General features: G+C 68.3%; 55 protein-coding genes (2 of these 55 only partly in view). 41 read left to right on the forward strand and 14 right to left on the reverse strand.

Annotation, left to right across the window (positions count from 1 at the left end):
* The 4 genes from AC5P53_RS00215 to AC5P53_RS00230 form a co-directional block, all read left to right on the forward strand.
* On the forward strand, positions 1-943 hold the 3' portion of the coding sequence (locus AC5P53_RS00215; protein WP_014648881.1) for an NAD-dependent epimerase/dehydratase family protein. The gene continues 23 nt to the left of window position 1, outside the view; the window shows 943 of its 966 coding nt (coding positions 24-966); the start codon falls outside the window, past its left edge; its stop codon occupies positions 941-943.
* 90 nt (positions 944-1033) lie between these two features.
* On the forward strand, positions 1034-1756 hold the full coding sequence (locus tag AC5P53_RS00220) for a glycosyltransferase family 2 protein (protein WP_005420380.1): 723 nt from the start codon (positions 1034-1036) through the stop codon (positions 1754-1756).
* The gene (locus AC5P53_RS00225) at positions 1756-2103 is read left to right on the forward strand and encodes a lipid-A-disaccharide synthase N-terminal domain-containing protein (RefSeq protein WP_014648879.1); all 348 of its coding nucleotides are present in this window, start codon (positions 1756-1758) and stop codon (positions 2101-2103) included. Before AC5P53_RS00220 ends, AC5P53_RS00225 begins: the two co-directional genes overlap by 1 nt.
* 213 nt (positions 2104-2316) lie before the next feature.
* On the forward strand, positions 2317-4089 hold the full coding sequence (locus AC5P53_RS00230; RefSeq protein WP_049442093.1) for a DUF885 domain-containing protein: 1773 nt from the start codon (positions 2317-2319) through the stop codon (positions 4087-4089).
* A gap of 95 nt (positions 4090-4184) precedes the next feature.
* On the opposite strand, the gene AC5P53_RS00235 is transcribed toward AC5P53_RS00230, so the two are convergent.
* The 5 genes from AC5P53_RS00235 to AC5P53_RS00255 all read right to left on the reverse strand — a co-directional run bounded on the left by AC5P53_RS00235 (position 4185) and on the right by AC5P53_RS00255 (position 10880).
* Positions 4185-7394 carry an efflux RND transporter permease subunit gene (locus AC5P53_RS00235; RefSeq protein ID WP_049442091.1) on the reverse strand — a complete coding sequence of 1070 codons (3210 nt, stop codon included), beginning with the start codon at positions 7392-7394 and terminating at the stop codon, positions 4185-4187.
* Positions 7395-7404: 10 nt separating this feature from the next.
* Positions 7405-8610: an efflux RND transporter periplasmic adaptor subunit gene (locus AC5P53_RS00240; RefSeq protein ID WP_032960667.1), complete on the reverse strand. Its 1206-nt coding sequence runs from the start codon at positions 8608-8610 to the stop codon at positions 7405-7407.
* Positions 8607-9860 carry a TolC family protein gene (locus AC5P53_RS00245; RefSeq protein ID WP_241887611.1) on the reverse strand — a complete coding sequence of 418 codons (1254 nt, stop codon included), beginning with the start codon at positions 9858-9860 and terminating at the stop codon, positions 8607-8609. The genes AC5P53_RS00240 and AC5P53_RS00245 overlap by 4 nt, the downstream gene beginning before the upstream one ends.
* A 56-nt stretch (positions 9861-9916) precedes the next feature.
* The gene (locus tag AC5P53_RS00250) at positions 9917-10249 is read right to left on the reverse strand and encodes a hypothetical protein (RefSeq protein ID WP_014648874.1); all 333 of its coding nucleotides are present in this window, start codon (positions 10247-10249) and stop codon (positions 9917-9919) included.
* A 241-nt stretch (positions 10250-10490) separates the two neighbouring features.
* Entirely contained in the window at positions 10491-10880 is a 390-nt protein-coding gene (locus AC5P53_RS00255; RefSeq protein ID WP_014648873.1) for a RidA family protein, read from the reverse strand.
* A gap of 108 nt (positions 10881-10988) precedes the next feature.
* Between AC5P53_RS00255 and AC5P53_RS00260 the strand changes: the two genes are divergently transcribed.
* Positions 10989-11882: a LysR family transcriptional regulator gene (locus AC5P53_RS00260; RefSeq protein ID WP_100450805.1), complete on the forward strand. Its 894-nt coding sequence runs from the start codon at positions 10989-10991 to the stop codon at positions 11880-11882.
* Between the two features lie 146 nt (positions 11883-12028).
* The gene (dnaQ, locus tag AC5P53_RS00265) at positions 12029-12538 is read left to right on the forward strand and encodes a DNA polymerase III subunit epsilon (protein ID WP_014648871.1); all 510 of its coding nucleotides are present in this window, start codon (positions 12029-12031) and stop codon (positions 12536-12538) included.
* A 13-nt stretch (positions 12539-12551) separates the two neighbouring features.
* On the opposite strand, the gene AC5P53_RS00270 is transcribed toward dnaQ, so the two are convergent.
* The gene (locus tag AC5P53_RS00270) at positions 12552-13766 is read right to left on the reverse strand and encodes a glycosyltransferase (protein WP_227864164.1); all 1215 of its coding nucleotides are present in this window, start codon (positions 13764-13766) and stop codon (positions 12552-12554) included.
* 280 nt (positions 13767-14046) lie between these two features.
* Between AC5P53_RS00270 and rpmB the strand changes: the two genes are divergently transcribed.
* The 9 genes from rpmB (at position 14047) to AC5P53_RS00315 (ending at position 22291) form a co-directional block, all read left to right on the forward strand.
* Positions 14047-14283, forward strand: coding sequence for a 50S ribosomal protein L28 (gene rpmB, locus AC5P53_RS00275; RefSeq protein ID WP_005411638.1), 237 nt, complete (start codon positions 14047-14049; stop codon positions 14281-14283).
* A gap of 10 nt (positions 14284-14293) precedes the next feature.
* Positions 14294-14461, forward strand: a complete 168-nt coding sequence (gene rpmG, locus AC5P53_RS00280) for a 50S ribosomal protein L33 (protein ID WP_169411268.1) — start codon at positions 14294-14296, stop codon at positions 14459-14461.
* 511 nt (positions 14462-14972) lie between these two features.
* Entirely contained in the window at positions 14973-15221 is a 249-nt protein-coding gene (locus tag AC5P53_RS00285) for a hypothetical protein (RefSeq protein ID WP_049442085.1), read from the forward strand.
* A 125-nt stretch (positions 15222-15346) separates the two neighbouring features.
* Entirely contained in the window at positions 15347-16765 is a 1419-nt protein-coding gene (cls, locus tag AC5P53_RS00290; RefSeq protein WP_049471149.1) for a cardiolipin synthase, read from the forward strand.
* Between the two features lie 45 nt (positions 16766-16810).
* Positions 16811-18232 (forward strand): FAD/NAD(P)-binding protein, encoded by a 1422-nt coding sequence (locus AC5P53_RS00295; RefSeq protein ID WP_241887612.1) that lies wholly within the window; start codon positions 16811-16813, stop codon positions 18230-18232.
* 9 nt (positions 18233-18241) lie between these two features.
* On the forward strand, positions 18242-20434 hold the full coding sequence (gene uvrD / locus AC5P53_RS00300; RefSeq protein ID WP_014648867.1) for a DNA helicase II: 2193 nt from the start codon (positions 18242-18244) through the stop codon (positions 20432-20434).
* 121 nt (positions 20435-20555) lie between these two features.
* Positions 20556-20882: a low molecular weight protein tyrosine phosphatase family protein gene (locus AC5P53_RS00305; RefSeq protein WP_032960648.1), complete on the forward strand. Its 327-nt coding sequence runs from the start codon at positions 20556-20558 to the stop codon at positions 20880-20882.
* A gap of 106 nt (positions 20883-20988) precedes the next feature.
* On the forward strand, positions 20989-21543 hold the full coding sequence (locus AC5P53_RS00310) for a hypothetical protein (RefSeq protein ID WP_241887613.1): 555 nt from the start codon (positions 20989-20991) through the stop codon (positions 21541-21543).
* A 301-nt stretch (positions 21544-21844) separates the two neighbouring features.
* Positions 21845-22291 carry a universal stress protein gene (locus tag AC5P53_RS00315; RefSeq protein ID WP_005411629.1) on the forward strand — a complete coding sequence of 149 codons (447 nt, stop codon included), beginning with the start codon at positions 21845-21847 and terminating at the stop codon, positions 22289-22291.
* A gap of 171 nt (positions 22292-22462) precedes the next feature.
* On the opposite strand, the gene AC5P53_RS00320 is transcribed toward AC5P53_RS00315, so the two are convergent.
* Positions 22463-22747, reverse strand: coding sequence for a DUF2782 domain-containing protein (locus tag AC5P53_RS00320; protein WP_014038952.1), 285 nt, complete (start codon positions 22745-22747; stop codon positions 22463-22465).
* Positions 22748-22845: 98 nt separating this feature from the next.
* Here AC5P53_RS00320 and polA point away from each other — a divergent pair, with 98 nt between their 5' ends.
* A complete protein-coding gene (gene polA, locus AC5P53_RS00325; protein ID WP_241887614.1) occupies positions 22846-25620 on the forward strand; it encodes a DNA polymerase I in 2775 nt (924 codons plus the stop codon).
* 369 nt (positions 25621-25989) lie between these two features.
* Positions 25990-26469, forward strand: a complete 480-nt coding sequence (locus tag AC5P53_RS00330) for a DUF421 domain-containing protein (RefSeq protein ID WP_046433229.1) — start codon at positions 25990-25992, stop codon at positions 26467-26469.
* Positions 26470-26513: 44 nt separating this feature from the next.
* Here AC5P53_RS00330 and AC5P53_RS00335 read toward each other — a convergent pair whose 3' ends face one another.
* The 7 genes from AC5P53_RS00335 to AC5P53_RS00365 form a co-directional block, all read right to left on the reverse strand.
* Entirely contained in the window at positions 26514-28034 is a 1521-nt protein-coding gene (locus AC5P53_RS00335; RefSeq protein ID WP_241887615.1) for a hypothetical protein, read from the reverse strand.
* 96 nt (positions 28035-28130) lie between these two features.
* The gene (gene hemF / locus AC5P53_RS00340) at positions 28131-29027 is read right to left on the reverse strand and encodes an oxygen-dependent coproporphyrinogen oxidase (RefSeq protein ID WP_032960638.1); all 897 of its coding nucleotides are present in this window, start codon (positions 29025-29027) and stop codon (positions 28131-28133) included.
* A gap of 53 nt (positions 29028-29080) precedes the next feature.
* Positions 29081-30694, reverse strand: a complete 1614-nt coding sequence (locus tag AC5P53_RS00345; RefSeq protein ID WP_241887616.1) for a hypothetical protein — start codon at positions 30692-30694, stop codon at positions 29081-29083.
* Between the two features lie 37 nt (positions 30695-30731).
* The gene (locus tag AC5P53_RS00350) at positions 30732-31844 is read right to left on the reverse strand and encodes a hypothetical protein (RefSeq protein WP_241887617.1); all 1113 of its coding nucleotides are present in this window, start codon (positions 31842-31844) and stop codon (positions 30732-30734) included.
* A gap of 34 nt (positions 31845-31878) precedes the next feature.
* Positions 31879-32439 (reverse strand): hypothetical protein, encoded by a 561-nt coding sequence (locus AC5P53_RS00355; RefSeq protein WP_241887618.1) that lies wholly within the window; start codon positions 32437-32439, stop codon positions 31879-31881.
* A 30-nt stretch (positions 32440-32469) separates the two neighbouring features.
* Positions 32470-32889 carry an NUDIX hydrolase gene (locus AC5P53_RS00360; protein WP_032960632.1) on the reverse strand — a complete coding sequence of 140 codons (420 nt, stop codon included), beginning with the start codon at positions 32887-32889 and terminating at the stop codon, positions 32470-32472.
* On the reverse strand, positions 32886-35255 hold the full coding sequence (locus AC5P53_RS00365) for a S9 family peptidase (RefSeq protein ID WP_241887619.1): 2370 nt from the start codon (positions 35253-35255) through the stop codon (positions 32886-32888). The genes AC5P53_RS00360 and AC5P53_RS00365 overlap by 4 nt, the downstream gene beginning before the upstream one ends.
* 161 nt (positions 35256-35416) lie before the next feature.
* Between AC5P53_RS00365 and AC5P53_RS00370 the strand changes: the two genes are divergently transcribed.
* The 24 genes from AC5P53_RS00370 to AC5P53_RS00485 form a co-directional block, all read left to right on the forward strand.
* Positions 35417-35869, forward strand: coding sequence for a hypothetical protein (locus AC5P53_RS00370; protein WP_014648854.1), 453 nt, complete (start codon positions 35417-35419; stop codon positions 35867-35869).
* A 70-nt stretch (positions 35870-35939) separates the two neighbouring features.
* On the forward strand, positions 35940-36269 hold the full coding sequence (locus tag AC5P53_RS00375) for a hypothetical protein (RefSeq protein WP_005414880.1): 330 nt from the start codon (positions 35940-35942) through the stop codon (positions 36267-36269).
* Between the two features lie 37 nt (positions 36270-36306).
* Positions 36307-36960, forward strand: coding sequence for an RNA polymerase sigma factor (locus AC5P53_RS00380; RefSeq protein WP_126411514.1), 654 nt, complete (start codon positions 36307-36309; stop codon positions 36958-36960).
* Positions 36957-37172, forward strand: a complete 216-nt coding sequence (locus AC5P53_RS00385) for a hypothetical protein (RefSeq protein ID WP_495227042.1) — start codon at positions 36957-36959, stop codon at positions 37170-37172. Before AC5P53_RS00380 ends, AC5P53_RS00385 begins: the two co-directional genes overlap by 4 nt.
* 213 nt (positions 37173-37385) lie before the next feature.
* The gene (locus AC5P53_RS00390) at positions 37386-38783 is read left to right on the forward strand and encodes a cytochrome ubiquinol oxidase subunit I (RefSeq protein ID WP_495227043.1); all 1398 of its coding nucleotides are present in this window, start codon (positions 37386-37388) and stop codon (positions 38781-38783) included.
* 1 nt (position 38784) lies between these two features.
* On the forward strand, positions 38785-39798 hold the full coding sequence (gene cydB / locus AC5P53_RS00395; protein WP_032960627.1) for a cytochrome d ubiquinol oxidase subunit II: 1014 nt from the start codon (positions 38785-38787) through the stop codon (positions 39796-39798).
* A gap of 217 nt (positions 39799-40015) precedes the next feature.
* Entirely contained in the window at positions 40016-40759 is a 744-nt protein-coding gene (locus AC5P53_RS00400; protein ID WP_014648849.1) for a beta-ketoacyl synthase chain length factor, read from the forward strand.
* On the forward strand, positions 40752-41549 hold the full coding sequence (locus tag AC5P53_RS00405; RefSeq protein ID WP_014038937.1) for a lysophospholipid acyltransferase family protein: 798 nt from the start codon (positions 40752-40754) through the stop codon (positions 41547-41549). The genes AC5P53_RS00400 and AC5P53_RS00405 overlap by 8 nt, the downstream gene beginning before the upstream one ends.
* On the forward strand, positions 41536-41793 hold the full coding sequence (locus AC5P53_RS00410) for a phosphopantetheine-binding protein (protein WP_005411610.1): 258 nt from the start codon (positions 41536-41538) through the stop codon (positions 41791-41793). The genes AC5P53_RS00405 and AC5P53_RS00410 overlap by 14 nt, the downstream gene beginning before the upstream one ends.
* Positions 41794-41810: 17 nt before the next feature.
* Positions 41811-42068 (forward strand): acyl carrier protein, encoded by a 258-nt coding sequence (locus AC5P53_RS00415; protein ID WP_005411609.1) that lies wholly within the window; start codon positions 41811-41813, stop codon positions 42066-42068.
* Positions 42069-42090: 22 nt separating this feature from the next.
* The gene (locus AC5P53_RS00420) at positions 42091-42642 is read left to right on the forward strand and encodes a COG4648 family protein (protein WP_046433259.1); all 552 of its coding nucleotides are present in this window, start codon (positions 42091-42093) and stop codon (positions 42640-42642) included.
* Positions 42635-44320 (forward strand): ApeI family dehydratase, encoded by a 1686-nt coding sequence (locus tag AC5P53_RS00425; protein WP_134809428.1) that lies wholly within the window; start codon positions 42635-42637, stop codon positions 44318-44320. The genes AC5P53_RS00420 and AC5P53_RS00425 overlap by 8 nt, the downstream gene beginning before the upstream one ends.
* On the forward strand, positions 44310-45080 hold the full coding sequence (locus AC5P53_RS00430; protein ID WP_014648846.1) for a glycosyltransferase family 2 protein: 771 nt from the start codon (positions 44310-44312) through the stop codon (positions 45078-45080). Before AC5P53_RS00425 ends, AC5P53_RS00430 begins: the two co-directional genes overlap by 11 nt.
* Before the next feature lies 1 nt (position 45081).
* Positions 45082-46023 (forward strand): lysophospholipid acyltransferase family protein, encoded by a 942-nt coding sequence (locus tag AC5P53_RS00435; RefSeq protein ID WP_014648845.1) that lies wholly within the window; start codon positions 45082-45084, stop codon positions 46021-46023.
* Positions 46013-47563, forward strand: a complete 1551-nt coding sequence (locus AC5P53_RS00440; RefSeq protein ID WP_032960620.1) for an HAL/PAL/TAL family ammonia-lyase — start codon at positions 46013-46015, stop codon at positions 47561-47563. The genes AC5P53_RS00435 and AC5P53_RS00440 overlap by 11 nt, the downstream gene beginning before the upstream one ends.
* Complete coding sequence (locus AC5P53_RS00445; protein ID WP_495227045.1) at positions 47550-47981, forward strand: acyl-CoA thioesterase; 432 nt, start codon at positions 47550-47552, stop codon at positions 47979-47981. The genes AC5P53_RS00440 and AC5P53_RS00445 overlap by 14 nt, the downstream gene beginning before the upstream one ends.
* Positions 47978-48607, forward strand: a complete 630-nt coding sequence (locus tag AC5P53_RS00450) for a LolA family protein (protein WP_041863962.1) — start codon at positions 47978-47980, stop codon at positions 48605-48607. Before AC5P53_RS00445 ends, AC5P53_RS00450 begins: the two co-directional genes overlap by 4 nt.
* Positions 48600-50954, forward strand: coding sequence for an MMPL family transporter (locus tag AC5P53_RS00455; protein ID WP_227864177.1), 2355 nt, complete (start codon positions 48600-48602; stop codon positions 50952-50954). Before AC5P53_RS00450 ends, AC5P53_RS00455 begins: the two co-directional genes overlap by 8 nt.
* Before the next feature lie 52 nt (positions 50955-51006).
* A complete protein-coding gene (locus tag AC5P53_RS00460; protein WP_014648840.1) occupies positions 51007-52257 on the forward strand; it encodes an NAD(P)/FAD-dependent oxidoreductase in 1251 nt (416 codons plus the stop codon).
* Positions 52245-52802, forward strand: coding sequence for a DUF3261 domain-containing protein (locus AC5P53_RS00465; protein ID WP_014648839.1), 558 nt, complete (start codon positions 52245-52247; stop codon positions 52800-52802). Before AC5P53_RS00460 ends, AC5P53_RS00465 begins: the two co-directional genes overlap by 13 nt.
* The gene (locus AC5P53_RS00470) at positions 52799-53983 is read left to right on the forward strand and encodes a beta-ketoacyl-[acyl-carrier-protein] synthase family protein (RefSeq protein WP_049442067.1); all 1185 of its coding nucleotides are present in this window, start codon (positions 52799-52801) and stop codon (positions 53981-53983) included. The genes AC5P53_RS00465 and AC5P53_RS00470 overlap by 4 nt, the downstream gene beginning before the upstream one ends.
* Positions 53980-54435 (forward strand): hotdog family protein, encoded by a 456-nt coding sequence (locus AC5P53_RS00475; protein WP_057494054.1) that lies wholly within the window; start codon positions 53980-53982, stop codon positions 54433-54435. Before AC5P53_RS00470 ends, AC5P53_RS00475 begins: the two co-directional genes overlap by 4 nt.
* Positions 54432-55163, forward strand: a complete 732-nt coding sequence (locus AC5P53_RS00480; RefSeq protein WP_032960607.1) for a 3-ketoacyl-ACP reductase FabG2 — start codon at positions 54432-54434, stop codon at positions 55161-55163. Before AC5P53_RS00475 ends, AC5P53_RS00480 begins: the two co-directional genes overlap by 4 nt.
* On the forward strand, positions 55163-56179 hold the 5' portion of the coding sequence (locus AC5P53_RS00485; RefSeq protein WP_014648835.1) for a beta-ketoacyl-ACP synthase. Its footprint extends 222 nt past the window's final position; only the first 1017 of its 1239 coding nucleotides appear in the window; its start codon is at positions 55163-55165; its stop codon lies beyond the right edge, outside the window. The genes AC5P53_RS00480 and AC5P53_RS00485 overlap by 1 nt, the downstream gene beginning before the upstream one ends.

Here is a 56179-nt window from a genome sequence, read left to right on the forward strand (position 1 = left end):
TGCCGGCTTCATCGGTGCCTACACCGCCCGCGCACTGCTGGAGGCCGGCCAGGCCGTGGTCGGCCTGGACAACTTCAACGATTACTACGACCCGCAGATCAAGCGCGACCGCGTGGCCGCGCTGTGCCCGTCGCTGGACCTGCGCGCGCTGGACCTGACCGACCGCGAGGGCCTGGCTGCGCTGTTCGATGAAGTGCAGCCGACGGCGGTGATCCATCTGGCCGCCCAGGCCGGCGTGCGCTATTCGCTGGAAAACCCGCACGCCTACGTCGACAGCAACCTGGTCGGCTTCGTCAACATGCTCGAACTGTGCCGCCACCGCGGCGTGCAGCACCTGGTGTATGCCTCCAGCAGCTCGGTCTACGGCGATTCGGCCACGCCGCCGTTCTCCGAGGACCAGCGCGTAGACCAGCCGCGTTCGCTGTACGCGGCGACCAAGGCGGCCAATGAGCTGATGGCCTACACCTACGCGCAGCTGTACGGCCTGCATGCCACCGGCCTGCGCTTCTTCACCGTGTATGGCCCGTGGGGCCGGCCGGACATGGCACCGCTGCTGTTCTCCCGCGCGGTGCTGGCCGGGCGGCCGATCGACGTGTTCAACGAAGGCCGCATGCAGCGCGATTTCACACATGTCTCCGACATTGTGTCCGGTATCCTCGGCGCCCTCGCGCACCCGGCCGACGGCCCGGTGCCGCACCGGGTGTTCAACCTCGGCAACCATACGCCGGTCGAGCTGGAGCGCTTCATCAGCGTGATCGAGCAGGCCGCCGGCCGCCCCGCGCAGAAGGTGTACAAGCCCATGCAGCCCGGCGACATGGTGCGCACGATGGCCGATACCCGGCGCGCACATGACGCTTTCGGCTTCGATGCGGTGACCCCGATCGAAGAAGGCCTGCCGCCTGTGGTGCAGTGGTGCCGCGAGTATTTTGGCGATCGCGCCTGAGGATGGATCCTCACGCCGCGGGGTTCATCTTCGGATAACCTCGGCAGCGGAGAATGCGCGGTCTTTGTCCCCCCTTTGGCCGAGTGCCTTATGAGCCAACCCGAGCTTTCCGTTGTCGTCCCGGTATTCAACGAGCGCGACAATGTCGCCCCGCTGGTCGCCGAAATCACCGCCGCGCTGCGTGGCCGGCTGCCGTTCGAAATCGTCTACATCGACGATCACTCGCGCGATGACACCCTGGCGGTGCTGCAGGGACTGAAGGCGACCACCCCGGAACTGCGCGTGCTGCACCATGTGAACCAGAGCGGGCAGAGCACCGCGGTGCGCACCGGCGTCAAGCACGCCCGCGCGCCGTGGATCGCGACCCTGGATGGCGATGGCCAGAACGATCCGGCCGATATCCCCAAGCTGCTCGCCGCACGCGACGCCGCCGAGGCGCAGGTGAAGCTGTTCGCCGGCTGGCGCGTCAACCGCCAGGACAGCGGCAGCAAGCGCTGGGCCAGCAAATGGGCCAACGCCATCCGTGCACGCATGCTGCGCGACGATACGCCCGATACCGGCTGCGGCATCAAGCTGTTCGAACGCAGCGCGTTCCTCGACCTGCCGTACTTCGACCACATGCACCGCTACCTGCCGGCGCTGATGCAGCGCGCCGGCTGGAAGACCACCAGCGTGCCGGTCAACCACCGCCACCGTACCGCTGGCGTGTCCAAGTACAACAACCTCGGCCGCGCGCTGGTCGGCATCCGCGACCTGCGTGGCGTGGCCTGGCTGATCACCCGCAGCAAGCGCACCGCGGTGGAGGAGCGCTGATGGATCTGGAGCTGCATTGGCTCGACCAGCCGCTGACCTGGCTGTACTGGACCGGCCTGCACGTGACCGGCTGGAAGCTGATCGGCTATACCGGCGCGCTGATGTTCGGCGGCCGCTGGCTGGTCCAGTTCGTCGCGTCCAAGCGCGCCGGCAAGCCGGTGATCCCGCGCCTGTTCTGGTACATGAGCGTGCTCGGCAGCCTGATGACGCTGAGCTACTTCCTGTTCTCGGCCAAGCAGGACTCGGTGGGCGTGCTGCAGAACCTGTTCCCGGCGTTCACCGCGCTGTACAGCCTGCACCTGGACATCAAGCACCGCGGCTGGAAGCGCGACAAGGCCAGCCACTGAGGCCCCGGGGGTCGGATCCCTTTTCATGGGAAAGGGCTCTGACCCCGTCCGGATCACCCCGTCCGGATCCGCGGCGCATCCACGCATGACGTGGGTCTACTGCGTACCTGGCTACCGGGGCCCCGGTCTGCTGCGCAGGCAGGACCTTCGTCCCATGCCACGGGCGATGGGGGGTGCCATGATCGGGGTCTGCCTTCCCGGGAACCTGTGCTCGTGAAAACCCGTCTTGCCGTTGCCCTGCTGATCGCCCTGTCCGCCCCTGCCGTGGCCCTGGCCGCGCCGCCCGCCACCGCCGCACCGTCCGGCGTGGCCACTGAATCGCCCGCCGACGCCGCCTTCCGCGCGCTGTACGAGAAGGAATGGAAGTGGCGCCAGCAGGGCGGTGGCGAGGCCAGCGAGGACGAGGACGCCCCGGCCAACGCCACCCGCATGCCCGACGTCGGCCCGGCCGCGCAGCAGGCGCGCCTGAAGGTGTGGGATGAGACCCTGGCCGCGCTGAAGAAGATCGACCCGAAGACCCTGTCGGCCGACAACCAGGTCAACTACGCGATCTACCACGACCAGGTGTTCAACCTGGCCGAAGAGACGCGCCTGCGCGGCTACGAGATGCCGTTCAACGCCGATTCCTCGTTCTGGTCCAACCTGTCCTTCATGGCCCGGCGCGAGATGAAGACCGTGCAGGACTACCAGAACTACATCGCACGCCTGAATGATGTACCGCGCTACTTCGGCCAGCAGACCGAGAACATGCGCGCCGGCCTGAAGCGTGGTTTCAGCGTGCCGCGCGCGGTGCTCGATGGCCGCGAAGTGTCCATCGCCACCGTCGCCGAGCTGAAGGACCCGACCGAGTCGCCGCTGTACGCGCCGTTCAAGAAGCTGCCCACCACCATCCCGGCCGCCGAGCAGGCCAGGCTGCAGGCGCAGGCGCGCGAAGCAATCAGCGGCAAGGTGGTGCCGGCGTTCCAGCAGCTGCGCACCTTCTTCGTCAACGAGTACGTGCCGCAGGCGCGTACCACCCTGGCCGCCGAAGCGATGCCCGATGGCAAGGCGTACTACCGGCAGCAGATCCACGAGTACACCACGCTGGACCTGTCGCCGGACGAGATCCACCGCATCGGCCTGGATGAGGTCGCGCGCATCCAGAAGGAAATGAACGACATCATCAAGCAGGTGAAGTTCAAGGGCAGCTTCGCCGAGTTCCTGACCTTCCTGCGTACCGATCCGCAGTTCTATGCAAAGACACCGGAAGAGCTGCTGTCGCGTGCCGCGTGGATCTCCAAGCGGGCGGACGGCCAGCTGGGCAAGTACATGACGTTGCCGCGCGCGCGCTTCACCATCGTGCCGGTGCCGCCGGACATCGCACCGTTCTGGACGGCCGGCCGCGGTGGCATGGGCACCTACTGGCTCAACACCTACAACCTGCCGTCGCGCCCGCTGTACAACCTGCCGGCGCTGACCCTGCATGAATCCGATCCGGGCCACTCGCTGCAGGGCGCGATCGCCGCCGAGCAGAAGAACCTGCCGGAGTTCCGCCGCAACGCCTACATCTCCGCCTATGGCGAAGGCTGGGCGCTGTACTGCGAGAAGCTGGGCGTGGAGATGGGCATCTACGAAACCCCATACGAGGATTTCGGCCGCCTGACCTACGAGATGTGGCGCGCGGCGCGCCTGGTGATCGACACCGGCGTGCACAGCAAGGGCTGGACCCGCGAGCAGGCGTTGGCCTACCTGCGTGACCACACCGCGCTGAGCGAGCATGAAGTGACCACCGAGGTGGACCGCTACATCTCCTGGCCTGGCCAGGCGCTGAGCTACAAGCTGGGCGAGATCGCCATCGTACGCCTGCGTGCGCAGGCCGAGAAGGAGCTGGGCGACAAGTTCGACATCAAGGGCTTCCACGACACCCTGCTCAAGCAGGGCTCGGTGCCGCTGCCGGTGTTGGAACAGCAGATCCAGGCCTACATCGCCGAGCGCAAGAAGGCCTGACCGTGCGAGGGTAGTGCCGGCCGCTGGCCGGCAACCCGACCCGGTCACGGGGTCGGATCCCTTTCCTGTGGAAAGGGCTCCGACCCCCTCTCGCCTCACCCCACCGGCCGCGGCTTGGCCACCCGTGCTGCGAAGGTCGGCAGCACCAGCAGGGTCAGCACGGTGGCGGTGATCAGGCCACCGATCACCACCGTGGCCAGCGGCTTCTGCACCTCCGCACCGGAACCGCTGGCAATCGCCATCGGGATGAAGCCGACGATCGCCACCAGCGCCGTGGTCAGCACCGCGCGGATGCGGCTGGAGGCACCGTTGATCGCCGCCTGCAGCGGCAGGTCGCCGGCATCCAGGCGTTCGCGGATCGCCTGCATCAGCACCAGGCCGTTCAACGTGGCCACGCCGGAGACGGCGATGAAGCCAACTGCCGCCGATACCGAGAACGGCATGCCTCGCAGCAGCAGCGCGAGGATGCCACCGACCAGCGCCAACGGCACGCAGCTGAACACCAGAATGGCTTCCTTGCCGCTGCGCAGGGCCATGAACAGCAGGCTGCCGATCAGCAGGAACACCACCGGCACCACGGTTGCCAACCGCTTCTCCGCGCGCTGCAGGTTCTCGAACTGACCGCCCCAGGTCAGGTAGGCGCCCGGCGGCAGCGCCACGTCGGCCACCGCGGCCTGCGCCTCGCCGACGAAGCCGCCCAGATCGCGACCGCGCACGTTGGCCTGCACCACCACGCGGCGGCTGCCGTTGTTGCGGCTGATCTGGTTCGGCCCTTCGCTCACGGTAATGCGCGCCACCGACGACAACGGAATCACGAGCCCCGATGGCGTGGCGATCGGCAGCGAGGCCAGCTGGTCCGGATCGTTGCGCGAGGCATCGTCCAGGCGCACCACCACGTTGAAGCGGCGGTCGCCTTCGAAGATCTTGCCGGCCGTGGTACCGCCGATGCCGGTGGACAGCGCATCACTCACATCTGCAGCGCTCAACCCGTACTGTGCCGCCGCCACGTGGTCGATCGCCACGTTGAGCGTGGGCAGGCCGGAGATCTGTTCTACCCGCACGTCGGCCGCGCCATCCACCGCACGCAGCTTCAACGCCACCTGGTCGGCCACCTTCTGCAGCTGGCTGAAGTCATCACCGAAGATCATTACGGCCAGGTCGGTACGCACGCCGGAAATCAGTTCGTTGAAGCGCAGCTCGATCGGCTGGCTGAACTCGAAGCTGTTGCCCAGCTGCTGCCCGGCCAGTTTCTCGAAGCGCGCCACCAGTGCGTCCTTGGCCAGCGTCGGATCGGGCCAGTCCTTGCGTGGCTTCAACACGATCACGCTGTCGGAAATGTTGGTCGGCATCGGGTCGATCGCCGCCTCGGCGGTACCGGTGCGCGAGAACACGGTTTCCACTTCCGGCTGCTTGGCAATCGCCTTTTCCAGCGCCAGCTGCATTGCCAGTGACTGCTCCAGCGAGGTCGATGGCACGCGCAGGGCCTGCATCGCCACGTTGCCTTCATCCAGGGTCGGCATGAACTCGCGGCCCAGCAGCGAGAACGCGCCGATGCCCACCACCACCATCATCACCGCACCGGCCAGCACCGTGCGCGGGTGCGCCACGGCCTTGCGCACCACCGGTTCGATGCGCGCACGCAGCACGCGGATCAGCCTGGTTTCGTGCTCGCCGTCGTCCGCGTGCGCATCGCCGTCCTTCACCTTGGGCTCGCGCACCAGCAGCGCGGCCATCGCCGGCACGAAGGTGAAGGAGAACAGGAAGGCACCGACCAGGGCCAGCATGAACGTGGCCGCCATCGGGTGGAACGTCTTGCCCTCCACGCCCTCCAGCGTGAGGATCGGCGCGAACACCAGCAGGATGATCAGCTGGCCGAAGGCCGCAGGGCGCGCCATCTTAATGGCCGAATCGGCGGCTACGCGCAGGCGTTCCATCGCGGTCAGCGCACGGCCCAGTTCGGCGCGGCGCTGGCCCAGCATCAGCAGTGTCGACTCGACCACGATCACCGCACCGTCCACCAGGATGCCGAAGTCCAGCGCACCCAGGCTCATCAGGTTGCCACTGATGCCGAAGCGGTTCATGCCGATCACTGCGAACAGGAACGACAGCGGAATCACCAGCGCGGTGATCGTTGCCGCACGCAGGTTGCCCAGCAGCAGGAACAGCACCACCACCACCAGCAGCGCGCCCTCGGTGAGGTTCCTGGCGACGGTCTTGATGGTGGAATTGACCAGCACGCTGCGGTCCAGCACCGGTGCCGCCACGATGTCGGCCGGCAGTGACTTGTTTACCTGTTCCAGGCGCGCGGCCGCTGCCTGGGCCACGGTGCGGCTGTTGCCACCGGCAATCATCAGCGCGGTGCCCAGCACGGCTTCATGGCCGTTGCGGCTGGCCGCACCCAGCCGCGGCGCGCGGCTCAGTTCCACCGTGGCCACATCGGCTACGCGTACCACCACGCCATTGCGGGTCGCCACCGGGGCCTGTGCCAGGTCGTCGGTGGTCAGCGCCAAGCCGTCGGCACGTACCACCAGGCCCTCGCCGGCACGCTGTACGAAGCCGGCACCGGCCTGCACGTTGGAACGCTGCAGCGCAGTGACCAGGTCGGCCAGGCCGAGGCCATGCGCGGCCAGTCTGGCGCTGTCCGGATGCACGCCGTATTCCTTGACGTAGCCGCCAACCGTATCGACGCCGGCCAGCCCCGGGCTGGAACGCATCTGCGGCGCGATGATCCAGTCCTGCACGGTGCGCAGGTAGGTCGCACGTTCTTCGGGCGTACGCAGCAGGTTGCCTTCCGGTGTGCGGTAGACCTCGCCGGCCTGCCAGCCCGCTTCATCGGGTTTGGCCAGTTTGGCCGGATCGAACGCGGTGAAGTCCACCGTCCACATCAGCACCTCGCCAAGGCCGGTGGTGACCGGCGACAGCATCGGTGATGCACCATCGGGCAGGTCTTCCGATGCCTCGCGCATGCGTTCGGCCACTTGCTGGCGGGCGAAGTAGATGTCGGTGGCATCGGTGAAGATCGCGGTGACCTGCGAGAAACCATTGCGCGACAGCGAACGCGTGGTGGTCAGGCCGGGGATGCCGGCCAGCGCGGTTTCCAGCGGATAGGTCACCTGCCGCTCGATCTGCTCCGGTGTCAGCGCCGGTGCCACCGTGTTGATCTGTACCTGACGGTTGGTGATGTCCGGCACCGCGTCGATCGGCAGCTTGCCCAGCTGGAACAGGCCCACCGCGGCGATCAGTGCGGCCATGAACACCACCAGCCAGCGGTGGCGCACCGCTGTTTCAATGATCAGCTTGAACATGGTCGCCTCCTCAGTGGCCGTGCTCGGCTTCGCCCTTGGCCAGCTCGGCCTTGAGCAGGAAGGCATTGGCACCGACGATGCGCTCGCTGCCGGTCAGCCCAGCGAGGATCTCGATGCGGTCACCGGCACGGCGCCCGGCCAGCACCGGCTGCGCCTTGAAGCCACCTTCGACGGCGACAAACACCGCGCTGCTGCCATCAACGTTCTGCACTGCATCGGCCGGGACGCTGAGCGAACCGTCCTGGCCTTCGGTGACCACCACGGCCGAGACCGGCGAACCGGCCGGCGGCAGCGACGCATCCACCGGGGTGGCGCGGATCACCGCGACGCCGCCCTGCTGGCGCACATCGGCGGCCGAACCGGTGACGGTGGCGGTGAAGCTGCCACCCGGCACGCTCACTTCCAGCGTCATGCCGGGCGTGACCTGTGCGGCCAGCGCCGGCGGTGCGGTGAACACCAGCTCGTTCATTGTCGGGTCGGCGACATCGGCGACTGCACTGCCGGCGGCGACTACACCGCCCGGAGTGACCTGCACGTTGCCGACGATGCCGGCCACCGGGCTGGTGATGCGCACGCGGCCACTGGCATCGGGCGCACCGTTGGCAGCGGCCTGGGCCTGCGCGGCAGCGGCCTGGGCCTGTGCCGCCAGCGACCGTGCGCGCGAGGCTTCCATCTCCTGGCGGGCGACCACGCCCTGGTCGACCAGCGCCTTGTCGCGGCCATAGGCCAGGCGCGCGGCCTCGGCTTCGGCCGAGGCGGCCAGCGCATTGGCGCGGAACACCGCCGCTTCGCCGCTGACCACGATCGCCAGTGCCTGGTTCTGCTTCACCGCGGTGCCCGGTGCGACCAGCACGCGTTCGACGCGGCCGGTCACGGTCGACGCCACCGAGGCGCGTGCACCGACCGACGGTTCGACCCGGCCGGACAGGCGCGTGGAGCTACCGCCACCACGACCGACCGCGACCACTTCGATACCGGACGCCTTGATCTGCTCAGGAGTCAGCTGCACGACACCCTCATCGCCATCGGCGGGCGCCTTTGCGGATTCGGCCTTGGCCTCCTTGCTGTCGGCGGCATGGCCGTGGCCATCGTCGGTGCCGGCCTTGGCCGCAGCCGGGTCTTCATTGGCAGGTGTCTGCGCGTTGCCAGCGCAGCCGGCCAGCAGCGCGGCCAGCAGCACGCCGCCGATCAGCGGGAAAGTACGGGAGAGCGTCATGGGACCTCCACAAAAGGTGCGCGCCCTTCAAGGCGGGCAAGATCGATTTCCGCGGCGACGCGCGACAGGCGCGCATCCACGGCGGTGCCGCGGGCGGCGATGAGGGCGCTGCGCGTGCTGCGCAGTTCCAGCTGCGAGATGCGCCCGGCGTCGAAGCCGATGCGGGCCAGGCGATACGCCTCTTCGGCGGCGACCACGCTTTCATCGGCGGCGCGGGTACGGCTGCCGGCGGCCTTCAAACCGGCCACCGCGGAGAGGCGTGCCGCCTCGCTGTCGCGGCGCTGCTGGTCCAGGCGTGCCTCGGCCGCGCGCTGGTCGGCATTGGCGGCGCGGATGCCCCCGCGGTTGCGGTCGAACAGCGGGATGCTGAGGCTGACCCCGAGGTTGTAGGCGCGCTCGCCCCCCTCGCGGAAGCGGGTCTGCGCGGCAGTGACGCTCAGGTCGGGCAGGGCGCGCTTGCGCTCCACGTCGACCAGCTTGCCCGCCGCATCCGCTTCGGCTTCGGCGATGCGCACCGCCAGCGCGGTATCGGTGGCACCGCGTGGCAGCGGCGGCGCGCGGTCGAGCAGGCTGTCGCCGATCGACTGCACCGGCGCATCCAGCAGCGCGGCACCGGCCAGGCGGGCCAGCGCGGCATCGCGGAAGGCCTGCGCCTCATCCAGCGCGGCGCTGGCGTTGGCGACTTCGCTCTGCGCCTGCACGGCGCGCAGCTGCGGCTCGCGGCCCTGCTTGACCATCGCGTTGACCGCGTTGGCGTCAGCGCGGGTGAGGCTCAGTGCTTCTTCGGCCAGGGTGTAGCGGCGCAGTGCACTTTCCGCCTGTGCATAGACCACCGCCAGCTGGCTGGCCACGTCGCTGCGGCGTTGGGCACCACGCAGGTTGGCGGCCTGTGCCTCGGCACGGGCGGCACGGACACGCGCGCCACGCTGGCCCCAGACCTCCAGCGGCTGGGACAGGGTGAGCACGGTATCGGCCTTGCCCATGCCGCCATAGGAGCCGGTGCCCCAGGCGTTTTCGGCGGAGTAAGAGAGGGAAGGGTTGGGCAACGCACGGGCCTGGTCGGCGCGCGCGTCGGCGGCCTCGGCCAGCGCCGCACCGACGCGGGTGCCGGGCAGCTGGTCCAGGCGTTCAAGCAGGGTGTCGTAGGAAGGGGCGGCTTGCGCCATCACCGATGCCGCCGGGGCCAGGCCCAGCAACACGGCGACGACCCGCCCGGCCGCACGCAGCGGCCGACGTGTCAGGGTCGACATGAAGAATTTCCGGAGGTGAGGGGAACCGAAGCCCGCGAATGCGGGACGCGCTCAACTCACGCCCGGGGAGGACGCGTCAGTTCATCCTGGGCGACCGCATAGGTCGCCGCGTCGCCGGCATTCATCCAGCGCGCCGGAAGCGGCGCACCGAAGGCGGCGAAGGTACTGGCCGGCAGGCTCAGATTGGAGTGGTGGCAGTGGTTGTGGCCACAGGCACCGACGTGCTTGCCGTCGGCATCGCCATCGGCATCCGGTGCGGACTCCACATGCACCGTGCTGGCATGCGGTTCCACCGTGCAGGCCAGCGCGTCGGCCACCGGCACGACCACGAATGCCGCCATCAGCAGCATCAGCAGGGTCGAACGGAGGTGGCGGGTGATCCAGCGCATGGACGGCAGGCTAGCAAGCGGTTTTCGCCGGATACAATATCAATGGACGCTTCGGGAATTCGTCGGAATCTCCCGTTCAGCTGGGCCGGGCGCGGGGTCGGATCCCTTTCCTCCGGAAAGGGCTCTGACCCCACCACATCGTTCGGGTGCGCCGCGCACATGTGCTCTGGTAGGTGTCGACCTTGGTCGACACGCTTTTCGACCCCACCGCGTTGCCGGCCAGCGGCCGGCACTACCCGTATCACGGCAGCTTCGCGATCACCTTGATCTCGAACTGGAACCCATACAGCCAGGTCACGCCGATACCGGTCAGGGTCGGGTGCGGCGCCTCGCCCCAATACTCCGGCACGATTGCCCAGGCCTTCTCAAAGTTCTTCTCTGGATCGACCAGGAACACGGTCACGTCGATCACGTCATCGAACGTGCAGCCGGCAGCAGCCAACACCGCATTGAGATTCTCGAAGGCGCGGCGCACCTGCGTTTCGAAGTCTGGCTCGGGCGAGCCGTCCTCACGGCTGCCGACCTGGCCGGATACGAACAGGAAGCCGTTGGAACGGATCGCAGGCGAGTAGCGGTTGCGCTCGTACAGGGCCTGGCGGCCGGCGGGGAAAACGACATCACGCTGTGACATGGGGAAGATCCCGTGGGAGAGAACGCCATCCTCCCCGTCAGCGCTGTCTGGATAAACCGCGATGATCGGCCTAGATTGATTGTCAATTCCAAACAATCATGGCCCGCCATGGACCGTTTCGAGGCGATGCGGGCCTTTGCCCGGGTGGTGGAAACCGGCAGCTTCACCCGCGCCGCGCAGACCCTGCAGATCAGCCGCACCACGGCCACCCAGCTGGTGCAGCAACTGGAGGCACACCTGCGGCTGCGCCTGCTCAACCGCACCACGCGCCGGGTCAGCGTCACCGCCGACGGCGCGGCCTACTACCCGCGCATCGCCCGCCTGCTGGCCGAGCTGGAAGAAGTGGAAGGCGGGCTGGGTGACGCGGCCAGCCAGCCGCGCGGACGCCTGCGCGTGGATGTGCCCGGGCCGTACGCGCGGCTGCGGCTGGTGCCGGCGTTGCCGGATTTCCAGGCGCGCTACCCGGAGATCCAGCTGGACATCGGCGTGAGTGACCGCGAGGTCGATGTCATCGCCGACAACGTCGACTGCGTGATCCGGGGTGGCACCCCGGCCGACCCGGCACTGGTGGCGCGGCCGCTGGCGGCGCTGCCGATCGGCTTCCACGCCAGCCCCGGCTATGTGCAGCGTTTCGGGTTGCCGACCGATCCGCGCGCGCTGGAAGGACCCGACCACCACATGGTCGGCTTCCTCAGCCCGCGCAGTGGCCGCGCACGCGTGTTCGTTGCACAGCGCGGCGATGAACGCGTTGAGGTGCAGGGCCGCTATACGGTCGGCTTCGATGATGGAAACGCCTATCTGGCCGCTGCGTTGGCGGGGTTGGGCGTGGTGGCGCTGCCCAGCTACATGGCCGAGCCGCACGTGGCGCGCGGCGAGCTGTTGCCGGTGTTGCCGGACTGGCAGCTGCCGCCGATGCCGATGCATGTGATGTTCCCGCCGAACCGGCACATGAGCCAGCGGCTGCGGGTGTTCATCGATTGGGTGGTGGAGGCGTTGGGTTGATCGCGCGCGCGCATCTGTAGAGCCGAGCCCACGCTCGGCTGCTTCTGGCATCACCAAGCCCGCGCTACGCGCGCCAGCCGAGCGTGGGCCCGGCTCTACCGGCATGCGAAAATCACCACAGCACGTAACAGGAAACATCGCCACGCATGAGTCGCATCGTCGCACTGGATACCGAAACCACCGGCATCTCCCACCGCCTGGGGCACCGGGTGATCGAAATCGGTGCCGTCGAACTGATCGATGGCCAGCTCACCGGCCGCCAGTTCCACACCTACCTGCAGCCGCAGCGCAGGGTCGACTGGGGCGCACAGCGCGTGCACGGCATCAGTGATGCGATGCTGGTGGGCAAGCCGCTGTTCTCCAGCAAGGCCGCCGAACTGCTGGACTTCCTGCGCGGCAGCGAGATGGTCGCGCACAACGCCACCTTCGATGTGGGCTTCCTGGACAACGAGCTGCGTCTGTCCGGTATTCCCGGCACGCTGGCCCAGCATTGCCGCATCACCTGTAGCCTGAAGCTGGCGCGCGGGCGCTGGCCCGGCCAGGGCAACAAGCTGGACGATGTGCTGCAGCGCCTGCGCATTCCCAGCCAGCGCGGCCTGCACGGCGCGCTCAAGGATGCCCATCTGCTGGCGCAGGTGATCCCGCACCTGCGCTGAGGCCTGGCCGCTGTTACACCGGCCGTAACCAGCGCTCGATCATCGCCACGCCACAGGCCACCCCGTCCTCATGGCCCATCGCCACGCCCAGGGCCGCCGCGCGTGCGCGTGTTGCGTCGGTTTCAACGAAGGTGATGGCTGCCGCCAGCGTTGCTGCATCCAGTCGCTTCGGTGACAACGGTGGCGGTGCCACGCCCAACCGATACAGGCGATCGGCCCAGAAGAACTGATCCGCGGCGAACGGCATCACCAGCGAGGGAATGCCGGCGCGGCAGGCCGAATGCGTGGTGCCGCTGCCACCATGGTGGATGGCGAGTGCGCAATGCGGGAACAGTGCTTCGTGTGGCGTCGGGCCGAGCACGAACACATCTGCTGGCAGCGCACCCGTCGGCAATCCGGCCCACCCTGGAAACAGCAGCACCCGGCGCGGTGCCAGCGCCTGCAGCAGGGCTGGCAGCACGCGCTCGCGATCGAATCCGGTCATGCTGCCAAAGCCCAGATAGACCGGCGGCGGCCCGGCATCGAGGAAGGCCTGCAGATCGGCTGGCGGCGTCCAGGGCGCATCAGGAAGCCGCCATTGGCCACAGGCGATGTGGTCGACCGGCCAGTCCGCCGGTGGCGGCAGCAGCTGCGGCGAGATGCCATAGAGCATCGGCAGGCCGGACCACAGCGCGCGACGCGGCGATTGCCCCAGTTGCTGGCGTGCCGCGTTGATCGGCCGACGGAACTGGCGCCAGATCAGGCCGTTGACCCACCCGTAACTGGCCCGGTTCAACCAGCCCGGCGAGCGTCCGGGCGGCAGGAACGGAGAGCGGAAGGCTCGCGTCGGGGTCAGCGGAATCATGCCGGTGCCGATGACCGGCAGACCCCGACGTTCGCCCACGCTCATGCCGACAAGGGCCGCCAGTCCGCCGGTCAGAATCGCATCGCAGCCTTCGGCGGCGGCATCGGCCTGGCGCATCCAGCCGCTGACATGCTGCAGCGCCATCCGTGCCAGACCGGTACTGGCGGCGGCAACACCGTTGCCCCGCGAGACAAGGGCGACCACTTCGTCATGGATGTCACCCTCAAGGGCCGCGTGGGGCACATCCAGAGCCTGCGCGCTGCCCAGGGTGCCGCCATCGGCCAGCAGTGTCACCGCGTGGCCTGCGCTGATCAGCCCATGGCAGAGCATGGCCAGCGGACGCGTATCGCCTTCGGTTCCGTAGGTCAGGGCCAGCAGCCGCATGGAAAGCTCCGCAGTGATCCGGGCCAGTATGCCGGTTGGCGAAGTCCCCCCGCCCCGCCTGTCCAGTCCCCGCCTGTGGGTAACTTGCGCAAGTGCTTGAACCCGTGCATAATGCGCGGCTCGCTGTGTCCGGTTTTCTACCGGGCGGCGCTCCCGGGAGCACGTCCCCGGCCGCCCAACGCCAGCGTAACCCTTTGATTCTCTTGACGTGTGGTGGGCAACCATCGAGGCCGCCGTCGCCCGGGCTACGGGCTGACAACTACTACTATCGAGGTGCGCAATGTCCCGCGTATGCCAGGTTTCCGGCAAGCGAGTGCAGACGGGTAACAACGTCTCGCACGCCAACAACAAGACCCGTCGTCGTTTCCTGCCGAATCTGCACGAGCGCCGTTTCTGGGTGGCCAGCGAGAATCGCTGGGTCAAGCTTCGTGTTTCCGCGCATGCACTGCGCACCATCGACAAGAACGGCATCGATTCCGTTCTGGCTGAGCTGCGTGCGCGCGGCGAAAAGGTCTGAGGAGTAAAGCATCATGGCAGGCAAGCGCGATAAGGTCCGTATGATTTCCTCGGCCGGTACCGGCCACTTCTACACGACCGACAAGAACAAGAAGAACACCCCGGGGAAGATGGAATTCCTGAAGTACGATCCGGTCGTGCGCAAGCACGTCCTGTACAAGGAAGGCAAGATCAAGTAATCCGCACGGATTGCTGGTCCCCGCGAAGAAACCCGCCCTTGTGGCGGGTTTTTTCATGCCCTGCGTTTACCTGGTGGATACCGACCATTCCGATGCTGCTGTGGTGGTGGTGGGTGCCGACCGTTGGTCGGCACTGGGCAGTCCCTGCGCACGCTGTCGCCAATGGCGCCATGCCTGGAGCGAAGGGCCGAATGCGATAAGTGATTGTTCCTACCGGTTCCGGCGCCTCGCACGGTTCAAATCGATTGGAACGACGGGCGTGGCCGTGCCCATGATGGTGAGCCGCTGCGGTTGCAGCGGTCGGGCTTGCAATCCCGAGGAATCGAGTAACGGTAAATTCGCCAGCCGCTGTCTCTGCGTGTGCAGCGGCTGGCGACCCGCTCTGCCTTATGGCGGGCGGTGCGTGGGGGCCGCGTGCCCGCCGGTTTGGTTTCCGTTGCTTGTTCCCCGGTATTGCAACCACGCATCGTCCGCCACCTTCACGGTGGCCAGATCCGTTGAAGGAGGTTGCATGAACACCCCGTCACACCGGCAGGACCTGGAACTGGGCTGGCTGCGCCTGCAGCGCATGCTGCAAGGGATCGAGGGCATGGCGCTGCTGCTGTGCGACCACCACCTGGCACTGGCCAACGGCGCGCCGTCGCCGCTGCCGGAGGCGCAGCTGGAGCGGGCCGCACAGGCGATCGCCTGCATGGCGCTCAACGGCCGCCGCCATGCCGACACGGTGCGGCAGCTGTGCGAGGTGCCGGTGCGGCATTGAGCCATCCTGTAGAGCCGAGCCCACGCTCGGCTGCTGTGCGGTCGGACCGGAAGGCCGTCGAGCGCGGCTCGACTCCACAAGGGCCGGTGGGCAGAATGGCCCATCACCTCCCGACGGGCGACACGATGCTGTTCGAGTGGTTGCTGGGTTCGTACCTGCTGCTGATCGACTGGCTGATCCGGCTGGTTGCACTGTGCTGGATTCCCACCCGCACCACGCCGGGGGCGGCGCGCAGCTGGCTGCTGCTGGTCGGCTTCGTGCCGCTGCTGGGCCTGCCGCTGTACCTGCTGTTCGGCCACCCATGGCTGTCGCGCGAGCGCATCCGCCGCCAGGCCGAGGCCTCGCAGGTCATCCGCGAGGAACAGGCGCTGCAGCATCGCCTGCGCTGGACACCGCAGCCGGACACCGCCAGCGCCGAGATCGTGCCGCTGGTGCAGCGCCAGGGCGACTTCATGCCGGTGCACGGCAACGCCGTCGATCTGCTGACCGACTACGACGAATCACTGCACACGCTGATCGCCGACATCGACCAGGCCGAAGACCGCGTGCACCTGCTGTACTACCTGATGTTCGACGACGCGGTGGGCGAGGCGATCGTCGAGGCCCTGCAGCGTGCGGCTGCACGTGGCGTGCAGTGCCGCGTGCTGCTCGACGCGGTGGGCGCCAAGCGCGGCCTGCGTGCCTATCGCAAGCGCCTGGAGGCGCGCGACATCGAAGTGCGCGCGATGCTGCCCGGTGGCCTGCGCTGGCGCCGCAGCGGGCGCATGGACCTGCGCAACCATCGCAAGATCGCGGTGATCGACAACGAAGTGGCCTATGTCGGTTCGCAGAACCTGGCCGGCCCGCAGTTCGTGCCCGGCCACCCGAACCGCGAACTGGTGGCGCGCGTGCGCGGCCCGGCGGTGGCGCATCTGGAAGCGGTCTTCGCCAGCGACTGGTACATGGAAACCGGCCAGCGCCTGGACGTGATCGCCGATGTGCCCGAGTGCAGTGACGACATCGCCACCCAGCTGCTGCCCAGCGGCCCGGCTTATCCGTACAGCAACGCACGCGATGCGGTGGCGGCGCTGATCCACCTGGCGCGGCGCCGGCTGGTGATGGTCACCCCGTATTTCGTGCCCGACGAAGCCACGCTCAGCGCCTTGCGCATTGCGGCCTTGTCCGGCGTGCAGGTGCAGCTGATCCTGTCGGCCAGCAACAACCAGCGGCTGACGTCGTGGGCGCAGGAGGCCTACTACGACGAGCTGCTGCGCTGTGGCGTGCGCATCGCGCTGTACGAGCCGCAGTTCCTGCATGCCAAGCACATGAGCGTGGACGAGGACATCGCCGTGCTCGGCTCGATCAACATGGACATCCGCTCGTTCGCGCTGAATGCCGAAATCGGCCTGGTCTGCTACGACCGCGCGCTGGTGCAGCAGCTGTGCGCGATCGAGGATGGCTACCTGCGCGAGTCGCGGCAGCTGGACCTGCAGCAGTGGCGCAGCCGTCCCACGTGGCGGCGCAGCCGCGAAGGCATCGCACGGCTGGCCGATGCGTTGATGTGAAACGGCGGCAACCGCCCGCTTCGGCAATCCGGCCCGTCATCGCCGATGGCCTACAATCGGCGCATGACTGATTCACCGCGTAATGGCGAACTGGACCTGGCAATCATCGGTGGTGGTGCGGCCGGGGTGCTGGTGGCGATCCAGGTGTTGCGCCAGGCCCAGGCGCCGCTGGCGCTGGCCATCTTCGAACCGGCTTCGCAGCTGGCGCAGGGCATCGCCTATGCCACGCCGTGGCCGGAGCACCTGCTGAACGTGCCGGCGGCGAAGATGAGTGCGTTTGCCGACCAGCCCGGCGATTTCCTCGACTACCTGATGGCCGCCAACGCCTACCCGGGCGAGGCGCGCGAGGTGCTGGGCGAGCGTTACGTGTGCCGCCACTACTTTGCAGCGTACCTGCAGCAGCGCCTGCAGGAGGCCGCCGCGGCCAGCCCGGCACAGCTGCAGGTGATCGTGCAGCCGGTACTGGGCCTGCAGCCGGATGACCACGGCTACCAGCTGGCACTCGGCGATGGCCAGACGCTGCACGCCGCACAGGCAGTGCTCGCCACCGGCAACAGCATGCGGCCGCTGCCGGTAGCCGGTGCCGAGGCACTGCCCGCCGATGACGTGATCGAGGCCTGGGACTACGACGGCATACGCACCCTGGCCGGTGAGCAGGCCGTGGCCATCGTCGGCTCCGGCCTGAGCATGGCTGACACCGTGCTGGCATTGGTCGCTGCCGGTCACACCGGCCCGCTGCACGTGATCTCGCGCCATGGGCTGCTGCCGTTGCCGCATGCGCATGGCGGCCTGCCCTCGTTCGACCCGGCTGCGCTGCTGCCGATGAGCCTGCGCCAGCGCCTGCGCGCGTTGCGCGGGTTCGCGCGCCAGGCGCAGGCCGATGGTCTGCCGTGGCAGGGGGTGATGGACCGCATCCGTCCGCACGGGCAGGCACTGTGGTGCAGCCTCGACGCGGCCGACCAGCGCCGCTTCCTGCGCCATGTGGTGCGCTACTGGGACGTGCATCGCCACCGCATCGCCGAAGAGGTCGACGCACAGCTGCAGGCGCTGATCGAAAGCGGCCAACTGCGTATTCACCGGTCCCGCCTGCAACGCGTCGGCCGCGAAGGCGAAGCGCTGCGGCTTTCTGGCCGCGCTCCGTCTGGCAATGAACAGCACTGGACGATCGGCGGCGTGATCAACGCCACCGGCGTGGAAACCCGCGCCAGCGCGCTGCGCAATCCCTTGCTGCAGCAGCTGCAGAGCGATGGCCTGGCCCGCCCCGGCCCGCACGGGCTGGGTCTGGACAGCACGGTGCCGGGCGACCGCCTGCGTGCCGCCGGTGGCCAGCCGCAGGCGCGGCTGGGCGTACTCGGCAGCCTGCGCATCGGCAGCCTGTGGGAAAGCCTGGCGGTGCCTGAACTGCGTCAACAGGCGCAGGCACTGGCCACCCAGGTGGTCGCAGGAGCCGCGACGGCGATGCCGTAAAATGGGGGCATGGATGTCTCCCACCTGCTTGATGGCCTGAACCCGGCCCAGCGCGAAGCCGTCTCCGCTCCCCCCGGCCACCACCTGGTGCTGGCCGGTGCCGGTTCCGGCAAGACCCGCGTACTCACCCACCGCATCGCCTGGCTGCATGAAGTCGACGGCGTGCCGACCCACGGCATTTTCGCGGTGACTTTCACCAACAAGGCGGCCGGCGAAATGCGCCACCGCATCGACGCACAGCTGCCCCATGGCAGCCGTGGCATGTGGATCGGTACCTTCCACGGCCTGGCCAACCGCCTGCTGCGCCTGCACTGGCAGGACGCGAAGCTGCCCGAAGGCTTCCAGGTGATGGATTCGGACGACCAGCTGCGGCTGGTCAAGCGCGTGGTGCAGGCGCTGGAGCTGGACGACGGCAAGTACCCGCCCAAGCAGATCGCGTGGTGGATCAACGCGCAGAAGGACGAGGGCCGCCGCCCGCAGCACATCCAGCCCGAACCGCACGACGCGTGGCTGGAGACCATGCGCCAGGCCTACATCGAGTACCAGGCGCGTTGCGACCGCGCCGGCCTGGTCGACTTCGCCGAGCTGCTGCTGCGCGCGCACGAACTGCTGCGCGACAACCCGGCGCTGCTGTCGCACTACCGCGCCCGCTTCCGCGAGATCCTGGTGGACGAGTTCCAGGACACCAATGCCATCCAGTACGCCTTCGTGCGCGTGCTGGCCGGCGATTCCGGCCACGTGTTCGTGGTCGGCGACGACGACCAGGCCATCTACGGCTGGCGCGGTGCCAAGGTCGAGAACGTGCAGGGCTTCCTGCGCGATTTCCCGGGCGCGCAGACCATCCGCCTGGAGCAGAACTACCGCTCCACCGCCAACATCCTCGGCGCTGCCAACGCGGTGATCGCGCACAACCCGGATCGCATCGGCAAGCAGTTGTGGACCGACAGCGGTGACGGCGAGCCGATCGACCTGTACGCCGCGTACAACGAGATGGACGAGGCACGCTACATCGTCGAGCGTGCCCGCCAGTGGGTGCGCGACGGTGGCAGCTATACCGAAGTGGCCGTGCTCTACCGCAGCAACGCGCAGTCGCGCGCGCTGGAAGAAGCGCTGCTGAGCGAGCAGGTGCCCTACCGCGTGTATGGCGGCATGCGCTTCTTCGAGCGTGCCGAAATCAAGGACGCGCTGGCCTACCTGCGCCTGCTGTCCAACCGCAACGATGACGCCGCGTTCGAGCGCGCGGTCAACACGCCCACCCGGGGCATCGGCGACCGCACGCTGGACGAAGTGCGCCGCGAGGCACGCGCGCAGGGTATCTCGCTGTGGGAAGCAACGATGCTGGTCACCCAGGGCAACGCGCTGGCCGCACGCGCGCGCAATGCGCTGGCCGGCTTCCTGGGGCTGGTCAACGAGCTGCAGGCGCAGACCGTGCACATGACCCTGGCCGAGCGCGTGGACCACGTGCTGGCCCGCTCGCAGCTGCGCGAGCACTGGAGCAAGGAAAGCCGCAATGCGCTGGACTCGGAGTCGCGCACCGACAACCTCGACGAACTGGTCTCGGTGGCCTCGCGCTTCGTGCGCCGGGCCGACGACATCGAGGAAGTGGGCGAGGACATGGACGAGCTGGTCGCGTTCCTGGCCTATGCCGCGCTGGAGGCCGGTGAGGGCCAGGCGCAGGCAGGCGAAGAGGGCGTGCAGCTGATGACCCTGCACTCGGCCAAGGGCCTGGAATTCCCGCTGGTGTTCCTGGCCGGCCTGGAAGAAGGCCTGTTCCCCAGCGCACGCTCGCTGGAGGAAAGCGGGCGGCTGGAAGAAGAGCGCCGCCTGGCCTATGTCGGCATCACCCGCGCGCGCCAGAAGCTGGTGCTGAGCTATGCCGAATCGCGCCGCATCCACGGCCAGGACAACTACAGCCTGCCGTCACGCTTCCTGCGCGAGATTCCGCGCGAACTGCTGCACGAAGTGCGCCCGAAGGTGCAGGTCTCGCGCCCGGCTTCGATGGGCGCCAGCCGGGTGATGGGCCATGCCTCGATCGAGGCGCCGCCGGTCAAGCTCGGCGCGCTGGTCACCCATCCCAAGTTCGGCGAAGGCATGGTGACCGACTACGAAGGCAGCGGCGCGCACGCCCGCGTGCAGGTCGAGTTTGCTGATGCCGGCAGCAAGTGGCTGGTGATGGCCTACGCCAACCTGACGGTGATCTGATCGCCGTCGAGGGGTCGGATTCCTCCCGCAGGGAGGGCTCTGACCCCATCGCGGAATGCACGTGGTTGGGGCCGGAGCCTTTTCCGTTGGAAAAGGGCTCTGCCCCCATTAGGCTGCGCTCATGACCCGCAATGTGCTCTTCCTCTGCAGCCAGAATCGCCTGCGCAGCCCGACGGCCGAGCAGGTATTCGCCGATTGGCCGGGCATCGAGACCGCCTCGGCCGGGCTGCTGGCCGACGCCGAGGAAGTGCTCAGCCCCGAGCTGCTGCAGTGGGCCGATATCGTGTTCGTGATGGAGCGCGCCCACCGCAACCGGCTGTCCAGCCGCTACAAGGCCTGGTTGAACGGCAAGCGGGTGATCTGCCTGGATATTCCGGATGACTACGAGTACATGGACCCGGTGCTGGTGGAACTGCTGAAGCGCAAGGTCACGCCGTTCCTGCGTTGACAGGCTGTTGTAGAGCCGAGCCCATGCTCGGCTGCTTTTCCGGCCAGAAGCAGCCGAGCATGGGCTCGGCTCTACAATAGGTGGCACTTCTTCCAGGAACGCCCCCATGACCAAACCCACGCTGCACGTCACCGTGAAGTTGAACGCCCGGCTGCAGCCGGAGCACCGCCACGAACTGTTCGAGGATCCGCTCGACGCGCTGCTGCAGGCGGCCCAGGTGGGCGAGCTGACCGGCGGCGGCACCGCGATGTCCGACCTGGGTGAGGTCGAATACGGCGATATCGAAGTGGCACTGGTCGATGCCGCGGGCGTGCCGAAGCTGATCGACCTGCTGGAGCAGCTGGGTGCACCGAAGGGTTCGCAGATACAGGGCGCAGGCGAGGCCGATCGCAGCTTCGGCGTGACCGAAGGCCTGGGCATCTACCTGGATGGCCTGAACCTGCCGGACGAGGTCTACGAACAGTGCGATTCCAACCACGTGTTCGAGCAGCTGTCCGGGAACATCGACGGCCTGGGCGAGATCTGCAGCTGGTGGCAGGGCCCGACCGAGACCGCGCTGTACATGTACGGCCAATCGTTCGAGGCGATGCGCGATGCGATTGACGAGTTCGTGGCCAGCTACCCGCTGTGCCAGAACGCGCGCGTGGTGCAGATCGCCTGAGCGACGTTGTTGTAGAGCCGAAGGTAGCGGCAGGAGCCGCTGCCAACGTCGCTTGCGACGGCCCGAAGGGTGCCGGTCAGGACGACCGGCATAGCCCATGCTCGGCTACTTTTCCCGCCAGAAGCAGCCGAGCACGGGCTCGGCTCTACAGAAGAGGGCGGGCCGAGCCTGTCCCCCGGACCACGTGACGGTGCGCACACGCCGCTGCGCGGCGCCGGATTGATCCTGCTCAAGGCGCCGCCTGCACATACGGTGTGCAATGGTGTCGTTCCCATCCGGCAGACCGCCACGGAGCCCCACCATGTACAAGCGCATCCTGATTGCCACTGACGGGTCCGAACTGGCCGACAAGGGCCTGGCCAAGGGCTTGGAGCTGGCCAAGGACCTCAACGCCGAGGTCGATATCGTCACTGTTTCCGAGCCGTGGGCCGTCGGCATGTACGACGCCATGGGCTGGAGCGTGGGCTACATGAACAGCCCCGAGTACAAGGCCGACCGCGAGGAAGGGGCGCAGAAGGTGCTGCAGCCGGCGCTGGCCAAGGCCGCCGAGCAGGGCATCACCGCCAACCCGGTGCACGTGCTGGACCGCTATGCGGCCGACGGCATCATCGAGACCGCCGGCGAGCGCAACAGCGACCTGATCGTGATGACCTCGCACGGCCGCCGTGGCGTGACCCGTGTGCTGCTGGGCAGCCAGACCGCCGAGGTGCTGGCGCGCAGCACGCTGCCGGTGCTGGTCATCCGCTGATCCATACCCGCTGATTCAAGCGTTCCCGGGGAGGGGACCCGACGCCGGCCGCAGGATGCGCGCCGGCGTTGTTTTTTTGTGGGGGGATCGGGGCCGTGCCGGTGGCTTCGAGGGGGGTCAGAGCCCTTTCCTGTGGAAAGGGATCCGACCCCGGTCACAACCCGGGTCACATCACCAGCTGTACAGCTTCCAGTAGACCGGCGACACGCCGTCCTTGTCGTTGTCCATGCGGCCGTCGCCGTTCTTGTCGTACATGTAGAACGGGGCGCCGCGCGACGGGGTCACCTTGACCATGCGCAGCTGGCCGGACACGCGGTATTCCTCGATGGTGTCACCGTTGTCCATGGTGCGCTTGGATACATCCGCGCCCTTGACGTCCACCGGGGGAGCGCCTGCGCCACCCATGCTGGCGCAGCCAGCGAGCAGAAGCAGGGAAGCGAGCATCAGGGTCTTCATCGGCGGGGGCCTTTGCCTGGAAAGAGCCCTGATTATGCCCCATCGCGGTATACGGGCCGTGTCGCCGCGGTGCAGGCACGGGCGCGTAGAATCGGCGCATGAGCAGATTAGTCCTGATCGACGGGTCCAGTTACCTGTACCGCGCGTTCCACGCGCTGCCGCCCCTGTCCAATGCACAGGGTGAACCCACCGGCGCGCTGTTCGGCGTGGTCAACATGCTGCGCTCGACGCTGAAGGAGCGCCCGGCCTACGTGGCGTTCGTGGTCGACGCGCCGGGCAAGACCTTCCGCGACGATCTGTACGAGCAGTACAAGGCCAACCGCCCGCCGATGCCCGATGAGCTGCGCAGCCAGGTCGAGCCGATGTGCCGCATCGTCGAAGCGCTGGGCATCAGCATCCTGCGCGTCCCCGGCGTGGAAGCCGACGATGTGATCGGCACGCTGGCCCTTCAGGGCCTGGCGCAGGACCTGAAGGTGACCATTTCCACCGGCGACAAGGACTTCGCCCAGCTGGTGCGCCCGGGCATCGAACTGGTCAACACCATGACCGGCAGCCGCATGGATTCGGATGCGGCGGTGATGGAGAAGTTCGGCGTGCGCGCCGACCAGATCATCGACCTGCTGGCGCTGATGGGCGACGCGGTCGACAACGTGCCGGGCGTGGAGAAGTGCGGGCCGAAGACCGCCGCCAAGTGGCTGGCCGAGTACCAGCACCTGGACGGCGTGATGGCGGCCGCGCCGGCCATGAAGGGCAAGATCGGCGAGAACCTGCGTGCCGCACTGGAGCGGCTGCCGCTGAACCGCGAGCTGGTGACCATCCGTACCGACGTGCAGCTGGACGCCAGCCCGACCACGCTGGCCCTGCGCGAGCAGGATGTGCCGGAGCTGACCGAGCTGTATGCGCGCTATGGCTTCACCCAGGCGCTGAAGGAGCTGGGCGCGCCGGTGCCGGCACCGGTGGCCGCTAGCGAGGCGACCCCGAGCCTGCGTGGCACTGCGGCCGGCTTCGCTCGTGGCAGCGTCGAGGCGCCCGCCGCCGGCACGCTGGATCCGGCACTGTCCGCGCCGGGTGAATACGAGACCGTGCTGACCGCCGAGCAGCTGCAGGCCTGGGTCGAACGCCTGCAGCAGGCCGACCTGATCAGCTTCGATACCGAGACCGATGCGCTGGACGCGATGCGCGCGCGCCTGGTGGGCATCAGCCTGGCCGTCGAGCCGGGCAGGGCGGCGTACATTCCGGTCGGCCACGATTACCCGGGTGCGCCGGCCCAGCTGCCCATGCAGCAGGTGCTGGACGCACTGCGCCCGGCGCTGCAGGACCCGGCGAAGAAGAAGCTGGGCCAGCATGGCAAGTACGACCTGCATGTGCTGCGCCGCCACGGCGTGGCGGTGCAGGGCTACCACGACGACACCATGCTCGAGAGCTTCGTGCTCAATTCCACCGCCACCCGCCACGACATGGATTCGCTGGCGCTGCGTTACCTGGGCTACAGCACCATCAAGTTCGAGGACGTGGCCGGCAAGGGCGCCAAGCAGATCCCGTTCTCGCAGGTGGGCATCGACGAAGCCAGCCGCTACGCCGCCGAGGACGCCGACATCACCCTGCGCCTGCACCACGCATTGCAGCCGCAGCTGCTGGCCGAGCCGGCGCTGGACAGCGTGTACCGCAACATCGAGATGCCGCTGGTGCCGGTGCTGGCCAGCATTGAAGCCAATGGCGTGCGGATCGACACCGACGAACTCCGCCGGCAGAGCCAGGACCTGTCCTCGCGCATGCTGGCCGCGCAGCAGAAGGCCACCGAGCTGGCCGGGCGCAGCTTCAACCTGGATTCGCCCAAGCAGCTGCAGGCGGTGCTGTTCGACGAGCTGAAGCTGCCGGCGGTGGTGAAGACCCCGAAGGGCCAGCCCAGCACCAACGAAGAGGCGCTGGAGGCGATTGCCGACCAGCATGAGCTGCCGCGGGTCATCCTGGACTACCGTGGGTTGGCCAAGCTGCGCAGCACCTACACCGACAAGCTGCCGGAGATGGTCAACCCGGACACCGGCCGGGTGCATACCAGCTACCACCAGTCCGGTGCCGCCACCGGCCGCCTGTCCTCGTCGGACCCGAACCTGCAGAACATCCCGATCCGCACCGAGGACGGCCGCCGCATCCGCCGCGCGTTCATCGCCCCGGAAGGCTTCCAGCTGCTGGCGGCCGACTATTCGCAGATCGAACTGCGGATCATGGCCCACCTGTCCGAGGACCCGGGCCTGGTGCGTGCCTTCGAGCAGGGCGCCGACGTACACCGTGCCACCGCCGCCGAGGTGTTCGGGCGCACGCTGGAGGAAGTGACCCCGAACGAGCGCCGCGCCGCCAAGGCCATCAACTTCGGCCTGATGTACGGCATGAGCGCCTTCGGCCTGGCCCGCAACCTGGGCATCGACCGTGGCCAGGCGCAGGACTACGTGGCGCTGTACTTCAGCCGCTACCCGGGCGTGCGCGACTTCATGGAGCGGATGCGCCAGCAGGCCCGTGACCAGGGCTACGTGGAAACCCTGTTCGGCCGTCGCCTGTACCTGAACGACATCCACGCCCGCAACCAGGGCCTGCGTGCCGGTGCTGAACGCGCGGCGATCAACGCGCCGATGCAGGGCACTGCCGCCGACATCATCAAGCGCGCGATGGTGGATGTGGACCAGTGGCTGCGTGACAGCGGGGCGCCGGCACGGATGATCCTGCAGGTGCACGATGAACTGGTGTTCGAAACCGAAAGCAGTTTCGTCGAGGACCTGCGTTTGCAGGTGGTGGAGCGCATGTCGCAAGCGGCCAAACTGCGGGTGCCACTGGTGGTCGACACGGGCGTCGGCAACAACTGGGACGAAGCGCACTGACGGTGTTTCAGGCCGAAAACGACGTGAATTTGTTCATGAGTCGGGTGTTTCTGACTCGACCATGAATGTTGCCCCTATTGAAATTCATTAAATGGGGCCCCTTCACGAACCGTTAGTGTTCGAAGTGCTTCTATAACTCCCGACAGGCGCAACGCCTGTTGTGGATCTCTCCCATCCCCTGGAGCAGATCTCGGAACGGGGACTCCTCCCCAAGTGCCCGTTCCCCGGCCCCGTTGACCTCCCCCTGGTCAGCGGGGCTTTTTATTTGCGCCAACGGAACACACACTGGGGGTCAGATCCCTTTGCCCGCCGGGCAAAGGGATCTGACCCCAGATGCTAGGCTGGGCCACCGTTCCGCAGGGGAAGACCATGCCCGACCTGTTCGCCCTGGCCATGCCGTGGTGGGAATTCATCCTGCGCGCGGTGGTGGTCTATGTCGTGGTGCTGGGCATGGTCCGGCTGGGCGGCAAGCGGGCTCTGGGGCAGATCACGCCTTTCGACGTGCTGCTGATCGTGCTGCTGGGCAACGCGGTGCAGAACGCGCTGCTGGGCACCGACACCTCGCTGGGCGGTGGCCTGTTGCTGGCGGCCACCCTGATCGTGCTGAACTACGGGGTGGGCTGGTTGACCACCCGGAATCGGCGCATGGAGCGGATGATCGAAGGAGAGCCCACCGTGATCGCGCGTGATGGCCGGCTGTTGGAGGGCGTTCTCCGCCGCGAACTGATCAGCCGGGCCGATTTCGATGCCGCGCTGCGCCAACAGGGCGGGCTGCAGATCGAGGACGTGCAGATCGCCTTGCTGGAGACGACCGGGCACATCACGATCATCGCGCGGAAGAGCACCTGACCTCGTAGCGCCGGGCCCATGCCCGGCTCAACAGGTGCCTGGCCTCAGGGAGCGACTTCAGCCTTCAGCGCCGGCCAGTTGCGCGTCGCGTCCACATCGCAGGCGACGTGGGTGCCCTTGCCGTCCTTCGCGCAGATCGCCGCCATGGCCTGCGGAATCTTCGGATCCGCGGTATGCGCATACACCGCGGCCATTGCCAGGCAACCTTCGCGCACACCCGCGCTGCACAGCGTCTGGAAGTAGGACAGCGCTGCGGCCCATTGTTCGTTTTTGAACAGTGCCTCGCCGGCAACCTTGCAGCCCAGCAGCTTGCCATCGGTGCAGCAGGCCTTGGCGCCGTCCTTGCGGTCCAGGGTCGGGCAGTCCAGCGGCAGGGGGATCTCCACGAAGGCCACCGGCGGTGCGCAGCTGGCATTGCCTGAGCCCGGCTTGCGCTCGTAGTAGGCGAAGCGGTTGCCGCCGTCGACGCTGGCCAGGTTTCCGTTCTTCAGCGGCTGCAGTACGAAGTCGCTGCCGACGTCGCGATGGATGAGGATGCGCCCGTCCTGCAGGCTCGCGCGCAGGCGCTGGTCGCGGCCCCCGGCTTCCACCAGGCCACCATCGAGGAAGCGCAGCTGCGAGAGCACGCCGTACTCCGCTTCATAGCTCCCACAGGGCAGCGCGGAAGCCGGCACCGGGGCCAGTGCAGCGGCCGGTACCGAGGCCAGTCGGGCAAGCGCCTCGGCGCGGCCGCAGGCCACGCCCTCCGCGCGCTGGGCGCACGACAGCTGCAGCGCCTCATGGGCCTGCAACAGGCGCCCACCACTCCACAGCGCCTCGGCAACGTCGGCGCAGAACGCCTCGCCGTGCTGCTGCCGGCACAGTGCGGCCAGTTCATCGAGCTGCGCGGACGGCAAGACAGGGTCGTTCGAATGCTGCAGGCCGAGCACGGCCTTGCCCATCATCTCGGCGCCGACCACCTCGGCGATCGCCCTGCAGCCCTCGGCATTGAACGACGCCGAATCCTCCTTGCAGATCTCCGGCATCGGCGGCTCGGAACGTGCAGGCGCCGGCGCTGCGTCCTTGGCCTGCCGCTGGTAGGTCTCCAGCAGCTGCATGCAGGCCGCGCCCACGCCTTCGGCGCACCAGGCATGCAGCTTCAGCGGTTCGGCTTCCGGCAACGCCTCCAGGCACTCGGAGGTGTTCATTACGCAGCCGCCCTCGATGGGCTCCGGCATCGTCTTGCAGGCGGCGGTGTGCTCGCGGGTGAATTCGCGATAGGGGGTGCTGATCGTGCGATCGTTGTCCGAGAAGTACCAGTTTTCCAGGCGGCCGGTGGACAGGTTGCCGGTGCCGAGCACGTCCTCCTGGCGGGCGATGCGCAGCTGCTCGGTGGCTTGGTAGGGGCCGGACAGGAAACCATGGCCTTCACTTTCGATGGTCAGCGTGGTGTTGCCGTCGACGTCCTTGTAGGTGCCGCAGGCCATCGATTGCGCGGCGGCCGGCAGGCTGGCCGAGGCCAATGCAAGCAACAGCAGGGAGCGCCAGCCCGCGGCGCGGGGGCGGAAGGGAACAGCAGCAGGCATGGGGTCATCCTTGAAGGAGGCAGTGCAGGGCCTGTCCGGCGCGGGGCGCACCACAGGCGTAAGAAGGCGCCACGGATCAGGCGTGGCGCCGGACGATCAGAGCCAGTCGCGTGGCACCAGGTAGTCGGCCAGGCGCGCCTCGGCGCTGCCCGCTTCCGGGGTGAAGCCGTACTCCCAGCGCACCCGCGGCGGCAGGCTCATCAGGATGCTTTCGCTGCGGCCACCGCTCTGCAGCCCGAACAGGGTGCCGCGGTCGTAGACCAGGTTGAACTCCACGTAGCGGCCGCGGCGGTACAGCTGGAACTCGCGTTCGCGCTCGCCATATGCGGCGTCCTTGCGCTGCTGCACGATCGGCAGGTAGGCGTCGAGGAAGCCATCACCGACCGCACGCAGATAAGCGAAATCGCGCTCGAAATCGCCGTGCAGGTCATCGAAGAACAGGCCGCCGACGCCGCGCGTTTCATTGCGGTGGCGCAGGAAGAAGTATTCATCGCACCAGCGCTTGTGCGCGGCATAGCGCTCGTCGCCGAACGGCGTGCACAGGTTGCGTGCGACCCGGTGCCAATGCTGCACGTCCTCGTCGAACGGGTAGAACGGAGTCAGGTCGAAGCCGCCGCCGAACCAGCTGGCCACCACTTCGCCGTCGCGCTGCGCCTGGAAGAAGCGCACGTTGGCATGGGTGGTCGGCACGTAGGGATTGAGCGGGTGGAACACCAGCGACACGCCGGTGGCGCGCCAGGAGGCGCCGGCCAGTTCCGGGCGGTTGGCCGAGGCCGACGGCGGCAGGCGGCTGCCGGCCACATCGGAGAAGCCGATGCCGGCCTGCTCGAACACCGCGCCGTCGCGCAGCACGCGGGTACGCCCGCCACCGCCCTCGGCCCGCTGCCACAGGTCTTCCTGGAAGCGGGCCTGGCCATCGACGGCCTCGATCGCCGCACAGATGCGGTCCTGCAGGTCGGTGAGGTAGGTGCGCACGCGCTCGAATTCGTTCATGGCGCTACTTTACCGCAGGGCCCGCCCGAAGCTGCGGGCAGGCCTTGGCCGGCTCATCGCTTGCGGTTGGAAGCGCGCGGTGCCGGAGTGTCCTCGGCCGTCGCTTCGTCCACCGCCTCCTGCAGGACACGGCCCAGCTCCAGGGCGCTCCAGTTTCCGGTGTCCAGCACGTCGCAGGCGACGTGGCGGCCGCTGCGGTCGGCGGCACACAGCCGCTCCAGCGTCGCATGGGCGTCGATGTCGCTGCTGCGGCCCTGCGCTGCGACCAGGTTTTCGCAGCCCTCGCGCACGCCGGCACGGCACACGGTGGTGTAGTGCTCTGCCGCCTGCCGCCACTGGCCGGACAGCGCAAGACGGTTGCCAAGAATGTTGCAGCCCTGCAGCTTACCCTGCGCGCAGCAGGCTTCGGCACCGCCGCTGGCCAGCGCCTGCGGGCAGTCCTGAGGCAGCGGCAGCACCGTGTAGTGTTTCGGCGGGCTGCAGGTGCTCGCGCCCTCGCCGGTCGGCACGAACACCTGGAAGCGTGTCCACGTGTCCAGGCCCAGCAGCTGGCCCCCGGGCAACGGCCGCAGCACGAAGTCGCCGCCCTTGTCGTGGCGGATGCGGATGTCGCCGTCTTCGACACGAGCACGCAGTTGGCTGTCCCAGCCGATGCCGACCCGTCCTGCATCGCCGAAGTCCAGCGTATCCATCAGGCCACCTGCGGCGCGGAAGGTGCCGCAGGGCAGCGCCGTAGCCGGCTGCGGCCGCAACGAGGCGCCCAGCGCCTGCAATGCAGGCAGGCGCTCGCAGGCGGCGCTTTCCTTACCGGGCGCGCACGCTGTGGTCAGTGCCTGCACCGCCTGCAAGGGGTCGCCGGATTCCCACGAGAGCTCGGCCACGCGGCTGCAGAAGCCGCCATGGCCGACCTGCTGGCACAACTGCAACAGCTGCTGGCGCTGCGCGGCCGGCACCACCACCGGCGTGGAGGGTGACAGCACGGAGCTCACGGCTTCGACCATCGCCGCACCCATCGCGGCCTTGACGATCTGCTCCTGCAGCGCCGGATCCGCTTCCAGCGCCGCTGCACAGGCCGGTGTCTCGTTGCTGAAGCCGCCATTCCGGCACGGCACAGGCAGTTCGATGCCGGCCAGTGCGGTATCGAGGATGGCCTGTTGCTGCGCCTCATCCGGCGTGGCCGGCGCCCTGGCCTCGTCATGCCAGCGATCGGCCAGCTGCAGGCACATGCCGGGCACGCCTTCCCGGCACCCTGCTTCCAGCGCGGCCGGGGGCGCTTCACGGCGGTTGTCCAGGCACGCCGCCGCATCGGCCAGGCAGCTGCCTTCAGCCGGCCTGGCTGCGGCGGCGCACTGTGCGGGGGCCTGCAGGATGTAGACCGTGCCATCCACCTCGACCGTGCGGCCACGATCGCGCACCTGCAACGCGCTGGGCAGGCCGTACTCCAGGTTCACCAGTTGCAGCTTTCCGTCGATCTGCTGGAACGCGACCGGAGACGGCGCACTGCCGAAGTGCTTCTGCTCGCCGCGGTTCGGTGAGCTGATGCGCAGCGTGCTGCTGCCTTCGTCGGCCTTGAACAGGCCGCATTGCGGTGACTGTGCGGCGGCCATCGGCGCGGCCAGCAGCAGCGCCCAGGCCAGCCAGCGGCGGCGCGGTGCGGGTGAATGCATGTCGTCTCCTTGACGATCGAACGGGAAACTCCAGGCGCTACGGCGAATCACGGCCCTCGCGCGGGGGCGTGCATTGTGCCGTGCCGGGCACCGGCTGGTAGCGCTGGTAACCGGTCTGCGTATCCATGCCAAGCAGGTCGCCGTTGCCCAGCTGGCGCAGGACAAGGGTTTCGCCGTCCTGCTGAAGGTGGATGGCGCCGTCATCCAGTCGGCCGCGCGTGCCATCGCCGAAGTCGAGCCTGTCGATCGCGCCGCCATTGGCCTGATAGCGGCCACAGGGCACTTGCTGGAGAGGCACGAGGCGTAGATCGGTGCCGAGTTCACGCAATGGCGCAATACGTTCGCAGGCACTGGCGCGCCCAGCATCGCAGACCACCTGCAGCGCCTGCACGGCCAGCGCGGGTTCCAGCGCGATCAACTGCTGCTCGGCAACCTCGGTACAGAAGCGACCACCACGGTGTTGCAGGCACAGCTGCTGCAGACGATCACGTGCAGCGCCCGGAAGCGGCGAATCCAGCGCGTCTTCGTCTACCTGTTGCAGACGTTCGCCCAATTGCTGCATGGCGGCAGCCAGCGCATCACTGGTTTGCGTCTCGCAGGCCTCCGGATCATGCCCAGGTGTGGGTTCGCGGCAGATGCCCGGGCGCTCGAAGCGGGCCGGGCCGGTGTCATTGGCTACTGCTGCGCTGTTCTCGCGCAGTTGTCGCAGCAGCGTCGAGCAGCCTGCGCCAACGCCTTCATTGCACGCGCGCAGGGCCTGGCCGGGTGAGGCCGTGGGCAGCTGCGCGATGCAGTGGCTGCCGGCGGCGCGACAGCTGCCGTCCATCACGCTGGGTTCGATGGCGCAGGCGCGGGAGTGGCTCAGCGTGTAGGTCACCACGTCGTCCTCGATGCGGTGCCCATCGGCGCTGATCCGGATCGGTTGCGCCACGCCATCGTCGAGCATGACCAACCGGGTCTGCGCCGCACTGCGATCGACCCATAGCGGCTCCCGTTCACGGATGTCGTTGTGGCGGTAGCCGCTGCTGGAGGTGGTGAACACGAGCGCCGTGCCGCCATCGGCGCTGCGGTATTCGCCACACTGCAACGCGTCGGCGCTGGCAGGCAGCGCGGCGAACAGCAGTGCGGGAAGAAGCATCAGCAAGCGCATGCGACAGTCCTTGTCGAACGGGGATCGGTAGAACTCAGTGGAAGCGCGAGCGCACATCCGGCCGCAGCAGGCGCCAGGCCAGCCAGCCCTGCAGGCCGAGAAGCACGAACGACATGCCGACCACGGTCAGCGTGATCAGCCAGCGTTTCAGATGCAGCTCCTGCAGCAGGGCCGGGTCATTGGCCAGCAGCGGAATGAAGTCGCCCATGAACAGGTCCAGCCACCAGGCGGCCGCGAAGTTGGTCAGGCCACTCAGCAGCAGCAGTACCACGAAGCTCCACAGGCCCCAGCGCCGTTCGCGCAGCAGGCCCCAGCTGGATACGGTCGAGGCCAGGCACAACAGCGCGACGACCATCGATGCGGCTACCGGGTGCGCCAGCAGCCAGATCAGGCTGTGCAGCTGCTGGTGCTGCACTTCGCTTTCCACCAGGCGCCACAGCGCGAGGTTGTGCAACGGCCACAGCACCAGTCCCTGCAGCACGAAGTAGATCGTCAGCACCAGTGACAGCCAGAACGAGGCCTGTGCGACAGGACGCACCCAGGCGTGATAGGCCGGGGAAGGCAGCGAGGGGATCGACGGGATCGACATTGACATCCGATGTCCTTGCAGTCGGCGCCCGCCTGCTCAGCGGGCCGTCACCCGGGTGGCGACCGCCGGCAGGATATGGTGTTCGCTCAAGGGTGCCAAGGGCAGGCCATGCGGTGGTTGCAGCGGCACCCAGGCCAGTTCGGCAATTTCGGCGCACGCCTGCGGCGTACCGTCCACCTGCACCCACCAGGCCTGGGCCTGCACGCGGTGGCCGGGCTCGTTCACCGCCCAGTCCTCGAACGTGCCCAGTGCGATGGCGGCACCGGTGCACAGCTGCACGCCCAGTTCCTCGTGCAGTTCGCGGGCCAGCGCCTGCAGCGGTGCTTCGCCGGGTTCGGGCTTGCCACCGGGCTGGATGAAGCGGCGGGCACCGTGCTTGCGCACCAGCAGCGCCCGGCCGCGGTCATCCAGGATGACCGCGGCCACGATCCGGATCATGGCCGCGGCGTTGCTCACTTCAGGTTCTGCTCGAACAGCTTGAGGATGCGCTTGTACTGGTCCAGCCAGGAATCGGCACGCACGTAGCCGTGGCGTTCCAGCGGGTACGGTGCGATCGACCAGTTGTCCTTGTGCAGTTCGATCAGGCGCTGGGTCAGGTTCACGGAGTCCTGGAAGAACACGTTGTCATCCATCATGCCGTGGGCGATCAGCAGGTTGTCCTGCAGGTTCTGCGCGTACTCGATCGGCGAGGACACGCGGTACGCCTCCGGATCGATGTCCGGGGTGTTGAGGATGTTGCTGGTGTAGCCGTGGTTGTAGTTGTGCCAGTCGACCACCGGGCGCAGCGCGGCGCCGGCCTTGAACGTGCCCGGCGAACGGAACAGCGCCATGAAGGTCATGAAGCCGCCGTAGGAGCCGCCGTAGATGCCGGCGTGGTCACGGTCGCCCTGCTGGGTGTCGACCAGCCAGTCCAGGCCGTCCTTGTAGTCTTCCAGTTCCGGGTGGCCCATGTTGCGGTAGATGGCCGTGCGCCAGTCGCGGCCGTAGCCCTCGCTGCCGCGGTAATCCATGTCCAGCACGATGTAGCCCTTCTGCACCAGCAGGTTGTGGAACATCTGCTCGCGGAAGTAGGCCGGGTAGCGCTGGTGCACGTTCTGCAGGTAGCCGGCGCCGTGCACGAACATCACGATCGGGTACTTCTTCCCCGGTTCCTTGTTTTCCGGCTCGTAGTACTTGGCCCAGACCACGCCCGCACCGTGCCTGGACGGTACCGCGACCAGCTTCGGCTGGATCCACTGGCGTGCCTTGTAGTCGGCGGTGCGGGTATCGGTCAGCACGCGTGCCTGGCCGCCGGTGCTGGGCAGCACCGCCAGCTGCGGCGGCAGGTAGGCACCGGAGTAGCGCACCAGCAGCTGCTGGCCGTCCGGCGACAGCGAGAAATCCTCCACGCCATTGAGGCTGGTCAGCTCGCGCACCTGGCGGTTGCCGGTGTCGACCGCGCAGACTTCGTAGTCATGCGGCGCCTGCTGGTTGCACAGGAAATAGAAGCCCTTGCCATCGGCCGACGGCACCGGTGCCGAGGTTTCCCACTTGCCGCTGGTCAGCGCCTGCGGCTTGGCGGTGCCGGCCTGGGTGTACAGGTGCGAGAAGCCCGATTCCTCGGACAGCAGCCACAGCGTGCGGCCATCGGCCATCCAGCCGAAATCGTTGAAGCCCCAGTTGATCCAGGCGTTGTCGGTCAGGCGGTGGCGGTTCTGCACGCGGCCGTCGGCGGCGTTGACGCTGATGATCCAGCGGTCCTTGTTGTCGTTGGCACGCAGCATCACCGCGGCCTGCTGGCCGTCGGCGCTCCAGCGGATGCCGCCGCCCATGAAGTCGCTCATCACCTGCACGCTGCGCTCGCCCTTCAGCGCATCCTTGCCGGCCTTGCGGCGCAGCTCGGCCAGCGGGTCGGTGCTGATGCCCGGCAGGCTGGACAGCGAGACTTTCTCGGCCTTGCCGGTGCGCACGTCCACGTACCACAGGGTGTGTGGCTCGAAGCCGTTGCGGCCGACGCGGGTGCGGGTGTCCTCGGTTTCCTCGTAGCCCGACTCGGTCACGTACAGCGGCATCTTGCTGGTGCGGCCGTCGTCGAAGTCCTTCGGCTTGGTCACCACGATCAGGTGGGTCAGGTCCGGCGACAGCACGCTGTCACCGATCTCGACGTCGGCGCCCAGGTACACCGGGCCCGGTGCGCGGGTCGGGTCGGCCTGGCGCCAGCGCTGGTCCTGGTCCTTCAATGCTTCGCGCTGGTCGCGGTCGCGGCGCAGGGTTTCCAGCGTGCGCAGCTGCTGGTCGCGCAGCACGTCGGCCTTCGGCGGCGTACGCGGGTCCTTCTCGGCCTTCAGGCTGGCCACCTGCTGCACGCCGCTGGCGGCGGTCCAGTGGAACCAGTTCTGGCCGACGCGCCAGATCACGCCGTTGTCGGCAGCGAAGTTCACGTTGCCCGCGCGCTCGTTGCTGCGGGTCAGCTGGGTCAGTGCGCCGCTGCGCAGGTCGCGCACGAACACATCGCCATTGCGGACGAAGGCGCTGCGGCTGCGGCTGCGGTCATAGACCGGCTCGGCCACGTCCAGGGTGCCGCGCTGGTCATCGGCCACCTGCGCGGCCACGCCACCGGCCACCGGCTGGCGGAAGGTATCGCGTACCGGGCTGCCGTTGCGCTTGAGCTGGTACTCCACCTGCTGGCTGTTCCACGACCACCAGGCCTTCTCGACCGGCGGACCGATCCAGTCCGGGTCGGCCATGGCCTGTTCGATGGTGATCGGCGTCGGCGCGGCATGCGCAGCCGGTGCGGCCAGCACGGCCGACAGCAGGAGGGACAGGGGCAGCACTCGGGACATGGGCGGACGGCACCAGTAGAGGAAACCGGGCAAGCGTAGCAGCCGCACGGGCCCGGGGCAGGGGCCACAGGTCATGGCAGCGGAATCGGCAAAATGGCCCCCTCCAGGTCGCTGCGACGGCGTGTGCGGCATGATGGCCATTCCGTTCGGATGGAACCGATATGTACTGCTACGACTACAGGATCTCGCTGCGCGTGCAGCACCCAACAGAGGCCGGCGCCGGGATTGCCGCCCGGCTGGATCTGGAACCGGCGTTTTCCCGAGACGTCGGAACCGGATACCGGGATCGCGACGGCAGCCTGATCAGCGGGCATGCGGAGACCCGCGTGGTGTTCGTACTGGAGAGGGGCAAGGACGGCTGGCTGATGGATGCCTGGCCGGCGTTGGTCGATCTCCTGCGGGCACGCGCCGATGTGATCGGGGAACTGCTGCAGGAGGGGGCTTCGATCGGCGTGCGTGTCGGCATCTTTGGAAAGACCGCATGGGCGGGTTTTGTGCTGGATCAGCAGTTGCTGCGACTGTTGGCGGACCTGCAGCTGGGTTTCCAGGTGGAGACCTATTTCCCGGACCCGGCGGACACGCCCGGCGCCAGCGACGAGGTGGCAGGCAGCTAGTGCAACCGGTTGCCGTGGTCGCGCATCCATTCTCCTGAACCCGCATCATCCATCGAACAGGAGCCCGACCATGCAGGAACTGATCCCGATCACCCTCTTCATCTGCATCGCCTACGCGATCCATGCCATTGCCGATGCGCGCGCGCGCAGCAAGCTGGTGGCCCCGCACGTGCCGGAGGAAGTGATCCGCTCGCTGGCCGTGCTGGAAGAAGAGCGGCGCCGCCAGGGGGCGTTGCGCTGGGGCATCAGCCTGGTCTGCCTGGCCCTGGCCATGGCCCTGCTGGAGGCCATCGGTGCGCGTGACCTGACCTTCGGTGCCGCTGCCGCGCTGGTCGGCAGTGCCGGCCTGGGCCAGCTGCTGGCCTGGCACTTCACCCGTCCTGCCGCACGCAAGGGCTGAGCCGGCGCATGCCACGGGCACAGGGGGCGCCCCGCGCATGAGCCTGCTCGGCGAAGCGCTGTCGGCACTGCGGGGCCGTCGCCGCGAGGATACGGCGGCGACGGCGGCTCCCCCCAAAGCGCTGGACGCGGACCAGGCCCTGGTGCGGGCCATCATCGATGGCTCACAGTCGGCCTTCGCGCAGCTGGTGGAGACCCACCAGCGCACCTGCGCGCATGTGATCGGACGCATGGTGGGCGACCGCGACCAGGTGGCTGACCTGCTGCAGGAAACCTTCCTGGCCGTGTTCCGCCAGCTGCACCGGTTCCGCTTTGAATCTTCGTTGCGTACCTGGGTTTCGCGGGTGGCCTACACCACTGCACTACAGCACCTGCGCCGGCGGCGGCTGGAGGCGCAATGGATGGTGGCGGTGGAGGTGCCGGAGGAACTGGGGATCGGCGATGAAGGCCCCGGGCCCGCCGAGTTGAGCGAGGCGCTGCAGGCCGGGCGCCAGCTCGGCGCGGCACTGGAACGGCTGAGCGCGCCGCAGCGCCTGATCGTCGGCCTGCATTACCTGGAGGATTTCGATCTGGCCGAGATCGAGCAGGTGACCGGACTGGCACGCGGTACCATCAAGAGCCACCTGCACCGCGCGCGCCAGGTCCTGAAGCAGGAACTGACGCGGCATGCCACTGCCGGAGAGCTGCTGTGAACCCACCCACCGATCCTCGCGATGCGGAAGCGCGCGTGCTGGCACAGGCGTTGCGCGAGCAGGCGCAGCAGGAAGCAACGCCGGATGTGAGCGAGGCGCTGCAGAAGCGCATTGCCGCTGAGTCGCGCGACGGTGGCGTGGGCTATGTGGTGGTGCAGGTGGTGTTGTTTGGCGCGCTGCTGGCTGCAGCAGCCTGGTATTTCTGGCTCTGAGGCGCCCTCCGGGCGGTGGGCCGTTCCAGTCGCCGTTGGTAGATGCCGACCTGGGTCGGCGTTTGGGCGTGTGTGCCAACCAAGGCTGGCAGCTACCAGAACGGTTGACCCCTGCGACAAAGTGAAGCAGCGCGTCACCCGGTCGCATCCTACCTTAACGAAATCCTCCTAAAGTGGTCCGGTATCCCACCGGTCACAGGCAGGAGGCGTCCCTTGGACGCGTTGTTGTTGTCCCGGATCCAGTTCGGATTCGTCATCAGTTTCCACGTGCTGTTCCCGGCCTTCACCATCGGCACGGCCAGCTGGCTGGCCTTCATCGAATGGCGCTGGCTGCGCACGAAGTTGCCCGTGTGGCGCGAGCTGTATTTCTTCTGGCAGAAGATCTTCGCGGTGTCGTTCGGCATGGGCGTGGTCAGCGGCATCGTCATGGCGTTCCAGTTCGGCACCAACTGGCCGCGGCTGAGCGAGGTGGCCGGTACGGTCATCGGCCCGTTGCTGACCTACGAGGTGCTGACCGCGTTCTTCCTGGAAGCCAGCTTCCTCGGCGTGATGATGTTCGGCTGGGGCCGGGTCTCGCCGCGCCTGCATTTCCTGTCCACCTGCATGGTGGCGCTGGGCACGTTGTTCTCCACGTTCTGGATCCTGTCGTCCAACAGCTGGCTGCATACGCCTGCCGGCTACGAGATGGTCAACGGCATCGTGCATGCGGTGGACTGGTGGCAGGTGGTGTTCAACCCCTCGTTCCCGTACCGCCTGGCGCACATGGCGCTGGGCTCGTTCATCACCACCTGTTTCGTGATTGGTGGCGTCGGTGCGTGGTACCTGCGCAGGGGCACGCACGTGGAAGCGGGGCGGCGCATGCTGATCGCCGCCGTTGCATTCGCGGCATTGACCGTGCCGGTGCAGATCTTCGTCGGCGACATGCATGGCCTGAACACGCTCAAGCACCAGCCGATGAAGATCGCGGCGATGGAAGCGCACTGGCATGAAACCGAGGAAGGCGAGGGCGTGCCGCTGGTGGTGTTCGCGCTGCCGAACGAGAAGGAAGAGCGCAACGATTTCGAAGTGGCCATCCCGAAGCTGGGCAGCGTGATCCTCACCCACAGCCTGGACGGCACCTTCGACCCGCTGACCTCGGTACCGGCCAGCGAGCGGCCGCCGGTGACGCCGGTGTTCTTCGCCTTCCGCATCATGGTCGGGCTGGGCACGCTGATGCTGCTGTTGGCCTGGGTGTCAGCGTTCCAGCTGTGGCGCAGGAAGCTGCTGGATTCACCGTGGCTGCTGCGCGGATGGAACTGGATGCTGCCCAGCGGTTTCATCGCGCTGCTGTCGGGTTGGTTCGTTACCGAGATGGGTCGCCAGCCGTGGGTGGTGTATGGCGTACTGCGCACCGCTGATGCGGTGGGCCCGCAGAGTGCGTGGATGACCGCGCTGTCGCTGGGCGTCTACGTGGTTGGCTATGCCTTCGTGTTCGGCTGGGGTATCTGGTACCTGGTGAAGATCCTGCGCCACGGGCCGCAGCCGTATGCCGAGGGGCCGTCGCTGGACCATGGCAGCCATACGCCGGCACGCCCGCTGTCGGCGGCCGACGAACCCCTGGAGGACCGCTGACATGGACCTGATGACCTGGCTGCCGGTGGCGTGGTTCGCGGTGATCGGCTTCGGCGTGCTGATGTATGTGGTGCTGGACGGCTTCGTGCTCGGCATCGGCATCCTGGCCCCGTTCGCCGAGGACGAGGAACAGCTGGACCTGATGATGAACACCGCCGCGCCGATCTGGGACGGCAACGAGACCTGGCTGGTACTGGGCGGCGCCGGGCTGCTGGCGGCGTTCCCGAAGGCCTATGCGGTGCTGTTGTCGGCGCTGTACCTGCCGGTGCTGCTGCTGGTGGTGGCGCTGGTGTTCCGCGGCGTGGCGTTCGAGTTCCGCTTCAAGGCACATCGTTCGCGCCGCCTGTGGAGCGTGGGGTTCGGCCTGGGCTCGCTGCTGGCCACCTTTGCCCAGGGCGTGATCCTGGGCACGCTGGTGCAGGGCATCCCGCTGGTGGACGGTGCCTACCAGGGCGGCGCGTTCGCCTGGTTCAGCCCGTTTGCGATGCTGACCGGTGCCGCGCTGGTGGCCGGCTATGCGCTGCTGGGCAGCACCTGGCTGATCCTGAAGACGGAAGGGCGCGTGCAGGCGCTGGCGCGGCAGATGACCCGCCCGCTGGTGGTGGCGGTGATCGCGGCGATGGGCCTGGTGAGCAGCTGGCTGCCGTTCCTCGATTCGCGGTTGATGGACCGCTGGTTCAGCGACGGCAACTTCTGGTGGCTGTCGCCGGTCCCGCTGCTGACCCTGGCGGTGGCGGCCGCGCTGTGGCGCAGCGCGACCCATCCGCGCCGCGACCTGCCGCCGTTCCTGCTCAGCCTGGCCCTGTTCGTGCTCGGCTTCCTTGGCCTGGTGCTGGGCATGTGGCCCTACCTGCTGCCGCCGTCGATGACCCTGTGGCAGGCCGCCGCGCCGGCCTCCTCGCTGGGCTTCACCCTGGTCGGGCTGGTCATTCTGCTGCCGGTCATCCTCGGCTACACGGCGTGGTCGTACCGGGTGTTCCGCGGCAAGGTGCACGCCGACACCGGTTACCACTGATCGTTTGAATGCGGGGCCGGCCGGTGCCGGCCCCCGCGTTGGGGAATGTGAAACCTGCACACCCCGCGCAGGACGTGCTAGCGTGCGCTCCTTTCCGGCGGCCAGGGGGGCAGCCGGCGACGTCCTGGACGGACGCACGGCTGCAGGAATGGGGGGCCGCCGCGCGTCGCCGTAATGGCTCGTGCCTATCGTTCTCCCGTTGAAGCACCATCGCTAAATGATCGAATTCTCCATCGTCGACTGGGCCGCCTGGGCGCCCGGCCTGAGCGAGCGTAGCCAGTGGCTGGGCTGGGCCGATGCGCCGTATCCGCCGCAGGGCGAAGACACCCCGGCGTTGGCCGAGATCCCGGCGATGCAGCGCCGCCGCATCGAGCGGCTGGGCCGGATGGCGATCCAGGCTGCCTGCTGGTGCGAGGACGGGCAGGGCGCTGACAGCCAGGTGCCGCTGGTGTTCGCCAGCCGCCACGGCGACGTGGCCCGTTCGATGGACCTGCTGGGGGCGCTGGCCAGCGATCAGCCCCTGTCCCCCACCGGGTTCGGCCTGTCGGTGCACAACGCGATCGCGGCGCTGTACTCGATCGCCCGCGGCCACCGCGGCAACTACCTGGCGCTGGCCGCCGGCCAGGCCACGGTCGAGACCGCCTGCCTGGAGGCCGCCGGGCTGCTGGCCGATGGTGCCCGCGAAGTGCGGGTGGTGGTCTATGAGTCGCCGCTTCCTGAAATTTACGCGACGTTTGCCGACGAACCCGACCCGTTCTTTGCCTGGTGCTGGCGTTTGACCGCGCCGACAGCGGGCCAGCCGACGCTCTCGCTGCAATGGGAGGCGGCGCCGGAGGCCACCGCCACCGCCCCGGGCACGCTGCCGCACGCGCTGGACCTGCACCGCTTCCTGCTGTCTGGCGCGCCGGCGCTGGAGCACGTGGCCCAGGGCCAGCGCTGGCGCTGGGGACGCCGTGGCTGAGGCGCTGCGCCGCCTCGATCATGCCTGGCGGGTGTTCGGCACCGGCCTGAGCTTCGCCGCATTTGGCGTGGGCGGCCTGCTGCTGGGCGTGCTGGTGATGCCGGTGTTGCTGCTGATGCGCGACCCGGTGGTCCGCCGCCGCCGGGCCCGCCGCGTGGTCCAGGTCGCCTTTGCCAGCCACCTGCGCCTGATGCGTGCGCTGGGGGTGATGACCTACCAGATCGAGGGCGGGGAACGCCTGCAGCGCGACGGTTTGCTGGTTCTGGCCAATCACCCGACCCTGATCGACGTGGTCTGCCTGATTTCGCTGCTGCCCAACGCCGATTGCGTGGTGAAGCGGGCCGTGGCCTGCAACCCGTTCATGCGCGGCCCGGTGCGGGCGGCCGGCTACATCGCCAACGATGACGGGGCCGGCCTGGTCGACGACTGCGTAGCGGCGGTGCATGCCGGCGGTACCCTGGTGATCTTCCCGGAGGGCACCCGCAGCGTGCCGGGCCAACCGCCGCGGCTGCAGCGCGGGGCCGCCAACATCGCCGTCCGCGGCCGGCTGGACATCACCCCGGTACGGATCACCTGCACCCCGCCCACGTTGACCAAGGGACAGAAGTGGTATCGTGTCCCCTCACGTCGCTTTCACGTTCGGCTGCAGATCGGCGAAGATATCCCGATCGCGCCCTTCCTGGCCGATGACGACTCGCCAAGGGGGGATGCCTTGGCAGCACGCCGCGTCACCGAGCACCTTTCTCGTTATTTCGACCTGTCTGGAGATCCGCCCCGTGCAAGCACTTGAGCACGAGATCAAGGAATTGATCATTTCCTCCCTTTCGCTGGAGGACATCACGCCGGAGGACATCGATCCGACCGCGCCGCTGTTCGTCGAGGGCCTCGGCCTGGATTCGATCGACGCGCTGGAACTGGGCCTGGCGCTGCAGAAGAAGTACGGTGTCAGCCTCTCGGCCGATTCAGAAGAAACCCGTCGCCATTTCTCCAGCGTGCGCGCGCTCGGCGAGTTCGTCGCCGCCCGCCAGTCGTAACGGCGCCAGGAATTGCCATGACCAAGAATGAACTGTTCGAACGCATCGTCAGCATCCTGACCGACAGCTTCGAGATCGAAACCGCCCGGATCACCCCCGAGGCCCGCCTGTACGACGACCTGGACATCGACAGCATCGATGCGGTCGACCTGATCGTGCAGCTCAAGCCGCTGCTCGGCCGCAATCTGCAGCCGGAAGCGTTCAAGGCCGTGCGCACCGTGCAGGACATCGTCGATGTCGTGCATGGACTGCTGCCGGACCAGGCAGCCGCCTGACCGCAGCGCCGGCGGCTTCGCCATGGCTCGCGCACGTACCGTCGTGGTGGCAGCGATTTCGCTTGCCTACCCGCTGCTGGTGTACCTGGCGATGGGCCGTTTCGAGCCGCGCTGGTTGTCGCTGCTGCTGTTCACCCTGGCCCTGCTGCGTGCACTGAGCACGCGACAGCCGCTGTGGTGGGCCGCCGCCGCTGGCACCGGCCTGCTGGCGGTGCTGGCCACCGTGCTCAACCAGGCCCTGCCGCTGAAGCTGTACCCGGCGCTGGTCAACGTGGTGATGCTGGCGGTGTTCGGCACCAGCCTGCGCTTCGGGCCACCGCTGGTGGAGCGCCTGGCGCGGCTGCAGGAGCCGGACCTGCCGCCGTTCGCGGTGGCCTATACCCGCCGCGTCACCCAGGTGTGGTGCGGCTTCTTCGTTCTCAACGGCAGCCTGGCCCTGCTGACCGCGCTGTACGCGTCGGACCGGGTCTGGATGCTCTACAACGGATTGTTGGCGTACGTGATGATGGGCGTGTTGTTCGCAGGGGAGTGGCTGGTGCGGCGGCAGGTGAAGGCGGCGCACGCGCATGGCTGAGTGGATTGCCCTGGACCGGCTGCTGCTGGAGGCACGGCCGCAGCGCAGCGTCGGCCTGTGCGACGGCGAGGTGATCGACCATGCCGGCTTCCGCCAGCGCGTACTGGCCTGGCGCGCCGCCTTTGCGGCCGCCGAAGGCCGCGACTGGGCCCTGTACTTCGATGATGCCGTGGCCTTTGCCGCCGCGCTGTTCGGTGCCTGGCATGCCGGCAAGCGGGTGTTCCTGGCCGCCGACAACCTGCCAGCCACGCTGCAGGCGCTGCAGCCGCAGGTGAGCGGCTTCGCAGGCGACGTGTCCGCCGACTACCGCTCGCTGGTGGCGCTGGACGCCGCGCTGGACGATGAGCTGCAGGCGCTGGACGAGCGCGCCTGCGAGCTGTGCGTGTTCACCTCCGGCAGCACCGGCCAGCCCAGTGCGATCGGCAAGCGCCTGGACCAGCTGGCGCGCGAGGTGGAGGCGCTGCAGGCCGCGTTCGGTGCGCAGATGGAGGGTGTGCAGGTCCATGGCACGGTGTCCCACCAGCACATCTACGGGCTGCTGTTCCGCGTGCTGTGGCCGCTGGCCGCCGGCCGCCTGATTCATCCGCGCCGGTTCTTCCACGAAGACCTGGTGGGTGCGCTGGCCGGTACCGATACGGTGCTGGTGGCGACGCCGGCCCACCTCAAGCGCCTGCCCGGGCAGCTCGACTGGGCCAGCCTGCATGGCCGCCTGCGCGCGGTGTTCTCCTCCGGTGGTCCGCTGCCGGAAGACGCAGCGCGGCAGGTGCGGCAGTGGCTGGGCGTGGCCCCGACCGAGGTCTATGGCAGCAGCGAGACCGGCGGCATCGCCTGGCGCCGCTGGGACATCGACCTGCCGCCGTGGCAGCCGCTGCCGGGCGTGCAGTGGCGCATCGACGATGGCTGCCTGGCGGTGGCCTCGGCGCACCTGGACACTCCCGGTTGGTGGCGCACCCAGGACCGTGTCGAAGCCCTGGTCGACGGCCGCTTCCGCCTGCTGGGCCGGGCCGACCGCATCGTCAAGATCGAGGAACGCCGGGTGTCGCTGGATGCGCTGGAACGCGCGCTGCGCGAAGACGCCGAGGTGGATGACGCGCGCGTGCTGGTGCTGCCCGGGCAGCGCGAGCAGCTGGCCGCCGTGGTGGTGCCGGCCGATCCGGCGCTGCTGGAGGGCGGCGACGCTGCGCGGCGGGCGCTGGGCCAGCGCCTTGGCGCCCGCCTGGCGCATGCGCATGACGCAGTGACCCGGCCGCGTCGCTGGCGCCTGGTGCAGGCGCTGCCGATCAATGCGCAGGGCAAGGTGACCCAGGCCGCGCTGGCGGCGCTGTTCCAGCCGTTGATGCCGGTGCCGGCGTGGGATCACCGCGATGCCGCCAGCGCCACCCTGCGCATGACCCTGGACCCGGCGCTGCGGCCGTTCCAAGGCCACTTCCCGCAGGCGGCAATCCTGCCCGGCGTGGCGCAGCTGGACTGGGCGGTGCGCTTCGCCCGCCAGGCGTTTGTGATGCGGGGCGCGTTCGTGCGCATGGATGCGGTGAAATTCCAGCACGTGGCCCGCCCCGGTGACGAGTTGACCCTGCAGCTGGACTGGGATGCCGCACGCAACGTGCTGGCCTTCCGCTACACCTCCAGCCACGGTGTGCATGCCAGCGGCAGGGTGGTTTTCGCTGATGCGGACTGATCCGGCCGTTGCCGGTGCCGCATTCGCGCCACTGGTGGTGATCCCCGTCTACGACCACGAGCACGCCATCGCGGCGGTGGTGGATGGCGTGCAGGCTGCGGGACTGCCCTGCCTGCTGGTCGACGATGGTTCGCACGATGGGTGCGCGGCGGTGCTGCGCGCTCTGGCACAGCGCCAGGGCGTCGACCTGCTGCGCCTGGACGTCAACCAGGGCAAGGGCGGGGCGATGCTGGCCGGCTTTGCCGAGGCCGGCGCGCGTGGCTACAGCCACGTGCTGCAGATCGATGCCGACGGCCAGCACGATACCACTGACCTGCCACGCTTCATCGAAGCCGCGCGCGCCCATCCCGAGGCGGTGATCTGCGGCATTCCGGCTTACGACGCCAGTGTTCCCAAGGCGCGCCTGTATGGCCGCTACGCCACCCACATCTGGGTCTGGATCAACACGCTGTCGCTGCACCTGCGCGACACCATGTGTGGCTTCCGCGTGTATCCGCTGCCGCCGGTACTGCGCCTGATCGGTGAAGAGACCATCGGCCGGCGCATGGATTTCGATACCGAAGTGATGGTGCGGCTGTACTGGCGGCAGTTGCCGGTCGAGCACCTGGCCACGCGTGTGACCTATCCATCCGATGGCGTGTCGCACTTCGATGTGTGGCGCGACAACGTGCGCATCAGCCGCATGCATACCCGCCTGTTCTTCGGCATGCTCTGGCGTGCGCCGCGGCTGCTGTGGCGCCGCCTGCGGGGGCAGCGCTGAGATGGCGGCCGCGCAGGGTGCCCCGCACTGGGCCGACATCGGCGAATCGACGTCGGTGGCCGGCGTGCTGTTCCTGTGCTGGGTGCACCGCTGGTTCGGGCGCTGGCCGTTCCGCCTGTGCGTGTGGCCGGTGGTGGCCTGCCATTGGCTGGGCAACCGTATAGGGCGCCAGGCTTCGATGCAGTACCTGCAGCGGCTGCAGGCGCACAGCGGCGTGCTCGGCCGCGCGCCGACACGGCGTGACAGCCTGCGCCACTTCTTCGCCTTCGCCGATACGATGCTGGACAAGATCCTCGGCCTGGGCGGGCGCTACCCGGCCGAGCGCATCCACCTGCATCGTGACCTGGTGCTGCAGAAGATCGCGCGCCGCGAGGGCGGGCTGATCCTCACCGCGCACATCGGCTGCCTGGAGCTGTGCCAGGTGCTGGCCGAACAGGTGCCGGGGTTCCGCATCACCGTGCTGGTGCACACCGCGCATGCGCAGCGCTTCAACCGCCTGCTGCAGCGGCTGGACCCGCTGGCGGCGGTGGAACTGGTGCAGGTGACCGAAATGGGGCCGGCCACCGCGGTGATGCTGGCCGAGCGCGTGGCGGCGGGGGGCTTCGTTGCCATCGTCGGCGACCGCACGCCGGTACAGGGTGGCCGCAGCGTCACTGCCGATTTCCTGGGCCACCGCGCGCCGTTCCCGATCGGCGCCTATGTGCTCGCCGCGGCGCTGGGCTGCCCGGTCTACACCATGGCCTGCCTGCACGAGGGCGACGGCTATCGGGTGGCATTCGAACAGTTCGCCGAACGCATCGTGCTGCCGCGTGGCTCGCGCGACGCCGCGCTGGCCGAACAGGCACAGCGCTTCGCGCGCTGGCTGGAACTCCAGGTCATCCAGTCCCCGTTGGACTGGTTCAATTTCTTCCCCTTCTGGGATCAGGCTCCGCATGACGACTGACGCCGTACCCGTGTGCCGCTTTGGCGACGCACCGTTGACCATCGAAGACGTGGTTGCCCTGGCCCAGCGCCAGTGCGAGGCCGCACTGAGCGACGCGCCGGCGTTCCGCGCGCACATCCAGCGCGGTGCCGACTTCCTCGACCGCCTGCTGCGCGAGGACGGCGTGATCTACGGCGTGACCACCGGCTACGGCGACTCGTGCACGGTGAACATCCCGCCGGCGCTGGTGGCGGAACTGCCGCACCACCTGTACACCTACCACGGCTGCGGCCTGGGCCGTTACCTGGACCCGGTCGAGACCCGCGCGGTGCTGGCCGCGCGCCTGGCGTCGCTGGTGCGCGGCATGTCCGGCGTCAGTGTGCCGCTGCTGGAAGGCCTGGCCACGCTGCTGCAGCACGACGTGCTGCCGATGATCCCGGCCGAAGGCTCGGTCGGTGCCAGCGGCGACCTGACTCCGCTGTCGTACGTGGCGGCGGTGCTGTGCGGCGAGCGCGAGGTGCTGCATGACGGCCGCGTGCAGCCGGCGGCCGAAGTGCTGGCGAAGATCGGCATGACCCCGCTGAAGCTGCGGCCGAAGGAAGGCCTGGCGATCATGAACGGCACCGCGGTGATGACCGGCCTGGCCTGCCTGGCCTGGCAGCGCGCCGATTACCTGGCGCGCATGGCCACGCGGTTGACCGCGTTCAACGTGCTGGCCAGCGACGGCAACGCGCACCACTTCGACGAAACCCTGTTTGCCGCCAAGCCGCACCCGGGCCAGGGCCGCATCGCTGCGCGCCTGCGCAGCGACCTGCACAGCGAACGCCCGCCGCGCAACGAACAGCGCCTGCAGGACCGCTATTCGCTGCGCTGCGCGCCGCACGTCATCGGCGTGCTGGAAGACAGCCTGCCGTTCCTGCGCCAGCTGATCGAAACCGAACTGAACAGTGCCAACGACAACCCGCTGATCGACGCCGACGGCGAGCGCATCCTGCATGGCGGCCACTTCTACGGCGGCCACATCGCACTGGCGATGGACACCCTGAAGAACACCGTGGCCAACGTTGCCGACCTGCTCGACCGGCAGCTGGCGCTGGTGGTGGATGCCCGCTACAACCACGGCCTGCCGGCCAACCTGTCGGCGGCCACCGGCCCGCGCGCGGCCATCAACCATGGCCTGAAGGCGCTGCAGATCAGCGTGTCGGCCTGGACTGCCGAAGCGCTGAAGCAGACCATGCCGGCCAGCGTGTTCTCGCGTTCCACCGAGTGCCACAACCAGGACAAGGTCAGCATGGGCACCATCGCCGCGCGCGACTGCCTGCGCGTGATCGAGCTGACTGAACAGGTGGTGGCGGCAATGCTGATCGCCGCCCGCCAGGGCCTGGCGCTGCGCGAACGGGTTGGCCTGAACGCGCAGCTGCATGGCAGTCTGGCCGACATGTACGCCGACCTGGGGCAGCGCATCGCCCTGGTTGAAGAAGACCGCGCGCTGGATCGCGAACTGCGGGAACTGCTGGTGGAGATCCGCGCGCAACGTTGGGAGCTGTATGCCGGTGAATGAGGCCATCGAACGGGTTGGCGAAATTGCGTTGACCCCTGCCTTCCATGACTGCGATCCGATGAACGTGGTCTGGCATGGCAACTATTTCAAGTACTTCGAGATCGCGCGCTGCGCGCTGCTCGGGTGCTACGACTACGACTACCCGCAGATGCTCGAATCGGGCTACCTGTGGCCGGTGGTCGATGCGCGGGTGAAGTACGTGCGGCCGCTGCTGTTCAACCAGGCGCTGCGCGTGGTCGCGCGCATCGTGGAATGGGAGAACCGGCTGAAGATCGAGTATGAAATCCTCGATGCGCAGAGCGGCCAGGTGCTGACCCGCGCGATGACCATCCAGGTCGCGGTGGACGCGGCCAGCAAGGAAATGCTGTACCAGTGCCCGCCGGTACTGTGGGAACGCCTGGGAGTACCTGCGCCGTGAACCCCCTTGTCCGTCTTTCGAGCGTGCTGCTGTGCGCGCTGATCTTCGTTGCCGCACCGCAGGTGCAGGCGGCCGACCCCGCCATCGATGCGATCACCCAGGCGGTGGCGCGGCCGGATGTGCTGCGTGGCCAGTTCAGCCAGGAAAAGCAGGTCAGCGGCTTCAGGAACCCGCTGCGCTCGCAGGGCCAGTTCGTGGTCGCGCGCCAGCACGGCGTGATCTGGGCCACGCTCAAGCCGTTCCCTTCCGAAGTGGTGGTCACCGCCGACCGCATCCTGAGCCGCCAGCGCGATGGCAGCACCCGTGTCGAACTCGATGCACGGCAGCAGCCGGCGATGCGTTCGGTGAACGCGATCATGTTCGCGCTGATGAGTGGCGACGTGCAGGCGCTGTCCAGCCAGTTCAACGTGGCGGCCAGCCGTGAAGGGCAGGGCTGGCGGCTGCGGCTGACGCCGAAGTCGGCGATGCTGGCCAAGGCGTTCCAGTCGCTGACCCTGCAGGGTGACCGCTACGTGCGCCAGGTCGAGATCGTCGAGGCCAACAAGGACCGCACGCAGATCCAGTTCAGTGCATTGAGCGAGGCGCCGGCCACGCTCACCGCCGACGAGGCACGCCGCTTTGAGTGAGGCCGTCGCATCGAACGCACCGGAGCGGCTGCGGCGCTGGTGGCACTGGCTGGGCATCGCCTGGCTGTTGCTGCTGCTGGTACTGGGCGCGCAGCAGTGGCACCTGTGGAGCCAGCAATCGCGGATCGATACCGACATCCTCGCGCTGCTGCCGCAGGATGCGCATGACCGCCTGTTGAGCGACGTCACCCGGCGCATCGCCGACGGCAGCTCGCGGCAGGTGGTGGTGCTGCTGGGCAGCAAGGACGGCGCTGCCGCCAAGCGTGCGCAGGCGGCCTTTGCCGCGGCCATGGCCAAGGACACTGACCGAGCCCTGCTGGTGCCCAGTGGTTCGATCGAAGGCTGGTTCGATGAGGCGCGCGCGTTCTACGCGCCGTACCGCGACCGCCTGCTGACGCCGGCCCAGCGCGAGCAGCTGCAGGGCAGCGAACCGGGCGCGTTGGCCGAGCAGGCGTTGGCCGCGCTGTACGGCCCGATGGGCGCTCCGCGCCTGACCGACTGGCGGCAAGACCCGTTGTCGTTGTGGCCGCAATGGTGGCAGCAGCAGTCGCAGGGGTCGGGGTTGCGGCTGGGCGATGACGGCCTGCTCGAAGCCGAGGGCAGGCACTGGGCCGTGCTGCAGTTCGATACACCGGGTTCGGCGTTCCAGCTCGACGGTGAGCGTCATCTCGACGGCCTGCTGGAACGTGCCGGGCGGGCTGCCAGGGCGGCAGCGCCGGAGCTGGAAATCCTGCATGCCGGCGTGCCGCTGCACGCCGAGGCGGCCGCGGTGCAGGCCAACCAGGAGATCAACACGATCGGCTGGGGCTCGCTGGCCGCGGTGCTGCTGCTGGTGTGGCTGGCGTTCCGTTCGCTGCGGCCGATCCTGCTGGTCGCCGCGTCGTTGCTGATCGGTTGTGGCGTGGCGCTGGCGGTGACCGTGCTGGTGTTCGGCAAGGTGCACGTGCTCACCCTGGTGTTCGGTGCGTCGCTGGTGGGCGTGGCCGAGGATTACGGCATCCACTGGTTTGCCTCGCGCCAGGCCGAGCCGGCCGATCGCCGCTGGAAGCTGCTGCGGCACCTGTTGCCGGGCCTGTGGCTGGCCTTGCTGACCAGCGCGCTGGCCTACCTGGCCCTGGGCCTGGCCCCGTTCCCGGGCCTGCGCCAGATGGCGCTGTTCTCGGTGGTCGGCCTGGCCGCCGCGTTCCTCACGGTGATCTTCTGGTTCCCGTGGCTGGATGGCGGCGAGATCCGCCAGACCCGTTTCTCGCAGTGGCTGGGCAACACGCTGGAGCGCTTCCCGCGGTTGCATGGCCGCCGGCCGGTGACGGTGTTCGTGGTGATCACGCTGGCGCTGTCTGCCATCGGCATCGCCCGCCTGCACAGCAATGACGACCTGCGCAGCCTGCAGTCCTCACCGCCGGCACTGATGGCCCAGCAGATCCGCCTGAGCCAGCTGCTGGGCATGCCCAGCCCGGCGCAGTTCTATCTGGTGCAGGGCAGTGACGCTGCACAGCTGCTGCAGCGCGAAGAAGCACTGACCGAACGCCTGCGTGTACTGGCCAACGACAAGCGCATCGGCGGTTACCGCGCGATCAGTGACTGGCTGCCGTCGCCGGCACGCCAGCAGGCCGATGCGGCGCTGACCGCCAAGGTGGAACCGGGCGTGCTGCAGGCCGTGTCCGATGCGGTCGGAGAACCCTTGCCGCGCCCCGACTTCGCCACCACGCCGCTGACCGCGGAGGCGTTCCTGGCCTCGCCGGCCTCGCAGCCGTTCCGCCACCTGTGGGTGGGTGAGGTCGGTGGGCAGATGATCAGCGTGGTGATGGTCGATGACCTGTCGCGCGCCGATGCGCTGGCGACCCTGCGCGGGGCGGCCGAAGGCCTGCCCGGCGTGCGCTGGGTGGACCGCACCGCCGACTTCTCGCAGCTGCTGGGCCACTACCGCAAGCTGATGGGGGGGCTGCTGCTGGTCGGCATCGTGCTGGTGTTCGGCGCGCTGTGGCTGCGCTACCGCCGCCAGGCCTGGCGCGTGTTCGCGCCGACCCTGATTGCCGGTGCGTTGACCCTGGGCCTGCTGGGCCTGTTCGGCCAGCCACTGCAGCTGTTCAACGTGCTGGCACTGATGCTGCTGCTGGGCATGGGCATCGACTACGGCATCTTCCTGATCGAGCACCGCGGCGATGCCAGTGCCTGGCTGGCGGTGTGCGTGGGCGCGGCCAGCACCTGGCTGTCGTTCGGCCTGCTGGGACTGTCGCAGACCCCGGCGCTGCGCGCGTTCGGCCTGACCCTGCTGTTCGGCATCGGCCTGGTCTGGCTGATCTCGCCGCTGTTCCGGCCGCCGCCGCATGATCTGCCGCGGGCCTGAGCCAGCTTCCGACTTCCTTCTTTCCACTTGATCGAGCAACAAGGACGCACCGATGAATACTGCTGTGGATGCTGTCGAACGTACTGAAATCCTGATCATCGGTGCCGGCCCGGCCGGCTCCGTGGCTGCGGCGATGCTGCGCCAGCAGGGCCGCCAGGTGCTGATGCTGGAGCGCCAGCAGTTCCCGCGCTTCTCCATCGGCGAAAGCCTGCTGCCGCAGAGCATGGAGTACATCGAGGCCGCCGGCCTGCTGCAGGACGTGGTCGAAGCCGGCTTCCAGCACAAGAACGGCGCGGCCTTCGTGCACGGCGAAGCGCGTACCGCATTCGACTTCAGGAAGAAGTTCTCGCCGGGCTGGGGCACCACCTACCAGGTGCAGCGCGCCGACTTCGACAACGTGCTGGCGCGCGGTGCCGAGCGCATGGGGGCCACGCTGCGTTTCGGTGATGAAGTGCTGTCGGTCGAAGCCGGCGAGCAGCCGGCGGTGACGGTGCGCCGCCCGGACGGCAGCGAGTACCGCATCGAGGCCGATTTCATCCTCGACGCCTCGGGCTTCGCACGCCTGCTGCCGCGCCTGCTGCAGCTGGAATCCCCGTCCAACTTCCCGGTGCGCGGGGCGATCTTCTGCCACGTGCGCGACAACATTCCGGCCGAAGCGGACTTCGACCGCAACAAGATCCTGATCACCACCCATCCCGAGCACGTCGACGTCTGGTACTGGACAATCCCGTTCTCCAACGGCTGCTGCTCGCTGGGCGTGGTCGCCGAACCGTCGTTCTTCGAGCGCTACGAGGGCGACGACCTGCAGAAACTGCAGGCCATCGTCGGCGAGGACCCGAACCTGACCCGGCTGCTGGCCAATGCCGAATGGGCGGTGCTGCCGGTGCGCCGCATCACCGGCTACTCGGCCAATGTCAGTTCGTTGTGGGGGCCGGGCTATGCCCTGCTGGGCAATGCCGGCGAGTTCCTCGACCCGGTGTTCTCGTCCGGCGTGACCATCGCCTTCAAGTCCGCGCAGCTGGCCAGTGCATGCCTGGCGCGCCGCTATGCCGGCGAAGCCGTGGACTGGGAAGCGGAGTTCTCGGTCCCGCTGCGGGCGGGCGTGAAGACCTTCCGCCGCTTTGTCGAAAGCTGGTACGAAGGCGGTTTCCAGAAGATCATCTACCACCCGCAGCAGCAGCCCGAAGTGCGCGACATGATCAGCTCCATCCTGGCCGGTTACGCCTGGGACACCAACAACCCGTACGTGGCCGATGACAGTGGCCGCCGCATGCGCGTGCTGGAGCAGCTGTGCGGCGCCTGATCGCCCCTGCGACAGCACTGCTGCTGAGCCTGCTGCTGGTGGCCTGCGCCGGCCGCATGCCGAAGCCGTTGGTGGAACTGCCGCCGCTGCGCCTGTCGCCGGCCAGCCTGCCGGCGCCGCTGGCGTTGCAGCAGCAGTTGCATTTCCGGTTCGGCACGCATGAGCGCGACCTGGATGCACTGCTGGAAGCCGATGCGCAGCAGGTGCAGCTGGCGGTGCAGGCGATGGGCCAGACCGGCGTGCGCCTGCAGTGGGACGGCCGGCAGCTGACCCAGCAGCGCGCGCCGTGGCTGCCGCCGCAGGTGCGCGCCGAGCGCGTGCTGGATGACCTGCAGTTCGCGCTGTGGCCGACCGCAGCCATCGCGGCCGCGCTGCCAGCCGGCTGGCAGGTCCGTGACGATGGCCATCAGCGCAGCCTGTCGCGCGACGGCACGGTGTGGTTGCAGCTGCAGCGCCTGGACGATGGCAGCGTGCAGCTGGACAACCGCGCCGAAGGCTATGCGCTGCGCATCGAATCGATCGACATGGCCGGGCCGGATCGATGAGTGCACCGATCTACCTGAACGATCTGGGCGTGGTCTGCGCGCTCGGCGATGGCCGCGACGCGGTGGCTTCGGCGATGTTCGCCGGCGTGCCGGGCGGGCTCAGCGACAACGATACCCTGCTGCCGGGGCACACCCTGGCGCTGGGGCAGGTGCGTACACCGCTGCCGACGCTGGAAGAACTGCCGGCCGCCCTGCGCGGGCGCAACAACGCCCTGCTGGACGTGGCACTGGCGCAGATCGCACCGGCGGTGGCCGCCGCGATCGCCCGCCACGGCGCCGAACGCGTGGCGGTCGTGCTGGGCACCAGTACCTCGGGCATCGGTGAATCCGAGCAGGCCCTGCGCACCCATGCCGAACAGGACCAATGGCCGCCCGGGTTCGATTACGCCCAGCAGGAAATGGGTACTGCCGCGCAGTTCGTGCGCCAGCGCAGCGGCGCTCAGGGGCCGGCGTGGACCCTGTCCACCGCCTGCTCGTCCAGTGCCAAGGCACTGATGTCGGCTGCACGCATGCTGCGGGCCGGTATCGTTGACGCCGTGATCGCAGGTGGCGCGGACTCGCTGTGCCGCTTCACCGTGGCCGGCTTCAGCGCGCTGGAATCGGTGTCGGCCCTGCGCTGCAATCCATTCTCGCAGCACCGTGCCGGCATCAACATCGGCGAGGGTGCCGCGCTGTTCCTGCTCACCCGCGAACCCGGCCCGGTATGCCTGGCCGGCTGGGGCGAATCGGCCGACGCGCACCATATGTCCGCCCCCGATCCGCAGGGCCTGGGTGCCATCGATGCCCTGCAGCAGGCGCTGCAGCGCGCCGGCTGGGCGGCCGATGAAGTGGACTACGTGAACCTGCATGGCACCGCCACCGGCCACAACGATGCGATGGAAAGCCTGGCGGTGTCGCAGGTGCTGGGCAACCAGGTGCCTGCCAGTTCGACCAAGCCGCTGACCGGCCATACGCTGGGTGCTTCAGGCGCGATCGAAGCTGCACTGTGCTGGATCGTGCTGGCCGGGAACCCGCAGCAGCAGCTGCCACCGCACTGGTGGGACGGCGTGGCAGACCCCGCGCTGCCGGCACTGCCGCTGGTCGCACCGGCCACCCGCCTGGCACAGGCACCGCGGCGGGTGCTGAGCAATTCGTTCGCCTTCGGCGGCAGCAATGCCGTGCTGGCGCTGGAGCGTCGATGAACACGCTGTACGCGATCGAAGAGGTGGTGCCGCACCGCCAGGACATGTGCCTGCTGGAGCGCATCACGCACTGGGACCAGGACACCATCGAGGCCGAACTGGTGGTGCCCGACGTGGGCCTGTTCGTCGAGGAGGGCCAGGTGCCGGCGTGGGTCGGCATCGAATACATGGCGCAGGCCATCGCGGCCTGGGCCGGTTGCCGTGCGCGTGCGGCGGGCAAGCCGCCGCAGTTGGGCTTCCTGCTTGGCAGCCGCCGCTACAGCAGCCCGCGCAGCAGCTTTCCCAGCGGATCGCGGCTGCGCGTACAGGCGCGCTGCGAGCTGTTGGGTGACAATGGATTGGGGATGTTCGCCTGCCGCATCCTGGCAGGCGAGGACGAATGGGCGACAGCCAACGTGTCGGTGTTCGAACCGGCCGATGCGATGGCCTATCTGGAGAGTGGACAGGCATGACAGGGAATCGAAGCGTGCTGGTGACCGGCGCCAGCCGGGGCATCGGCCGGGCCATCGCGCTGCGCATCGCGCGTGACGGCTTCGACGTGGTGGTGCATTGCCGCAGCCGCCTGGATGAGGCACAGGCCGTGATGGCCGAGATCCACGCGTTGGGCCAGCAGGCCCGCGTACTGATGTTCGACGTGGCTGATCGCGAGGCCGCACGCGCTGTGCTGGAGGCCGATGTCGAAGCGCACGGCGCGTACTACGGCGTGGTCTGCAACGCCGGCATCGCCCGTGATGGTGCCTTCCCGGCACTGTCAGCGGAGGATTGGGACCAGGTCATCCACACCAACCTGGACGGTTTCTACAACGTACTGCATCCGCTGATCATGCCGATGGTGCGCCGGCGCAAGCCTGGCCGCATCATCACCCTGTCGTCGGTGTCCGGACTGGCCGGCAACCGCGGGCAGGTCAATTACAGCGCCGCCAAGGCCGGCATCATCGGTGCCACCAAGGCCCTGGCGCTGGAACTGGCCAGCCGCCAGATCACCGTCAACTGCGTGGCCCCGGGCCTGATCGAGACCGAAATGCTCAACGATGAAGTGGTTGAACACGCGCTCAAGCTGATTCCCGCCGGCCGCGTCGGTCGTCCCGACGAAGTGGCGGCCACGGTGGCGTTCCTGCTGTCCGAGCCGGCCGGCTACATCACCCGCCAGGTGATCTCGGTGAACGGAGGCATGATCTGATGGCCGCCGATCGTCGCGTGGTGGTCACCGGTGCCGCCGCCATCAGTCCGCTCGGCCACGACTGGCCGACCATCGAGGCACACCTGCGCAGCTGCCGCAATGCGGTGCGTGCGATGCCCGAGTGGGATGTCTATGCCGGGCTGAACACCAAGCTGGCCGCGCCGGCACAGGATTTCGAGCTGCCGCCGAACTACAACCGCAAGACCACCCGCTCGATGGGCAAGGTCGCGATCATGTCGGTGCGCGCCACTGAGGTGGCACTGCGTGAAGCCGGCCTGCACGAGCATCCGGTGCTGCGCAGCGGCCGTACCGGCGTGGCCTACGGCTCGTCCTCGGGCAGCCACGAGGCCACCGGTGAATTCGGGCGCATGCTCAACGAGTTCACCACCGATGGCATCAGTGCCACCACCTACCTGAAGATGATGAGCCACACCGCGCCGGTCAACATCGGCGTGTTCTTCGGCCTGTCCGGGCGCGTGTACACCACCTCCAGTGCCTGCACCTCCGGCAGCCAGGGCGTGGGTGCGGCCTATGAAGCGATCCGCAGTGGCAAGCAGACGGTGATGGTGGCCGGCGGTGCCGAGCAGCTCGATGCCACCGCAGCGGCGGTGTTCGACACCCTGTTCGCCACCAGCGTGCGCAACGATGCGCCGCAGACCACCCCGCGCCCGTTCGATGCCGGCCGTGATGGCCTGGTGCTGGGCGAGGGCGCCTGCACGCTGATCCTGGAAGACCTGGAGCACGCGCAGGCGCGCGGCGCCACCATCCTTGCCGAGGTGGTCGGCTACGGCACCAACAGCGATGGCCAGCACGTCACCCAGCCCAGCGCCGACACCATGGCCCAGGCCATGCGCCTGGCGCTGGAGGATGCCGGCCTGGACGCGGCGCAGATCGACTACGTCAACGCCCACGGCACCGCCACCGACCACGGTGACATCGCCGAAACCCAGGCGACCGCGCAGGTGTTCGGCAACCGCGTGCCGATCAGCTCGCTGAAGAGCTATGTCGGCCACATG

This window comes from Stenotrophomonas sp. YJH_SMC_82, assembly GCF_059368875.1.

Coding starts and splice junctions, on each gene's coding strand:
- AC5P53_RS00440 (WP_032960620.1), top strand. CDS start 46,013: ATGACGACTGACGCCGTACCCGTGTGCCGCTTTGGCGACGCACCGTTG.
- AC5P53_RS00330 (WP_046433229.1), top strand. CDS start 25,990: ATGCCCGACCTGTTCGCCCTGGCCATGCCGTGGTGGGAATTCATCCTG.
- uvrD (WP_014648867.1), top strand. CDS start 18,242: ATGGATGTCTCCCACCTGCTTGATGGCCTGAACCCGGCCCAGCGCGAA.
- AC5P53_RS00310 (WP_241887613.1), top strand. CDS start 20,989: ATGACCAAACCCACGCTGCACGTCACCGTGAAGTTGAACGCCCGGCTG.
- AC5P53_RS00315 (WP_005411629.1), top strand. CDS start 21,845: ATGTACAAGCGCATCCTGATTGCCACTGACGGGTCCGAACTGGCCGAC.
- AC5P53_RS00320 (WP_014038952.1), bottom strand. CDS start 22,747: ATGAAGACCCTGATGCTCGCTTCCCTGCTTCTGCTCGCTGGCTGCGCC.
- AC5P53_RS00235 (WP_049442091.1), bottom strand. CDS start 7,394: ATGTTCAAGCTGATCATTGAAACAGCGGTGCGCCACCGCTGGCTGGTG.
- AC5P53_RS00260 (WP_100450805.1), top strand. CDS start 10,989: ATGGACCGTTTCGAGGCGATGCGGGCCTTTGCCCGGGTGGTGGAAACC.
- rpmB (WP_005411638.1), top strand. CDS start 14,047: ATGTCCCGCGTATGCCAGGTTTCCGGCAAGCGAGTGCAGACGGGTAAC.
- AC5P53_RS00345 (WP_241887616.1), bottom strand. CDS start 30,694: ATGCATTCACCCGCACCGCGCCGCCGCTGGCTGGCCTGGGCGCTGCTG.
- AC5P53_RS00285 (WP_049442085.1), top strand. CDS start 14,973: ATGAACACCCCGTCACACCGGCAGGACCTGGAACTGGGCTGGCTGCGC.
- AC5P53_RS00380 (WP_126411514.1), top strand. CDS start 36,307: ATGAGCCTGCTCGGCGAAGCGCTGTCGGCACTGCGGGGCCGTCGCCGC.
- AC5P53_RS00220 (WP_005420380.1), top strand. CDS start 1,034: ATGAGCCAACCCGAGCTTTCCGTTGTCGTCCCGGTATTCAACGAGCGC.
- AC5P53_RS00435 (WP_014648845.1), top strand. CDS start 45,082: ATGGCGGCCGCGCAGGGTGCCCCGCACTGGGCCGACATCGGCGAATCG.
- polA (WP_241887614.1), top strand. CDS start 22,846: ATGAGCAGATTAGTCCTGATCGACGGGTCCAGTTACCTGTACCGCGCG.
- AC5P53_RS00475 (WP_057494054.1), top strand. CDS start 53,980: ATGAACACGCTGTACGCGATCGAAGAGGTGGTGCCGCACCGCCAGGAC.
- AC5P53_RS00305 (WP_032960648.1), top strand. CDS start 20,556: ATGACCCGCAATGTGCTCTTCCTCTGCAGCCAGAATCGCCTGCGCAGC.
- AC5P53_RS00415 (WP_005411609.1), top strand. CDS start 41,811: ATGACCAAGAATGAACTGTTCGAACGCATCGTCAGCATCCTGACCGAC.
- AC5P53_RS00400 (WP_014648849.1), top strand. CDS start 40,016: ATGATCGAATTCTCCATCGTCGACTGGGCCGCCTGGGCGCCCGGCCTG.
- AC5P53_RS00295 (WP_241887612.1), top strand. CDS start 16,811: ATGGCCTACAATCGGCGCATGACTGATTCACCGCGTAATGGCGAACTG.
- AC5P53_RS00420 (WP_046433259.1), top strand. CDS start 42,091: ATGGCTCGCGCACGTACCGTCGTGGTGGCAGCGATTTCGCTTGCCTAC.
- AC5P53_RS00270 (WP_227864164.1), bottom strand. CDS start 13,766: ATGCGGCTGCTGGCCCTGACCTACGGAACCGAAGGCGATACGCGTCCG.
- AC5P53_RS00425 (WP_134809428.1), top strand. CDS start 42,635: ATGGCTGAGTGGATTGCCCTGGACCGGCTGCTGCTGGAGGCACGGCCG.
- cydB (WP_032960627.1), top strand. CDS start 38,785: ATGGACCTGATGACCTGGCTGCCGGTGGCGTGGTTCGCGGTGATCGGC.
- AC5P53_RS00255 (WP_014648873.1), bottom strand. CDS start 10,880: ATGTCACAGCGTGATGTCGTTTTCCCCGCCGGCCGCCAGGCCCTGTAC.
- AC5P53_RS00355 (WP_241887618.1), bottom strand. CDS start 32,439: ATGTCAATGTCGATCCCGTCGATCCCCTCGCTGCCTTCCCCGGCCTAT.
- hemF (WP_032960638.1), bottom strand. CDS start 29,027: ATGAACGAATTCGAGCGCGTGCGCACCTACCTCACCGACCTGCAGGAC.
- AC5P53_RS00460 (WP_014648840.1), top strand. CDS start 51,007: ATGAATACTGCTGTGGATGCTGTCGAACGTACTGAAATCCTGATCATC.
- AC5P53_RS00375 (WP_005414880.1), top strand. CDS start 35,940: ATGCAGGAACTGATCCCGATCACCCTCTTCATCTGCATCGCCTACGCG.
- AC5P53_RS00250 (WP_014648874.1), bottom strand. CDS start 10,249: ATGCGCTGGATCACCCGCCACCTCCGTTCGACCCTGCTGATGCTGCTG.
- AC5P53_RS00470 (WP_049442067.1), top strand. CDS start 52,799: ATGAGTGCACCGATCTACCTGAACGATCTGGGCGTGGTCTGCGCGCTC.
- dnaQ (WP_014648871.1), top strand. CDS start 12,029: ATGAGTCGCATCGTCGCACTGGATACCGAAACCACCGGCATCTCCCAC.
- AC5P53_RS00245 (WP_241887611.1), bottom strand. CDS start 9,860: ATGTCGACCCTGACACGTCGGCCGCTGCGTGCGGCCGGGCGGGTCGTC.
- AC5P53_RS00430 (WP_014648846.1), top strand. CDS start 44,310: ATGCGGACTGATCCGGCCGTTGCCGGTGCCGCATTCGCGCCACTGGTG.
- AC5P53_RS00370 (WP_014648854.1), top strand. CDS start 35,417: ATGTACTGCTACGACTACAGGATCTCGCTGCGCGTGCAGCACCCAACA.
- AC5P53_RS00365 (WP_241887619.1), bottom strand. CDS start 35,255: ATGTCCCGAGTGCTGCCCCTGTCCCTCCTGCTGTCGGCCGTGCTGGCC.
- AC5P53_RS00480 (WP_032960607.1), top strand. CDS start 54,432: ATGACAGGGAATCGAAGCGTGCTGGTGACCGGCGCCAGCCGGGGCATC.
- AC5P53_RS00225 (WP_014648879.1), top strand. CDS start 1,756: ATGGATCTGGAGCTGCATTGGCTCGACCAGCCGCTGACCTGGCTGTAC.
- cls (WP_049471149.1), top strand. CDS start 15,347: ATGCTGTTCGAGTGGTTGCTGGGTTCGTACCTGCTGCTGATCGACTGG.
- AC5P53_RS00240 (WP_032960667.1), bottom strand. CDS start 8,610: ATGACGCTCTCCCGTACTTTCCCGCTGATCGGCGGCGTGCTGCTGGCC.
- AC5P53_RS00350 (WP_241887617.1), bottom strand. CDS start 31,844: ATGCGCTTGCTGATGCTTCTTCCCGCACTGCTGTTCGCCGCGCTGCCT.
- AC5P53_RS00445 (WP_495227045.1), top strand. CDS start 47,550: ATGCCGGTGAATGAGGCCATCGAACGGGTTGGCGAAATTGCGTTGACC.
- AC5P53_RS00335 (WP_241887615.1), bottom strand. CDS start 28,034: ATGCCTGCTGCTGTTCCCTTCCGCCCCCGCGCCGCGGGCTGGCGCTCC.